Here is a 44,033-nt window from a genome sequence, read left to right as displayed (position 1 = left end):
TGGCGACGGTCTGGACGCTGTCGGTGGCGATCGAGCTTGCCTGGGTGGTCTCGCTGGCGCGCTCGGCGCTTTCCTGGGCCGAGGAGGAGAGCGCCCGCGCGGTCTCGTCCAGCCCGTTCGCCGTCGCACTCACCGTCCCGATCAGCGCCTGCACCTTGTCCCGGAAATCCGCGATCAGGGCTTCCATCTCGCTTTGGCGGCGATGGCTCTCGCTGGCGGAGTTTTCGCGCTCGGCGGCGAGGCCCTGCCGCTCGACCGCCCGCGCTTTCAGCACATTGATGGCGCCGCTGAGCTGGCCGATCTCGTCCTTGCGGTCCGTGTAGGGGACCTCCACCGCCAGATCGTCGTCGGCGATGCGATGGGCCACTTCGGAAAGCTGCGGGATCGGCTTCAGCAGACGGCGGGTCAGCAGGGCCATGCCGCCGACGGCGAGAACGAGGATCGGCAGGAAGGCGATCATCATCTGGCGGGTGACCGAGTCCATCAGCGCATTGATCGTCGACTTGCGCACCCCGGCATAGAGGATGCCGGCGATGTCGCCGCCCGGCGAATAGATCGGCTCATAGATCGTGTAATAGGGCGTTCCCAGGATCACCGCCTCGCCCCGGAACGTCTGGCCCTTGGTGACGACCGGATAGACCGCGCCGGTCTTGCCGAGCGGCGTGCCGACGGCCCGATCTCCATCCGGCTTGATGACATTGGTGGTCTTGCGCCAGAAGTCGCGGCTCTCCGGATCCCATTTGAACACGGTGACCGTTTCGCCGGTCATGCGCCCGATCGTATCGATCATCGTGTGGTCGGAGATTTCGTCGGGAATACTCTCCATGATCACGCGGCTGACATTGCCGTCCGATCCCCAGGTCACGGAGGTGCCGGGCATGTCGCGGCCGACGATCGTCGCGGCAATCCGCAGGCTGGCGTCCTGGCGAGTCACGGCGTCATGGGTGATCCGCTCGGCGATGACCAGGTAGATGACGGTTGCAACAGTTCCCAGAGCAAGCACCACCGTGAGCGCTGCCGCCATCGAGACGATTGAAACCAGGTTGAGGCGCGAGAGCAGGGTCATGGTTGGTCTTCCTCTTTGCGGAGTTCTTCCGCGTAAATTCATCAGTATTATTGCTTGTTGTAAAAGTGTAAAATTGTGGTTACCGGAAGAATTTCTTGTTTCTATCAGTTTTAAGCGAAGACAGAATTTGTCCTGCGCGAGGATTTCGACGCAAGGCTCGGTGTCGATCATGTCTTGCTGGCAATGCCAGACCGGGACCCCGGGGGGATCCGCCAGGCCGATTGCCGGCAGCGGATTTTTGGGCGCGTTTCCTGGTAGGGTATAGTTCAATCTGACTAACTCTTGGTAAACTTCAGGTGGCGATGGAGTTTCAATTGTAATTTCCTGCGAGTTTCGCTGGCGCTTGGGGGCATTTCTTGCAGTATTTTCGATATATTGAACATTGCCGGCAGACGAAATTCTGGAAGGCTGGTCGATCCTTGCAAGGCCAGCCGTGCGTGGCGGAATGATCGCCGTGCACGTTGCAGGGATGAGCGCGGCACATGTTGCGCCTGTCCTTGGTTCTTGTGCCGGGCAGCGTATACGGGCACTGAAGGAGAGCGGCGACATGAGACCCGGCGGTGAAGGCGCCGGCTCGCCGAGGGGCAGCCATGCGCAGCAGCTTTCGACGCAACGGGTTTGCATCGCACCGGACTGTCCCATATGTAGTGTCGAAAATTCAACTTTATGAGAAAGGCCGGTCGATGAGGCCGGTCGGGACCCGCCGTGATCGTCTGTTCCTGCAATGTCCTGACGGACAAGGAGTTACGCAAGGCCGCGCGCGAACTGCAGTCTGGGCCCGACCGCGTGGTCGTGACGCCGGGTGCGGTGTTTCGCGCGCTTGGCAAGCGCCCGCGTTGCGGTAGCTGTTTCAGCACCGTCATACCGATCATTCACGAGGAAGCACCGGCGGACAAGGATACGTCGTCGACAGCGGGGAAGAGCAGCGATGAAGGGTGATGCCAGGGTAATCGACTATCTCAACAAGGCTCTGCGGCACGAATTGACCGCCGTCAACCAGTACTGGCTGCATCATCGCATGCTCGACGAGTGGGGCTACGCGAAGCTGGCCGCGAAGGAACTCGAGGAATCGATGGAGGAACGGGCGCATGCCGACCGGCTGATCGCGCGGATCCTCTTTCTCGGCGGTTTTCCGAATATGCAGAGCCTCGATCCGCTGCGCATCGGCCAGTCGCTGAAAGATGTGATGGAAGCGGATCTGGCCGGCGAGTATTCCGCCCGCGCGCTCTACAAGGAGGCGCGAGAGGTGTCGTTGGCCGCGGGGGATTACGTCTCCAAGCTGCTCTTCGAGGATCTTCTGGTCGATGAGGAAGCGCATATCGACTATCTGGAGACGCAGCTCCAGTTGATCGAGCAGATCGGCATCGAGCGCTACGGCCTGCTGCAGTCGGAGGCCGCCGACGCGGCCGGCTGATCGGCGGCGGAGGGGCTGCCGAAGTCCAGCACCGGACCGGCGGCGGCCTCCGCGTCGGCCCGGTCATGGGTGACGAGCAGCACCGGCAGGCCGCGCGCGCGCGCCTTGTCGAAGACGAGCCTGCGGATCTGGTCGCGAAGCGCCGCGTCGAGCCGGGAGAACGGCTCGTCGAGCAGGAGCGCCCTTGGCCGCGACTCCAGCACCCGCATCAGGGCAACGCGCGCCTTCTGGCCGCCGGACAGGGTGGCCGGATCGCGGGCCTCGAAGCCGGCGAGGTCGACATCGGCGAGGGCCGCGGCAACTGCCGCCCGTCGCCGCTCGCGGCCGCGCAGATCTGCGGGCAGGGCGAAGGCGATGTTCTCGCCGACGCTCATATGCGGAAACAGCAGCGGGTCCTGGAACAGCAGCCCGAGGCGTCGCCGATGCGGCGGCAGGCGGGTGAGGTCGAGGGGGCCGGACAGCACCCGTCCCTGCGCGCTGAAGGCCGGGTCGAGGAAACCGGCCGCATAGGCGAGCAGGGTCGATTTGCCGATGCCGGAGGGCCCCATCACCGTCAGCACCTCGCCGGGCGAGATCTTCCGGTCGAGAGCGATCAACGCGCGCCCGGCAAGCACGATGCGGACCTGGTCGAAAACGAGGGCATCGGTCATGTGGCGGCCTCGCCGTCAGCGCGTCGGCGATGGGCGACGCCGGGGATTGCCGCCGCGAGCAGGAAGGCAGCGAAGGGCAGCAGCATCTGCAGCAGGCCATAGAGGCCGATGAGTTGCCGGTTGCCGCCGGCGGCGAGCGCCACCGCCTCCGTCGTCACCGTCGACACCCGGCCGCCGCCGATCAACAGGGTCGGCAGGTATTGCGCGACGGAAACGGCGAAGCCGAGCGCGGCCGCCGTCGCCACCGCCTTGCGTGCGAGCGGCAGCCGCACCCGCCAGAAGCTGCGGGCAGGCGAGGCGCCGAGGGCACTGGCCATATGGCCGTAGCGCGGATCGACCGCGCGCCAGGGATCGGACAGTGCCAGAAAGACGTAAGGCAGGACGAAGACCATGTGGCCGAGTGCGACCGCAAGGAGTGTGTCGTGCAGCCCGGCCATCAGGAACAGGATCTGGAGCCCGAACAGGAAGGCGATCTGCGGCACGATCAGGGGCAGATAGAGCAGCGGCAGCGAACGATGCTGAACCGGCCGCCCGTCGCGCGTCTCGTTCTCCAGGCAGGCAAGGGCGAGCGCGATCGCGACGGCGATGACCGGCAGGGCGATGGCGATGGTGGTGACGATGGCATCGCCTGCCGCTGGCCCGTGCACCATCCAGGCCCGCAGTGTCAGGTGATGGGGCAGCGTATCGGGAAAGCGCCAGGGACCGGCGAGCGACCACAGCGCCAGCAGTGCAAGACCGGCAAGCATCGCGGCGGCCAGCAGCGCCATCGCGCTTCCCGACAGGGCGGGGGTCAGACGTTCCGCCGCACTGCGCCGTCCTCCCTCGATCCAGCGGCGGCCGAGCATCGCGGCAAGCCGCTCGCCGCAGATCCACAGGAGAATGGCGAAAAGGCTGAGGCCAAGCTGTGCCAATGCGCCGGCCGAAGCCATGAAGCGCAGCGACAGATCGGGATCGTTCATCCATCCGGTCAGCCGCACGGCGAGCGGCGGCGGCGTGGTCGGCCCGAGGATCAGCGCCACGTCGACGACGGAGGTGGCATAGGCAAGGACGGCAAAGACCGGCAGACGGATCTGCGGATAGACGCGTGGCAAGACGGTGGTCAGCCAGCCGGCGACGGGCGCATAGCCAAGGCTTGCCGCGACCCTCCGGCTGCGCAGGGGATCGGCCTGCGGCAGGGCGGCAAGGAGCATCAGGAACAGGAACGGGATTTCCTTCGCCATCAGCCCGAGCGTCATCGTCAGCCCCAGTGGATCACCGACGATCAGCAGGTCCGGCGGGCGCTGGAGGCCGGTCGCCCAGGGCGACAGCAGTCGCATGACGAAGCCCGAGGGGGCGATGAGGAAGGCGAGGCCGAAGGCGGCGGCCGCATGCGGCACCGCCATCAGCGGCGACAGCAGCCGGCGGAGCAGCCGGAAGAAGCGGCTGCCTTCGAAGGCGGCGGTGAACAGCACCACGACCGCGAAGGCGCCGAGCGTCGCGGCAAGGCCGGTGCCGAGCGAGAGCAGCGCGGACTGGCCGATGCCGGGCTGGCCGAGCAGCAGGCGCAGCGGCTCCAGCGACATCGCGGTGCCGCCGAGCGCCGGCACATAGCCGGCCGCCGGCAGCAGGGTTCCGAAGAGCCCGGCCGCAACCGGCCCCAGCATCAGGGCGAGCGTGAGCGCCGGGGCGAGCTTCAGCATATGTGCTGCGCCCGCCGCTCTGCGCGTCGCGCGGTCACTGCGAGGCGTAGCGGGCCGTCCAGGCGCGCTCCAGTTCGACCATCCAACTGGCATGCGGCTCGTCGATCACCGGCCCGAGCTCCTCCGGCGACAGGGTGGCGATGCCGAGATCGAGCGCGGCGAAGCGCTCCCGCTCGGCCGTCTCCAGCCGCTCCACTGCAAGCACGGTCGGATCGCCCCAGATCGCCGGATCCTGCTTGCGCGCCTGGGCTTCGGGCGACAGCAGGAAGTTGGCGAGGACAAGGGCGCCGGCCTTGGCGCTGGCATTGAACGGAATGGCGACGAAATGAGCGTTGCCGATGGTGCCGCCGTCCAGCACGAAGGTGCGCACGGTGTCGGGCAGTTCGCCGGCGGCGATGGCCGCGGAGGCGCCGGCGGGATTGAAGGTGAAGGCGATGTCGATCTCGCTGTCGGCCAGCAACTGGCGCAGGGCCGGCTGGTTCTGCGGGAAGGATCGACCCTGCCGCCACATGTTCGGATGCAGGTCGTCGAGATAGGCGAAGAGCGGGGCGACATCGGCCTCGAAAGTTGCCGGGTCGACGGGGCGGGACAATTTGTCGGTGTCGGCGATGGTGGTGGCGAGCACCTGCTTCAGGAAGGTCGAGCCATGGAAGTTCGGCGGCTGCGGATAGGTGAAGCGTCCGGGATTGGCTTTCGCATACTCGGCGAAGGCGGCGAGTGTCTTCGGCGGCTCGGGCAGCGTCGCCGTGTCGTGCATGAAGACGAGCTTGGCCATGCCCCAGGGACTTTCCAGCCCGTCCGTCGGTTCGGTGAAATCGGTCACCACCGCCGGCTTGTTCTCCACATCGACGAGCGGCCAGTTGGGGAGCTTCGTTGCCCAGCCCGGCGTCATCAGCAGGCCCGACTGCTTCAGCGACACGAAATTCTCGCCGTTGATCCACACGAGATCGACAGCGCCGCCGCTGTCCTTGCCGGCCGCCTTCTCGGCGACGATGCGGGCGACCACATTGGCGGTGTCGTCCACCTTCACCTGTTCCACGGTGATGCCGTGCCGCTGCTTCACCTGCTCGCCGGCCCAGGCGATATAGGCGTTGATGCGCGGCTCCCCGCCCCAGGCGTGGAAGTAAACGGTCTGCCCTTTCGCCTGCGCCAGCACCTCGTTCCAGGCGGCCGGGTCGACGGCCTCCGCGGCGCGGCCCGTTGCGACCGTCAGCGGCAGGGCGAGCGTGGCAGCCAGCAGGGCGCCGCGCATCAGCCGCGGCAGCAGGCGAGTGTCGGTCATGTGGAGTCCCCCTTCCCGTTTCGCATTGTGTCGCAAGCCCCTGCAATGACGGTCAACACACGGCTTCGTGACGCTGTTGCCGCTGCCGTGATCGTCCGCATCGCGACTAGAGCGGCAGGACATGCGTGTCCTTGACCTCTTCCATCACCGCGTAGGTGTGCGTCTCGCGCACACCGGGAAGATCGAGGACGGCGTCGGCCAGCAGCTTGCGATAGGCCGCCATGTCGGAGACGCGGGCCTTGACCAGATAGTCGAAGCCGCCGGCGACCATATGGCATTCCAGCACCTGCGGCACCCGCTTCACCGCCCGGGCGAAGGCGTCGAACACGTCCGGCGTCGTCCGGTCGAGCTTGACCTGGAGAAACACCAGCAGCCCCTGGCCGAGGCGGAGCGGATCGAGTTCGGCGGAAAAGCGCAGGATATATCCCTCGCGGAGCAGCCGCTTCATCCGTTCCGCCGTCGCGGTCGGGGAGAGGTTGACCCTTGCGGCGAGATCCGTCGTGGTGATGCGGCCGTCGACCTGAAGCACTTCGAGGATGCGGCGGTCGATACGGTCTAGTCCCGTGGATTGCACGGCAGTTTCGGATTTCACAGGCAAAATTCCATTATGATTGCCAATCTTTGCCGAAATTCACGGCATATCCGGCAGTATAATACGAAAATCTCCGAAGAACGAGGCTTGTTCGGGGAGTGGAGCGGCGGGTCGCAGGATCCGCCGCGAGCGTATGCCTTCGATCTGGAGTCGTCATGACCTCTGCCCCGGAACGCGCGCCCGCCGCGCTGTCTCAGACCGATCTTTCTCCTTTCCGCGCTCCCTTCGCGCCCTCCGACGACAGCGCCGTTCGCGGTCTTCTGGGCAAGATCGCCTTCGACGAGGCGACGGAGGCGCGGATCGACGACATCGCCTCCGGCTACATCCAGTCGATCCGCTCGGCGATTGGCGGCCTCGGCGGCGTCGAGGATTTCCTGCGCGAATACGGATTGTCGACCCGCGAGGGACTGGCGCTGATGGTGCTGGCAGAGGCGCTGCTGCGCGTGCCGGACGCGGTGACCGCCGACAAGCTGATCGAGGACAAGCTGGCCGCTGCCCGCTTCGACGAATCGGAAGGGGGGGCATCCGACACCTGGCTGGTCTCCGCCTCCTCCTGGGCGCTCGGCGTCACCTCCCGCTTGCTGCATCCGGGCGAGCAGCCCAATACGATCCTTGCCGCCCTGGTGAAGCGCATGGGCATGCCGGCAGTGCGTGCGGCGACGCGCCAGGCGATGCGGATTCTCGGCCACCAGTTCGTGCTCGGCGAGACCATCAAGGGCGCCCTGTCGCGGGCGAAGGGTCAGGAAGCCAAGGGCTACCGCTACTCCTACGACATGCTGGGTGAGGGCGCCCGCACCGCCGGCGATGCCGAGCGCTACTTCCGCTCTTATGCGGATGCGATCGAGGCGATCGGTGCGGCGGCCGGCAAGGGCGAACTGCCCGCCCGCCCGGGCATTTCCGTCAAGCTCTCGGCGCTGCATCCGCGCTATGAAGCGGTCAAGGGCACGCGCGTGCGCGACGAACTGGTGCCGCAGTTGCTCAAGCTCGCCCAGGCGGCCAAGCGCCACAATCTCAACTTCACGGTCGACGCGGAGGAGGCCGACCGGCTGGAGATCTCGCTCGACATCTTCGCCGCCGTTGCGGCCGATCCCTCGCTTGCCGGCTGGGACGGTTTCGGTCTTGCCATCCAGGCCTACCAGAAGCGGGCGCTCGCCGCCGTCAACTGGATCATCGGTCTCGCCGAGAGGCTCGATCGCCGCTTCATGGTGCGTCTCGTCAAGGGCGCCTACTGGGATACCGAGATCAAGCGCGCGCAGGAGCGCGGGCTGGAGGACTTCCCGGTCTTCACCCGCAAGGCGGCAACGGACCTCTCCTATCTCGCCTGCGCCGGGGCGCTGCTCGGCGCGCGAGCCCGCATCTATCCGCAATTCGCCACCCACAACGCGCTGTCGGTCGCGCAGATCATCGCCATGGCCGGCAACGAGGGCGGCTTCGAGTTCCAGCGCCTGCACGGCATGGGCGAGAGCCTCTACAAGGCCGTGACCGAGCGCGACGGGCATCCCTGCCGCATCTATGCGCCCGTCGGCGGCCATCGCGATCTGCTGGCCTATCTGGTTCGCCGCCTGCTGGAAAACGGCGCCAACTCGTCCTTCGTCTCGGCGGTGGGTGATGCTTCCGTGCCGATCTCGCGGCTGCTTGCCCGCCCGCACGATCTGCTGGCCGGAGGCACCCGCGCCCGCAATCCGAAGATCCCGCTGCCAGCCGCGCTCTATGGGGAAAGCCGCAACAACTCGAAAGGCCTGGAGTTCGGCCTTGCCCGCGACCGCACCCGGCTTGTCGAGGAGATGGCCAAGGCCCCGCGTATGGTCGATGGGGCGGGGCCACTTTGTCCTGGCGTGAAGGTGCAGGGCAAGGAGCGCTCGGTCCTGTCGCCGATCGATGGCGCGACCCATGTCGGCTCCGTGCGCGAGGCGACGCCCGACGACGTCTCGGCGATGTTCGACGCGGGCCTCAAGGGCTTTACGCGCTGGTCGCGCACGCCTGTCGACCAGCGGGCGGCGGCCATCGCCCGGCTTGGCGACCTGCTGGAGGCGGAGACGCCGCGGCTGATGGCGCTGCTCGCCCGCGAGGCCGGCAAGACCCTGCCCGACGGCCTTGCCGAGGTGCGCGAGGCGGTCGACTTCTGCCGCTACTACGCCGCCGAGGCGGTGAAGCAGTTTGGCGAAGGCACCTTGATGCCCGGACCGACCGGCGAGGAAAACCGCTACCGCCTGCGCGGGCGCGGCGTCTTCGTCTGCGTCTCGCCGTGGAATTTCCCGCTGGCGATCTTCCTCGGACAGATCACCGCGGCGCTGCTGGCCGGCAATGCGGTGATCGCCAAGCCGGCCGAGCAGACGCTGCTGATCGCTTTCGAGGCGGCAAAGCTGATCCATGCCGCCGGCGTGCCGGAGGATGTGTTCCTGCTGGCGCCCGGCGGGCGCGAGTTGGGCGCGGCGCTGGTCGCCGAGCCGCGCGTTGCCGGCGTCGCCTTCACCGGCTCGACCGAAACGGCCTGGGCGATCAACCGGACGCTTGCGGCCAAGCGCGGTCCCATCGTGCCGCTGATCGCCGAGACGGGCGGCATCAACGCCATGCTGGTCGACGCGACGGCGCTGCCGGAGCAGGTCTGCGACGACGTGATGATGTCGGCCTTCCGCTCCGCCGGCCAGCGCTGCTCGGCGCTTCGCCTGCTCTACTTGCAGGAGGACGTGGCCGACAAGCAGCTCGAGATGCTGAAGGGTGCGGCGAGCGAATTGTCGCTCGGCGATCCGGCGGATCCGGCGACCGACATCGGCCCGGTGATCGACCTCGATGCCCGCGACCGTCTGCTGTCGCATGTGGGGGAGATGCGCCGGACCCAGAAGCTGCTCTATGCGGGCGAGGCGCCCGGCGGGGCGCTGGCGCGTGGGACCTGGGTGGCGCCGCATATCGTCGAGCTCGACAGGCCCGATGCACTGACCAAGGAGACTTTCGGCCCGATCCTGCATGTGGTGCGCTACAAGGCATCCGACCTGCCGAAGATGCTGGAGACCATCGCCGCGACCGGCTACGGCCTGACGCTCGGCGTGCACAGCCGCATCGACGCGACGGTGGCGGCCGTGGTCGACCGGTTGTCGGTCGGCAATGTCTATGTCAACCGCAACACCATCGGCGCGGTGGTCGGCACCCAGCCCTTCGGCGGATCCGGCCTGTCCGGCACCGGTCCGAAGGCCGGCGGCCCGGCCTATCTCGGCCGCTTCGCGCTGGAGCAGGTCGTCTCGATCAACACGGCGGCGGCCGGCGGCAATGCCAGCCTGATCGCCATGGCCGAGGAAGACTGAGGCCTACTTTACGGACTGCCGGGCCGAGCGCGTGCTACTTGCGCGGCTTGGCCCGGTTGGTCGCCGGGGCGGAAAGCGGGTCGTCCGGCCAGGGGTGCTTGGGGTAGCGGCCCTTCATCTCCGCCTTTACCGCTGCCCAGGAGCCGCGCCAGAAGCCCGGCAGGTCGCGGGTGATCTGGATCGGCCGGTGGGCCGGCGACAGCAGTTCCAGGATCAGCGGCACGCTGCCTCCCGCAATCGCCGGATGCCGGTCGAGGCCGAAAAGCTCCTGCACCCGGATGGGCAGCGTCGGCCCTTCCTCGCGGTCGTAGTCGATCGGGACATGCGAGCCGGACGGGGCGGCGAAATGGGTCGGCAGCAAGCGGTCGAGCTCGCCCAGCCGGTGCTGCGGCAGCAGGGCGGCGAGCGCATTGCCCAGCATCTCGGCGTCGAGCGCGGAGGCGCTGCGCAGGCCCGCGAGATAGGGGCCGAGCCAAACCTCCATCGTTTCGCTCAAGGCATCGTCGCCAAGATCCGGCCAGGCCTCGGCCTCGACAGCCGGCAATAGCCCCCGCAAAGTCACGACGCGGGCGCGCAGGGCCGCCTGGGCCTTGCTCCAGGGCAGGGCGCGGGCGCCGCGTGTCTTGAGGAAGGCAAGGAGAGCCGCGGCGACGGCATCCGGATCGGGATTGGGCTCGACAGCTTCGCGCAGCACCAGCCGGCGATAGCGGCGCAGCCGCCGTGCTCGCACAGAGCCCGAGGCCTCGCAGGCGACCTGCACCTCGTCCTCGATTTCGCCGGCGAAAAGCTGCTCGATCTCCTCGCGCGTGATTGGAGCGCCGAGCAGGATGCGGCCGCGCGCGGCATTGCCCTGCAGGTCGGCGACGACGAGGAACGGCTCGCGCGCCAGCGGATCGGCCTCGTCGACGCGCCCGCCCCGGCCATTGGCCATGCGGAAACCGCCGCGCCCGTCCTGCGCCTGCGCCACCCGGTCGGGATAGGCGAGCGCCAGCAGCCTGCCGGCCGCTTCCGTGTCGCCTGCTGCCAACGAAGTCGTCTTCGCGCTCGGCCCCTTGTCGATCAGCGATTGCCAGCGCTGGGCCATGCCGCGCGCGGCTGTGCTGCGCGGATCGCGGGCGCGGCGAAAATCCATCAGGCGGTGGCGAAGATCCGCCGAGCGCCCGCCGAGTCCCTGTTCGGAGAGCAGGGCCGCGATCTCGCAAGCAAGCCGGCCCTCTCCCGTTTCCGCCGCCCGCACCAGCATATGCGCAAGCCGAGGCGCCAGCGGCAGCGCGCGCATGCGCTCGCCCTCCGCCGTCAGCCGCCCCGTGCCGTCGAGCGCTTCGAGCCGCTGCAACAGGGCGACTGCCTCGTTCCAGGCGGCCGCCGGCGGCTGGTCGGGAAAGCGCAGGCTGGCGGGATCGCTGACGCCCCAGGCGGCAAGGTCGAGCGCCAGGCTGGAGAGGTCTGCCTCGAGGATTTCGGGCCTGTCGTCGGCGGGCAGCGAGGCGGTCTGCGCCTCGTCCCACAGCCGGTAGCAGATGCCCGGCTCCATGCGCCCGGCGCGGCCGCGCCGCTGGTCGGCAGCGGCGCGCGAGGCCCGTACGGTCGCAAGCCGGGTGAGACCGGTCGCAGGCTCATGGACCGGCACGCGGGCAAGGCCGCTGTCGATGACGACCCGCACGCCCTCGATGGTCAGCGAGGTCTGGGCGATTGAGGTGGCCAGCACCACCTTGCGCCGGCCGCTCGCCGCCGGACGAATGGCGGCACTCTGTTCCGCGCCGGTGAGAGCACCGTAGAGGGGAGCAAGGTCGGTATCGGCGGGCAGGTGCGGCAGGAGCATCTCCGCCGCGCGGCGGATCTCGCCCTGACCGGGCAGGAAGGCGAGGATCGAGCCACTCTCCTCCGCCAGTGCCTTGCGCACCGCGCCCGCGACCTGAGCCGCGATGTCGCGACCGCCATCGCGTCCGAGATAGCGGGTCTCCACCGGAAAGCTGCGTCCCTCGCAATAGATCACCGGCGCGCCGCCGAGATGGCTGGCGACGCCTGCCGCATCGATGGTCGCCGACATCGGCACGATGCGCAGGTCCTCGCGCAGCGCCCCTTGCGCATCGAGTGCAAGCGCAACGCCGAGATCGCCGTCGAGCGAGCGCTCGTGAAATTCGTCGAAGAGGATGCAGGCAATGCCCATAAGCTCGGGGTCCTCCAGGATCATTCGGGTGAAGACGCCTTCGGTGACCACTTCGATGCGCGTTCGGGCGGAGACTTTCGTCTCCAGCCGCACCCTGAGGCCGACCCGTCCGCCGACCTCCTCGCCAAGCAGCGACGCCATCCGGGCAGCAGCCGCGCGGGCCGCGAGCCGGCGGGGCTCCAGCACGATGATGCGCCCGTCGCCGCGCCATGTCGCATTGAGCAGGGCCAGCGGCACCACCGTCGTCTTGCCGGCGCCGGGTTCGGCCACCAGCACGCAGGCGGTATGCGCTTCCAGCACGGCAAGCAGATCCGGCAGCACCGCATCGATGGGAAGCGGTGGCCGCGTTGCGGCAGCCTCGCTCATTGCGGTGTCGCGGCGGAGCCCATGGCGTCGTCGGCGCTCCAGTGCCGTCCGGCAAGCTCGACGGCAAACAGCGTCGGGGTGCGGGCGAAGCTTGCAAGCCCCTCCAGCGCCGGGTTGCTATGGCGCACCAGGAAGGTCGGGATCGAGGCAAGCAGCGCCGAATGCGGAGCCTTCGCCTCGAAGGAGGCGCGGAAGGCGGGATGCGCCAGATAGGTGTCGATGCGGCCGGGAATGCCGCCGCCGAGGAAGACGCCGCCGCGAGCCAGGAAGGTGAGGGCGAAGTCGCCGGCCACCCGCCCCAGCGCCCGCACGAAGATGTCCATGGTGCGCAGGGCGATCTCGTCGCCGCCGTCGGCCGCCTCGGTCACGTCGCGCGGCCGCTCGAAGGCGCGGTGGGTCGCGGCTTCCGCCGCCACGGCCCGCGACAGGCGCAGCAGGCCGGCACCGCTGATGATGCGCTCGGCACCGATGCGCCCCTCCTGCCGCTCGATATGCGGCCAGACCCGATAGTCCATCTCGGAGACGGGACCGAGTTCCATGTGGCCGCCTTCGCCGGGGATCGGGACCCAGGTGCCGGCGGTATGGATCATGGCCGCCGCGCCGAGGCCGGTGCCCGGCCCCAGCACCACCTTGGCGCCGTTCGCCTGTGCCGTTCCGCCGCCGATCTGGCGGATGTCGTCGCCGGCAAGGCCGGGCAGGGCCAGTGCCTGCGCCTCGAAGTCGTTGAGCACCACGACGCTTTCCAGGCCGAGCCGGCGGATCAACTCGCGCGGCTCGATCACCCAGTCGGCGTTGGTCATGGGAATGCGGTCACCGGTGACCGGCCCCGCCACCGCGAGCACGGCCGTACGCGGCATGACCGAGGTGTGGTCGAGCACCGTCGCGATCGCCGCCTCGGCAAGGCCGGGGAAATCGGCGGTGGGCACGGAGCCGTAGACCTTCGTCGCGGCATGGGTGTCGGTGACGATCGCGAAACGGGCATTGGTGCCGCCGATATCGGCGACGAGCACGGGAAAGCGGAAACCGCGAAGGCTGGGCGGGGACAGGGTCATCAGGCCTGGGGGAAGATTTCGGGAGTGGTCGAAGTGGTCGGAAGGCCGGCAAGGCGCGCCGAGCGCAGCAGGATATCGGCCGTTGCCCGGTTCAGCGCCATCGGGATGTTGTAGACAAGAGCAAGGCGCATCAACGCCTTGACGTCGACATCATGTGGCATGGGCGACAAGGGATCGACGAGGAAGATGAGCCCTTGCAGCCGACCTTCGGCGATCATCGCGCCGATCTGCTGGTCGCCGCCGAGCGGGCCGCTCTTCAGCCGCTCGATCACCAGGCTCGGACAGGCCTCGAGAATGCGCCCGCCGGTGGTCCCGGTCGCCACCAGGCGGAAGGAGCCAAGCTTGTCCTCATGCGCCTTGGCAAAGGCGACCATCTCGTCCTTGCGGGCATCATGGGCGACCAGCGCCAGCGCCGGCTTGGCGGGACGTGTGTCGGGCAAGGGGCTCGCGGTTCCGGTCAAGGCGATCCTGCGTGGTCTCTGGCGGTGGCGGACAAGCGGATACGGATCCTGAGCCTAGTGTGGTGAATTTGAAATACGCCTCATTTTGACAGCACACCCAGAGCGTATTTCAAATTCGAAAGCCACACTAGAAACATAAACTTGCTAGTCATCCTTTTGAATCTGAAGTTCGTACGGAGCATGCCATGAACTGTGACGAACTTCAGATTCGGATGACTAGGATGTACCCGCTTACGCGCCGGGTTGAAAGCCGCTCCTTGCAAGGGGGCGTCACCCGGCCGGAGCTGTTCAATCATAGAGCCCGCAATTGACCGGCTTGCGGCTGCTTGCCCGGTGCACGAGCGGCCGCTCCGGCATCAGCCCCGCGATCTCCAGCACCAGCTTCATGCGGATCGCATCGGCAAACTGCTCGCGCGAGCGCACCGGTATGGAGAAATGCCCGGCTCCGCCGATCACGCAGTCCTCATAATAGTGGTCGACGTTCAGCATGGCCTGCCAGGTGTCGCGATCCGCCTTCAGCATCAGCGGCAGTCCGTTGATGGTGATGCCGGCGGCGATCGCCTGGTCGCGGAAGATACTGACCTTGCCGCCCTGGTTGTTGGGACCATCGCCGGAAATGTCGATGACCTTGCGCAGGCCCTGATAGTCGCTCGTTGCCATCATCGCGACGGAATGAGCGATGGCGGCGGAGATCGAGGTTCTCTGGCTTTGCCGCAAGGGGGCTTCGGCGATCTTTGCGGCGAAGGCCGCCGCCGAGGCGTGGTCGCTGATCACGGACCAGTCCGCGACAATGAACTGGTCGCTGGCGCTGCCCCATTCCATATAGGCGATGGCGATGCGCCCGGTCGGGCCGTAGCGGATCGCGTCGACGACCTCGGGCGAGGTCAGGGCCGCCACATAACCGGCCCGCTGGATCTCCTGCTCTTCCTTGTCCATCGACTGGGAAATGTCGACGGCCAGCACGAGTTCGACGTCGACCTCGCGCTCGGGATCGTAGCCGTATCCGAAGACGGAGGCGTTGCCGGCAGCGGCCGCCGGATTGGCGAGAGCCATGACGCAGACGATCCAGCCGGCGAGCACGTGACGCGTTCCGGCGATGCGGGCAGGCAGGGTCTGTCCTGCCTTCGGGGAGAGAACTGGCACGCACATGGTCGAAACTCCTTCAACCGGTGAAGGGCTCCTGCCTTGTCCGACGCTCCTCGTTCGTGCCTTATCTCGCGTCCGTTCCCTCTCCCGACCGCAGGTCTGCGGCTTCCTTCCGGCGCTCTGGCGATAACCGGCAATGAGCAAGAGCCGTGCCAGACGCTGCGGAAACCTGGTGTTTTCGCCAAGGGAAACCGTTTTGCCGGGTTGGTTCGCGAGCCGCAATCTGTGCGCCTTGCGAAACTCGATCCCGCTCAGCCGGTTAACGATTCCCTCCGGCGTTCCTCACGCAGGGGGCGCGCAGCGCCCATCACTCGGACAACTGCCCTTCCTTTCGGCAAATAGGGCCATTCTGCAAGAAATCCAGGCAAATCCTGCCGGCGGCCAGGCAGGATTTGCCGGGAAACGAGGAAACTGCCGTCTTCCGCTGCGGCTTGTTGCGAACGTGCTTGACCTTGGTCGGGCGCTCATGCAGTCTGATTGAAAGAAATCTCAAGAGCTGAAGAAATTTTCAGCCACAGGCGAGGGGTCCGGCATTTCGTTCCGACGCGGCAGGTGCCGCGCGGCGGCCGTCCCAGCAGGCGGGGACGACGGGAACGGGCATGCAGGCAGGCGACTGGACAACAGACATGGCGATCCGCGCCGCGTGGATGTCCTTCGTCGGCGGTGCGACGCAGGGCGAGATCGCCACGCGCCTCGGCATTTCGACCGCCAGGGTCCACCGGCTCATCGCCCACGCCCAGAAGACCGGTCTCGTCCGCTTCCAGATCGTCGGCCGTCCATCCGACTGCCTGGAGATCGAGGCGGCACTGGCGGATGCCCATGGCCTGTCCTCTTGCCTGGTCGCTCCGGACATCGGCAACTGCGACGACGCCTCGGCCATCCGCGCGATTGCCGAGGTTGCAGGCCCGCATCTTGCGAGTCTGCTTGGCAATCCCTCGCTCGTCCAGCTCGGCGTCGGCATGGGCCGCACCCTCAAGGCCGCAGTCGAGATGATGCCGCGCATCCAGCGTCCGGATCTCAGCATCGTGTCGATTTCCGGCTCGCTGACCCGCAAGCTCTCCGCCAATCCGTTCGATGTCGTCCAGCAACTGGCCGAGCGCACCGGCGGCGAGGGCTATTACCTGCCCGTCCCCTATCTCGCCGAGAGTGTTGCCGAGCGCGACACGTTCCTCGGCCAGCGCAGCGTGCAGGCGCTGCTGCAGCGGGCCCGCGCCTCGGACCTGTTCGTCATCGGCATCGGCTCGGTCGAGGATGACGGCCATCTCATCAGCCGCGACCTGATCTCGCGCGAGGAGCAGCGCGACCTGATCGCCACCGGCGCGGTCTGCGACCTGATGGGCCGGTTTATCGGTCGCGACGGACGTCTCGTGCCCGCAAAGCTGGGCGACAAGGCCGTCGGACTGCCCTTCGAGGCTGTTCGGGGCGCGCGTATCGTCGCGCTGGCCGGCGGGCTCGGCAAGCTTGAGGCAACGCGCGCCGCCCTGCGCGCGGGGCTGATCACGGACCTGATCGTCGACGAGAACCTGGGGCGAGCCCTGGCCGTCGCGGAAGGAACCAGACAAGCCCGCTCGGCATGAGGCCGGCGGGAAACAGGTGGAGGTAAGTCATGGTGATGAAAAGCGTGATTCTCGGGGCCGCGGCGGCGGTCCTGCTCGCCGGTACGGCGCTGGCTCAGGATATCCAGCCGGCGGTCGTCTATGACCTCGGCGGCAAGTACGACAAGTCCTTCAACGAGGCGGCGTTCATCGGCGCGGAGAAGTTCAAGTCCGAGACCGGCATCGACTATCGCGACTTCGAGATCCAGAACGACAGCCAGCGCGAGCAGGCGCTGCGCAATTTCGCCCGTCGCGGCGCCAATCCGGTGATCGCCATCGGCTTCCTGCATGCCAACGCGCTGGAAAAGGTGGCGGCGGAATTCCCCGACACCAAGTTCGCCATCGTCGACATGGTCGTCGACCTGCCGAACGTCCGCTCGATCCTCTTCAAGGAGCATGAAGGCTCCTACATCGTCGGCAAGCTGGCGGCGATGGCGTCGGAAAGTGGCAAGGTCGGCTTTGTTGGCGGCATGGACATCCAGCTCATCCGCAAGTTCGCCTGCGGCTACAAGCAGGGCGTCAAGGAGACCAACGCCGATACCGAGATCTTCGAGAACATGACCGGCTCGACGGGCGCGGCCTTCAACGACCCGGCCAAGGGTGGCGAGCTTGCCAAGTCGCAGATCGACCGCGGCGCCGACGTGATCTATCACGCCGCCGGTGCCACAGGCCTCGGCGTGCTGCAGGCGACGGCCGATGCCGGCAAGCTCGGTATCGGTGTCGACAGCAACCAGAACGCCCTGCATCCGGGCAAGGTGCTGACCTCCATGCTGAAGCGTGTCGACATTGCTGTCGAGAAGGCCTTCACCGACGCCAAGGACGGCAACTGGACCTCGGGCATCTATTCGCTCGGCTTGGCCGAGGGCGGTGTCGACTGGGCTCTCGACGAGCACAACGAACCGCTGATCACCGACGACATGAAGGCGGCGGTCGACCAGGCCAAGGCCGACATCATCTCCGGCAAGATCGTCGTCCATGACTACATGGCGAGCGAAAGCTGCCCCTTCTGAGGTGACAGGCATGCGCCGCGGGCAGGGCCTGCGGCGCATGCCGCCCCATTTCGGGGCTGGCGATGCGGGACAGCGGTGATGACGCCTATCCTGAAAACGGTTGCGATCCTTGCCCTTGCGGCGGGTCTTGCCGCGACACCCGCGGCGGGTGAGCCGGCGCTCGTCTATTCCGTCGGCGGCAAGTTCGACGGCTCGTTCAACGAAGCCGCCTTCCGTGGCGCCGAGCGGTTTGCCGCCGACACCGGCGAACCCTATCGGGACTTCGAGATTGCTCGCGATGCCGACAGCCTGCAGGCGCTGCGGGGCTTTGCCGCGCGCGGGGCGGAGCCGGTGGTTGCCATTGGCTTCAATCAGGCGGCGGCGGTCGCGGCGGCGGCCAAGGACTATCCGCAAACGAATTTCTCGATCATCGACATGGTGGTCGAGGCACCGAACGTGCGCTCCGTCGTCTTTCGCGAGCATGAGGGCTCTTATATCGCCGGCCTGCTGGCCGCGATGGCGTCGAAAACCGGGACCATCGGCTTCGTCGGCGGCATGGACATCCCGATCATTCGCCGGTTCCTGTGCGGCTACCGCCAGGGAGCGGCATCCGTTTCGCCCGACATACGGGTTCTCTTCAACATGACCGGCGACACGCCGGCGGCCTTTGCCGATCCGGCGCGCGGCGCGGAGCTTGCGCGTGGCCAGATCAAGCGCGGCGCCGATGTCATCATCCAGGCCGCGGGCGGCACCGGCATCGGTGTGCTGCAGGCCGTGGCCGATGCCGGCGTTCTCGGCATCGGCACCGACAGCAATCAGAACGGCCTGCACCCCGGCCACATCCTTACCTCGATCCGCAAGCGCGTCGATGTTGCCGTCTATCGCAACTTCGCCGACACGCAGGCCGGCACATGGAGCGCCGGCCTCGAGGTGCTTGGCCTGGCGGAGGGCGGCATGGACTGGGTGATCGACGACAACAACCGCGCGCTCGTCACCGCGCAGATGGAGGCGGCGGCCGGCGAGGCGGCCGCCAGGATCGCCGACGGCACGATCACCGTGCACGACGCGGTCAGCGACGGGGAGTGTGCGCTGTGAGCGACCAGCTTGCCATCGAACTCGTCGGCGTCGACAAGCGCTTCGGACAGGTCCACGCCAACAAGGACATCCACCTGAAGGTCAAGAAGGGCTCGATCCACGGCATTGTCGGCGAGAACGGTGCCGGCAAGTCGACGCTGATGTCGATCCTCTACGGCTTCTATCACGCCGATTCCGGTGAGATCCGCGTCGACGGCAGGAAGGTCTCCATTCCCTCCAGCCAGGCAGCGATCGCGCTGGGCATCGGCATGGTCCACCAGCACTTCATGCTGGTGGAGAACTTCACCGTGCTTGAGAACGTCATTCTCGGCGCCGAAGGCGGCGCTCTGCTCGCCGGCGGGATGTCGAAGGCCAGGGCCGAGCTGAAGCGCCTTGCCGACGACTACGATCTCAAGGTCGATCCCGACGCGCTGATCGAGGACCTTCCCGTCGGCCTGCAGCAGCGGGTGGAGATCCTCAAGGCGCTGTTCCGCAGCGCCGACATCCTGATCCTCGACGAGCCGACGGGCGTGTTGACCCCGGCGGAAGCCGATCACCTTTTCCGCATTCTCCGCGTGCTGCGCGACGAGGGAAAGACGGTGCTGCTGATCACCCACAAGCTGCGCGAGATCATGGCCGTGACCGACGAGGTCTCCGTCATGCGGCGCGGCGAGATCGTCGCGACGCGGCAGACGTCGAAGACCTCGATGGGCGAGCTTGCCGAACTGATGGTCGGCCGCCGCGTCCTGCTGGAAGTCGAGAAGGGACCGGCCCAGCCCGGCCGTCCGGTTCTGACGGTGGAGAATCTGACGGTGCGCGACGCGCGCGGCGTCGATGTGGTGCGCAATGTCTCGCTGGAGGTGCGCGCCGGCGAGATCGTCGGCATTGCCGGCGTGTCCGGCAACGGCCAGTCCGAACTGCTGGAAGCGATCGCCGGCATCCGCGCGGTGACATCGGGCACCGTCACGGTCGACGGGACCCGGGTGGATCTGACGCAAGGCGGCACGGATCCCGCCGCAATGCGCGGGCTCGGGCTCGCGCATGTGCCGGAAGACCGCCACCGGATGGGACTGGTGACCCGTTTTCCCGAATGTGAGAACGCCATTCTCGGCTATCACCGCGACCCGGCCTATGGGCGCGGTCCCTTCCTCGACTTCGACCGGATCCGCAAGGCGGCGAAGACCGAGATCGAGAAATACGACATCCGCCCGGCCGAATGCATGCTGAAGACCGCCAATTTCTCCGGCGGCAACCAGCAGAAGATCGTGCTGGCGCGCGAAATCGAGCGCGACCCGGTCATCCTGCTCGTCGGCCAGCCGACGCGCGGTGTCGACATCGGCGCCATCGAGTTCATTCACAAGCGTATCGTCGCCCTGCGCGACGCCGGCAAGGGCGTCCTGCTGGTCTCGGTCGAGCTCGACGAGATCCGCGCGCTGGCCGACCGGGTGCTGGTCATGTTCGACGGCAAGGTTGTCGGCGAGCGCGCGCCGGAGACGGCGGAAAGCGAGCTGGGCCTGCTGATGGCGGGCGCCAGCGGACAGGAGGCGGCGGAATGACGGCGGGACAGCTTCCGCGCTGGGTCGACTACGGGCTGATGCCGGCACTCAATGTCGCCGCCGCCTTCCTGGTCTCGGGCCTGGTGGTGCTCTTGATCGGCGAGAACCCGGTCGAGGCGGTCAAGGTCCTGGTCTGGGGCTCGCTCGGCTGGAACGAGGGCATCGGCTTCACCCTGTTCTACGCGACCAATTTCATCTTCACGGGCCTTGCCGTCGCGATTGCCTTCCATGCGGGCCTGTTCAACATCGGCGGCGAGGGGCAGGCCTATCTTGGCGGTCTCGGCGTCGCCCTGGCGTGCCTTGCGCTCGATCGCTATGTGCCCTGGTGGGTGACGCTGCCATTCGCGGTCGCGGGGGCTGCCGCCTTCGGCGCGGCCTGGGCCTTCATCCCGGCGATCCTGCAGGCCAAGCGCGGCAGTCACGTCGTCATCACGACCATCATGTTCAACTTCATCGCCGCCTCGCTGATGGTCTACCTGCTGGTCAACCTTCTGTCGAAACGCGGGTCGATGCAGCCGGAGACCCGCACGTTCGAGAGTGGCGGCCGCCTGCCGCTGCTGCAGGACGTGTTGCCGGGGACCAATTTCGGCTCCGCGCCGGTGAACTTCTCGTTCCTGCTGGCGCTCGCCGCCTGCCTGCTGGTCTGGGTGATCGTCTGGCGGACCCGGCTCGGCTACGAGATCCGCACCTTCGGCGCCAATCCGGTCGCCGCCGTCTATGCCGGAATCTCGCCGCTGCGCATCACCGTGGTCACCATGCTGATGTCCGGCGGTCTTGCCGGCATGATGGCGATCAACGAGATCATGGGCTCCCAGCACCGGCTGCTGATCGAGTTCGTCTCCGGCTACGGCTTCGTCGGCATTGCCGTTGCGCTGATGGGCCGCGCGCATCCTGTCGGCATCGTCTTCGCCGCCATCCTGTTCGGTATGCTCTATCAGGGCGGGGCGGAACTTGCCTTCGAGATGCCGGCGATCACCCGCGACATGATCGTCGTCATCCAGGGTCTGGTGATCCTGTTCGCCGGCGCGCTGGAGCACATGTTCCGCCCGGCGCTGCTGCGCATCTTCGGTGTGCTGGCCGCCCGGCCGGCTCCGGCGGCGTGAGGGGGAAGCCATGTTCGAAACCCTGATCTTCGTCCTCGACAGCACCGCACGGCTTTCCACGCCGCTGCTGCTGGCTGCCCTTGCCGGGCTCTATTCCGAGCGCTCCGGCGTCTTCGACATCGGCCTTGAAGGCAAGATGCTGGGGGCGGCCTTCGCCGCCGGGACGGCAGCAGCGCTCAGCGGCTCCGCCTGGATCGGTCTTGCCGCCGGCATCGTCATCTCGGTGGCGCTGGCGCTGGTGCATGGCTTTGCCTGCATCACCAATCGGGGCAACCAGATCGTCTCCGGCGTTGCCATCAACTTCCTGGCGATCGGCCTGACGGCGCTGCTCGGCCAGGCCTGGTTCGGCCAGGGCGGGCGCACGCCGTCCGTGAGCGGAGGTGGCCGCTTCGGAGAACTGACCTTGCCGCTGGCGGAGAGCCTGCGCGATGTGCCGGTGATTGGCCTGATCTATTACGAGCTCGTGTCGGGTCACAACATCCTGGTCTATGTGGCCTTCCTTGCGGTCCCCTTCTCCTGGTGGGTGCTCTATCGCACCCGCTTCGGCCTGCGCCTGCGCGCGGTCGGCGAGAATCCCGGCGCGGTCGATACGGCCGGCATCTCCGTCACCTGGCTGCGCTACCGCGCGGTGATCTGTACCGGCATCCTGTGCGGCATCGCCGGCACCTATCTCTCCATCGGCCAGTCGGCGAGCTTCATCGCCAACATGACGGCCGGCAAGGGTTTCATCGCGCTGGCGGCGCTGATCTTCGCCAAGTGGAAGCCGGTGCCGGTGATGTTCGCCTGCCTGCTCTTCGGCTTCCTCGATGCGGTGGCGATCCGCCTGCAGGGCCAGCAGGTGCCGGGCATCGGCGAGGTGCCGGTGCAGGCGATCCAGGCGCTTCCCTACATCCTCACCGTGGTGCTGCTGGCCGGTTTCATCGGCAAGGCGGTTCCCCCTCGCGCCGGCGGCGTCGCCTATGTCAAGGAACGTAGCTGAGCGGTGCCGGCAAGGAGGATGACATGAGCCGTTTCGACGAGTTGTTCGCTGCCGCCAGCGCGGCCCGCGAGAATGCGCATGCGAAATACTCCGGTTTTCGCGTCGGCGCCGCCCTCGCCACCCGGGATGGTCGGATCTTCGCCGGCTGCAATGTGGAAAACGCCAGCTTTCCCGAAGGCTGGTGCGCCGAGACCACTGCGCTCGGTGCCATGGTGGCCGCCGGCGGCCGGCCGGGCGACGTGGTCGAAGTGCTGGTCACCGCAAAGGCGGCGCTGTGCACCCCCTGCGGCGGCTGCCGCCAGAGACTTGCCGAATTCGCCGGCGACGATGTGCCGGTGCACATCTGCGACGACACCGGGCTGCGCCGCACGCTGACCATGGCGGAACTGTTGCCGGCCCGGTTCGTTCTCAAGGACGAGGAGAGGGATATATGAGCGGCTACGGGCCGGAATGCGCGGAAACGGTCCGCGCCGCAAGACCGGGCGATTACCGCGTCGCAATGGTGCTGGGCTCCGGCCTCGGCCAATTGGCCGAGGAGGTCGAGGACGCCGTCCGCATCCCCTATTCCAAGCTCACGGGCTTTCCGGTCTCCTCCGTTTCCTCGCATGGCAGCGAACTGGTCGCCGGTCGCCTCGGCGAGGTGCCGGTGGTCGTGCTCTCCGGCCGCGCCCATTACTACGAGGGCGGCGGCGCCGACGTCATGCGTACACCCTTGGAGACGCTGAAGGCGCTCGGCTGCGACACGCTGCTGCTCACCAACGCGGCCGGGTCCCTGCGTCAGGAGTTCGCCCCCGGCACGCCGATGCTGATCAGCGACCATATCAACTGGTCCGGCCTCAACCCCTTGATCGGCGAGGAAAGCGACCGCCGCTTTCTCGACATGAGCGCCGCCTACGATCCCGACTTCCGTGCCCGTCTGCGGGCGCTTGCCAAGGACGAGGAGATTGCGCTGGGCGAAGGCGTCTACATGTGGTTCTCCGGCCCTTCCTTCGAGACGCCGGCGGAAATCCGCATGGCGAAACTCCTGGGTGCGGACGCGGTCGGCATGTCGACGGTGCCGGAAGTAATTCTCGCCCGCTATCTCGGCCTGCGCGTTGCCGCGATCTCCACCATCACCAACTATGGTGCGGGCCTGCAGGCGCACGGCCTGTCGCATGAAGAAACCAAGTCGACCGCGCTGATGGCCGTCGACGCGCTGAAGCGGCTGATCCGCCGCTTCGTCAAGGACCTTGGAAATGCCTGACATGACCTCCGCCGAGGTGGCGCGGCGCGCGCTGCCGCTGGTCGATCTGACCAATCTCGACGACACCTGCACAACGGCCGACATCGACACGCTGTGTGCCCGCGCGGTGACACCCCATGGTCCCGTTGCGGCGGTCTGCATCTGGCCGCGCTTCGTCGCCCAGGCCGCGACCCTGCTCGCCGGCTCCGGTGTGCGAGTGGCAACCGTCGTCAACTTCCCGCAAGGCGGCGACGACACGCTGGCCGTCGTCGCCGAGACCCGCCAGGCGATTGCCGACGGCGCCGACGAGATCGACCTGGTCATGCCCTATCGCGCCCTGCTCGCCGGCCGGCGTGGCTTCGCCGAGACGCAGATCCGCAAGGTGCGCGAGGCCTGCGGCGACCGGCTGCTGAAGGTGATCCTGGAGACCGGCGAGATTGGCGATGCGCTGCTCGTCCATGCCGCCTCTCTGCTGGCGATTGCCGCCGGCGCCGATTTCATCAAGACCTCGACCGGCAAGGTGAAGGTCAACGCCACCCCGGAAGCGGCCGAGATCATGCTGACGGTCATCGAGGAAGTGCGGCGCGAGGGCGGTCCCGAGATCGGCTTCAAGCCTGCCGGCGGCATTCGCACCGTCGCGGATGCGGCGGCCTATCTGGCGATCGCCGACCGTATCCTGGGGGCGAACTGGGTTTCGGCCCCGCATTTCCGTTTCGGCGCGAGCGGCCTGCTCGATGCCCTGCTTGCCGCGCTCGACGGGCGCGAACCGACCACCGCCAAAGGATACTGACCCCATGCTGGCGCAGGAACTGATCCGCAAGAAGCGCGACGGCGGCACGCTCGCCCCCGAAGAGATCGCCTTCTTCGTCAAGGGATTGACCGACGATAGCGTCTCGGAAGGGCAGGTGGCGGCGCTTGCCATGGCCGTGTTCTTCCGCGGACTGTCGCTGGACGAGCGCGTCGCGCTGACACTGGCGATGCGCGACAGCGGCACGGTGCTCGACTGGTCCGACATCGACGCGCCGGTCCTCGACAAGCATTCGACCGGCGGTGTCGGCGACAATGTCTCCCTGATGCTGGCCCCCGCGCTCGCCGCCTGCGGCGCGGCCGTGCCGATGATCTCCGGCCGCGGCCTTGGCCATACCGGCGGCACGCTCGACAAGTTCGATGCCATCCCCGGTTACAAGACGCAGCCCGACAATGCACTGTTCCGCAAGGTGGTGCGCGAGGTCGGCTGCGCGATAATCGGTCAGACGCCGGATCTCGCGCCGGCCGACAAGCGCTTCTACGGCATTCGCGACGTGACCGGCACGGTCGAAAGCCTCGACCTCATCACCGCCTCGATCCTGTCGAAGAAACTCGCCGCCGGCCTGCAGGGCCTCGTCCTCGATGTGAAATGGGGAACGGGGGCCTTCATGGCGACGCGGGAGCAGGCAAGGGCACTGGCCGAAAGCCTTGTGACCGTTGCCAATGGCGCCGGCTGCCGCACGAGCGCACTGCTGACCGATATGAACGAGCCGCTGGCCTCCGCCGCCGGCAACGCGGTCGAGATGCGCAATGCCGTCGACTTCCTGACAGGGCGGGCGGTCGACAACCGTCTGTTCGACGTCACGGTGGCGCTCGGTGCCGAAGCGCTCGTCCTTGGCGGGATCTGCGCCGATGCGCAGGAGGGGGCGGAGAAGATGCGGGAGGCTTTTGCCAGCGGTGCGGCGGCCGAGCGCTTCGCCCGGATGGTTTCGGCCCTTGGCGGCCCGGCGGACTTCGTCGAAAAGGCGGAAGCCTATCTCGCTGCCGCACCGGTGGAACTGCCGGTCTATCCGCAGGAGCCGGGCACCGTCGTCGGCGTCGACGCGCGCGCCATCGGCGTTGCCGTCGTCGAACTCGGCGGCGGGCGCCGCCGGGCCAGCGATGTAATCGACCCGGCGGTGGGCCTGGTGCACCTTGCCGGCATCGGCCATTCCGCCGACAGCGACGCCCCGCTTGCCATCGTCCATGCCGCCGACGAGGCGTCGGCGCGCCGGGCGGCGGAGACGGTGCGCACCGCCTATCGGCTCGGCGCGCCGCGCGACGTCGAGGATCGGCCCGTCGTCGTGGAGCGGATCGCGCCGCCCGCCTGAGGCGGCCCGGATCGGCAACCGGAGTTTCGGAACTGCAACGGGGCGGGACACAACCGCCCGACAATGACAACGGGGAAACCTCATGGCACGCGCGATCCTGTGCGTCTTGGACAGTTTCGGCATCGGTGGCGCACCCGATGCCGCTCGCTTCGGCGACGAGGGCTCCGATACGCTCGGCCACATCGCGAGCGCCTGCATGCGGGGCGAGGGCGACCGCGAAGGCCTGCGCTCCGGTCCGCTTGCCCTGCCCAACATGACCGCGCTCGGCCTTGCCCGCGCGGCGCAGCTTGCGACCGGCAAGGTGCCGGCGGGTCTGGACGGATCGGTCGAGCCGGTCGGCATCTTCGGCACCGCAAGCGAGACGTCGCGGGGCAAGGACACCCCCTCCGGCCACTGGGAGATCGCCGGCGTTCCGGTCGCTTTCGACTGGGGCTATTTCCCGGATACGGTGCCGACCTTTCCGGCGGAACTGACGCAGGCGATCATCCGCGAGGCGGGCCTGCCCGGCATCCTCGGCGACACTCATGCCTCCGGCACGGTGATTATCGCCGACCTCGGCGAGGAGCATGTGCGGACCGGCAAGCCGATCTGCTACACCAGCGCCGACTCGGTGTTCCAGATCGCCGCGCATGAGCAGCATTTCGGCCTGGAGCGGCTCTACCGGCTTTGCGAGACCGTCCGCCGTCTGGTCGATCCCTACAATATCGGCCGGGTGATCGCGCGGCCCTTCGTCGGCGATGCCGTGTCCGGCTTCGAGCGCACCGCCAACCGGCGCGACTATTCGGTGCTGCCGCCAGAGCCGACCCTGCTCGACCGTGCACTCGAAGCCGGTCGCCGGACACTGACCATCGGCAAGATCTCCGACATCTTCGCCCATCAGGGCGTGTCGGAAGTGCTTAAGGCGGCCGGCAACGACGCGCTGTTCGACCGCACGCTGGAGGCAATGGACAGGGCCGGCGAGGGAGATCTGATCTTCGCCAATTATATCGACTTCGACAGCCTGTACGGCCACCGGCGCGACGTGCCGGGCTATGCCGCCGCGCTGGAGGCGCTGGATCGCCGGCTGCCGGAGTTGCTGGCGCGGCTGCGGCCGGGCGACCTGCTGCTTCTCACCGCCGATCACGGCTGCGATCCGACCTGGCGCGGCACCGACCACACCCGCGAGCGGGTGCCGGTGATAGGTCTGATCGAGGGCGGTTCGCCGAAGGCGATCGGCGTTCGCGACACGTTCGCCGACATCGGCGAGAGCATCGCCGCCCATCTGGGGTTGGCGCCGGGACGGCACGGCACGTCCTTCCTCTGACATCGGGAGCGGGGTCCGTCGAACTGGAGCCCGTCCGATCCTCTCGGTAGACTGACGGGGGCGACTCGGCATTGCCGATGCCCCGAAATGGAGACGCGCATGATCGCACGGTCCTTTTCCGCACCAGTGGATGGCGTTTTGACGCCGGAGATGAAGGAAGCCTATGCGCAGGACGGCTTTCTGGTGCTCACCGGCTACAAGTCGGCGGAGGAATGTGATGCGCTGAAGGCCCGCATGGCCGAGCTGATCGACGCCTTCGATCCGGACGAGCATGCCTCCGTCTTCGAGACCGGTGCCCAGAGCCACGCCCGCGACCGCTATTTCCGCGAAAGCGGCGACAAGATCCGTTTCTTCTTCGAGGAGGAGGCGTTCGACGCACAGGGCCGGCTGCAGCGCGACAAGCATGTGGCGCTCAACAAGGTCGGCCACGCGCTGCACGATCTCGACCCGGTGTTCGAGCGGTTCTCGCGCGATCCCCGGCTTGCCCGCACCGCAGCGAGCCTCGGCCTTGCCGCGCCGCTGCTCGCCCAGTCCATGTATATCTTCAAGCCGCCGGAGATTGGCGGCGAGGTCAATTGCCACCAGGATTCCACCTTCCTGCACACCGAGCCGCTGTCGTGCACCGGCTTCTGGTTCGCGCTGGAAGACGCGGACGAGACCAATGGCGGCCTGCTTGGCGGGCCGGGTGGGCATCTGGCGCCGCTGCGCCAGCGCTTCCACTATGACGGCGATGCATTGGTGATGGAGCGCCTCGACGACACGCCGCTCGCCGGCGACGTGCCGCTGGTCGCGCCGAAGGGCACGCTGGTGGTGCTGCACGGGCTGGTGCCGCATCGCTCGGCACCGAACCGCTCGCCGCGCTCGCGCCATGCCTATGCGTTGCATCTGGTGGATGGTGCCGCCCGCTGGTCGCCCGACAACTGGCTGCTGCGCGCTCCGGAAAACCCGATGCGCGGATTCTGACGGTCATGCCGACACCGGCCAACCCGCGACCGCCGGTGCCCAAGGCGGAGCTGCATGTGCATATCGAGGGGGCGGCGCCGGCCGACCTCGTGCGGCGCCTGGCAAAGCGCCACGGGCAGGATGTCGAGGGCCTCTTCGACGAGCGCGGCCGCTACCTCTGGAACGACTTCTCCGAATTCCTCGCGGCCTATGACCGGGCAAGCCGGGTCTTCCGCACGCCGGAGGACTATGCGCTGCTTTCCGGCACTTACTTGCGCATGCTGGCGGCGGAAGGTGCGATCTATGCCGAGCTGACCATTTCGCCCGATCATGCCGCCGGCGCGGGCCTGGCCTATGGCGACTATGTCGCCGGCCTTGCCGCCGGCATCGAGCAGGCGCGTGCCGACACCGGCATCGAAGCGCGGATGATCGCCATCGGCGTGCGCCATTTCGGGGCCCGCGCGGTCGAACAGGTGGTGGCGCAGGTCATCTCCGCCCCGCATCCGCTGGTCACCGGCTTCGGCCTTGCCGGCGACGAGCGCCAGGGCCATCCGGCGAATTTCGCCCGCGCCTTCCGCATGGCGGCCGAGGCAGGTCTTGGCCTCACCGCCCATGCGGGCGAGGTCTGCGGCCCGGAAAGCGTCACCGCCGCGCTCGACTTCCTGCGTGTCCGGCGTATCGGCCACGGCGTGCGGGCCATCGAGGACCGGGCGGTGGTGGCGCGGATCGCGGCGGAGGGCATCGTGCTGGAGGTCTGTCCGGGATCGAATGTCGCGCTCGGCTTCTATTCCAACCTGCGCTTTCATCCGGTCAACCTGCTGCGCCGCGCCGGCTGCCGCATCACGCTCAATTCCGACGATCCGCCCTTCTTCGGCACCACGCTCGGCCACGAATACCGCAGTTGCGCGCAAACCTTCGGCTGGTCGGAGGACGAGCTGCTGACGATCACCCGTACGGCGATCGGTGCCGCCTTCTGCGATGAGGATACGCGGCGCCGGCTGGTTCTGCGCCTGTCGGAACATGCGGCACTGCGCGGCGACGGCTGAGCGGGGAAGTCGGTGGACGGCAGGGCCAAGGTCCTGCCCGCACGGTTCCGCTGGGCGGCCGGTTGATCTATGACAGGAAGGGAGCCGGAGGCGGCTTCCGGAGGCGGCCGCCTCCTGACAGGCCAAGCGGAGAGGCGCGAGATGAGCGGAGCAACCGTAATCGATCACCCGATGGTGCAGCACAAGCTGACGCACATGCGGATGAAGGACACCTCGACCCAGGGCTTCCGCCGCCTGCTGCGGGAAATTTCGGTGCTGCTGACCTATGAGGTGACCCGCGACCTGCCGATCACCACCGTGGAGATCGAGACGCCGCTGCAGACCATGTCGGCGCCGGTCATCGAGGGCAAGAAGCTGGTCTTCGCCTCGGTCCTGCGCGCCGGAAACGGGCTGCTGGAGGGCATGCTGGAACTGGTGCCGGCCGCCCGTGTCGCCCATATCGGTCTTTACCGCGATCCCAAGACGCTGGAGCCGGTCGAATACTATTTCAAGGCGCCGGAGGATCTGGCCGAACGTCTGGTGGTGGTCGTCGACCCGATGCTGGCGACCGCCAACTCGGCGATTGCCGCCGTCCAGCGGCTCAAGGAGCGCGGCGCCACCCAGCTCCGCTTCCTCTGCCTGCTGGCAGCGCCCGAGGGCATCGCCAAGTTCAACGCCGTCCATCCGGACGTGCCGATCTTCACCGCCGCCATCGACGAGCGATTGAACGAGAAGGGCTATATCATGCCTGGCCTCGGCGATGCCGGCGACCGCATGTACGGTACCAAATAGCGTCTTGGTCGGCTGGGCCTGTTGTATTATTTTTCGTTCCGAATTAAATGATCCGACCAGCCGGCGCGGACCGGATCCGGAGCGGCCGTTCGGGGAGGAGAGACATGACAGGCGAGGCGATCTACCCGGATCTGAAGGGCAGGACGGTGCTGGTCACCGGCGGCGGCGGCGGCATCGGCGCGGAGATCGTCCGCCAGTTCGCTGCGCAAGGGGCCTCTGTCGGCTTCATCGACCTCAGCGAGGAGCCCTCGCGCGCGCTTGTCGCGGAGCTGGAAAGCGCCGGGGCGAGCGTCCGCTTCGCCCGCGCCGATCTCACGGACATCGAGGCGACCCGAGCGGCGATCGCCGACCTGCGCGAGGCGCTCGGCCCCGTCTCCATTCTCGTCAACAACGCCGCCCATGACGAGCGCCACCGGCTGGAGGACGTGACGCCCGACTATTGGGACAGCCGCATGGCGGTGAACCTCAAGCACCAGTTCTTCTGCACCCAGGCCGTGGCGGGTGACATGCGCAAGCTCGGCGGCGGTGCCATCGTCAACATGGGCTCGATCTCCTGGATGATCGGGCAGGGCGGCATGGCGGGCTACACGGCGGCGAAATCCGCTGTTGTCGGCCTGACGCGCTCGCTGGCCCGCGACCTCGGCCCCGACAACATCCGGGTCAACTGCATCGCGCCGGGCTGGATCATGACCGAGCGCCAGATCGCGCTCTGGCTTGACGAGGCCGGCGAGCGCGAGATCATGGAGCGGCAGTGCCTCAAGCGGAAGCTGGTGCCGGCGGATGTCGCCCGCGTCGTGCTGTTCTTCTGCTCCGATGCCGCCGGTGCTTGCACCAACCAGACCTATGTCGTCGACGGCGGCTGGATCTGATCCCTTTGGCCAAACCGCAGGAGCAGGCATCGTGATCACTGTCTTCGGCTCCATCAATCTCGATCTCGTCGTCGCCCTGCCGCGTCTTCCCGCGCCCGGCGAAACGGTGGTCGGCCCCGATCACCAGACGTTTCCGGGCGGCAAGGGCGCCAACCAGGCGCTGGCGGCGGCGCGCGCCGGGGCGAAGGTCAGGATGATCGGCGCGGTTGGCCGCGATGCCCATGCCGCCGCAGCGCTTGCCAATCTCGAGCGCGCCGGCGTCGACCTTTCCGGTGTGCGCCATCTCGACGGCAGCACCGGCATTGCCATGATCGGCGTCGACGCGAAGGGCGAGAACCTGATCATGTGCGCCAGCGGCGTCAATGCGAGGGTCGTCGCGGATTGGCTCGACGGCCGACTGGCGCGGGGCGACCTGCTGGTGCTGCAGCGTGAGCTGAGCCCGGGGCCGATCGCCGATGCCATCGGCCGCGCTCGGCTCTGCGGCGCCCGCGTGCTGCTGAACGCCGCGCCCTCCGGTGATGCCGAGCTTGCGCGCCTGGTGCCGGATGTCGATGTCGTTGTCGCCAATTCGGTGGAGGCAGCGGAACTGGCTGCGGCGCTCGGCGCCGGCGAGAGCCCGGTGCCGGAGACCCATTGCGCGGCGCTGTCCGGCGAGGATCGGCTCGCTGTCGTCACTCTCGGCGCGCGCGGGCTGATCGCCCAGAAGGGCAAGATCCGCTGGCGCGTTGCCGCGCCTGAGGTCGATGTGGTCGACACGACCGGCGCTGGCGATGCCTTTGTCGGCGCCCTTGCCGCGGCGCTCGACCGGGGGGCGGAGATCGGCCGCGCCCTGCTGGAAGGCACTGCCGCCGGCGCCCTGGCCTGCACGGCGAACGGGGCGCAGTCCTCCTCGCCCGAGGCGGGGGCCATTGCGAAGCTCGCCGACACGCTCGCCTGCGAGACGTTTGCCGCCTGAGACCTGCCGTTCGTTTCAAAGCGGCAGCTTCCGGTAACGTGCCGGAAACCGCGTTTGCATCCGCCGGCGCCGGCTTCATCCCTTGCTAAGCGTCCCATGGCAGCGTTCGGATCGAGCGCGCAACGGCAAAACGGAAACAGGGACAGGGAATGGTGGCACGCTATCTGATGATCGCCGTCATCGTCGTGGTGGCTGCCGTCTTCGCGCCGGATCTGCTGCGCGACTATTTCAAGGATGCGCCGGTTGCCGCGGCCGCGCACCAAGAGGCGCACGAACCTGTTCCGCCGTCGGGTCTGCGTACTCTCGTGCTGAAGGCTGGACGCGGCGGTCATTACGAGGTCAGCGCCCATATCAATGGCCGTCCGGTGCGCTCGTTGATCGACACCGGTGCCACGACGCTCGCCCTGCCTCTGGATGTGGCGGAAAAGTCCGGCATTCGCCCCGCAAAGTCGGCTTTCGTCGTTAAGGTGCGCACCGCCAACGGCGTGGCGCTCGCCGCGCCCGTCACCTTGCGCGAACTGCGCCTCGGCAGCATCCGCCTCGACAATGTCGAGGCGCTGGTGATGCCGGCGGGCGCGCTGGAACTGCCGCTGATCGGCATGTCGGTGCTCGGCCGTCTTGCCACGGTCGATATCCGCTCCGGCACGATGCGGTTGATACAGTAGCCGTCCCCGGTGATTTCGGTGTCCGCGCGGCTATAGTGTCGCGGCCCGTGCCGCGCGGCCGGGCCGTGCGAGACAGCGGGAATCACCTGAAATGAGCGTCAGTCAGTTCGGCCAGCTTGCCGATGGAACGCCGGTCGAGCGTGTTGCCATCGCGCGCGGCGAGCTCTCCGCCGCCATCATGACGATCGGTGCGGCCATCACGGATCTGCGCGTCGACGGTCGCAGCGTGGTGCTCGGCTTTGACGATTTGGCCTCCTATCTCGCACATTCCCCCTATTTTGGGGTGATCGCTGGCCGTCATGCCAACCGCATTGCCGGTGGCCGGTTCCTGCTCGATGGCGAGGAGGTCCAACTCGACCGCAACGAGCGCGGCCGCAATCACCTGCATGGCGGAGCGAACGGTTTCTCCCGGCGGCTCTGGTCCCTGCGCGAGACGGGGCCGGCGCATGTGGTGATGGCGCTCGTGTCGGAGGATGGCGAGGCCGGCTATCCCGGCCGCGTCGAGGCAACCGCCCGCTACGAGCTCCCGCGAGCCGGCGACAGGCTGCGTATCGTGCTGGAGGCAGTGACCGACCGGCCGACCCTGGTCAACCTTGCGACCCACAGCTATTTCAATCTCGACGGCTCTGCCGATATCGGCGGCCACCTGCTGCGGATCGAGGCCGATGCCTATCTTCCCGTCGACGACGAGGCGATTCCGACCGGCGAGGTGCGCCCCGTTTCCGGAACGCCGTTCGACTTCCGCCGCCTGCGCCGGATTGACGCGGAGGGCGTGTGCGTCTCCTATGATCACAATTTCTGCCTGTCCACCGTGCCAATGGGCGAACCACGCCCCGTCGCGCGCGTTGTCGGACAGGGGAGCGGCCTTGTCATGGATGTGCTGACGACCGAGCCCGGCCTGCAAGTCTACGACGGCGGCAAGCTGGCCGTGCCCTGTCCGGGGCTGGACGGGCGCCGGTACGGTCCGCGCGCGGGGCTTTGCCTGGAGCCGCAGCGCTGGCCGGACAGTCCCAACCACCGGCATTTCGCCGGAGCCGTCCTGCGGCCGGGGGAGCTCTACCGGCAGGTAACCGAGTATCGTTTTTCCCAGATCGGGCATGAGGACCAGATGTCATGAAGACCGTGTTTTCCGCCGGACAACTCGCCCACGATCCCAAGCAGGAGATTTCCGACGGCATGTTGAAGCCGGCGGTGGAGATCCCCGCGCGCGCCGAGATGGTCCGCGATGCGGTGCTGGCCCGCGGCCTCGGCGAACTGCTGGAGCCGGAGGATTTCGGCATGGAGCCGCTCGCCCGGGTCCATGACGCCGGCTATCTCGCGTTTCTGGAGAGTTTCTGGAGCCGCTGGACCGATCTCGGCCGCAGCGGCGAGGCATTCCCCTTCATCTGGCCGGTGCGTGGGTTGAACATCGAGCCGGTGCCGGACCACGTCGACGGGCTGCTCGGCCGCTATTCCTTCGATGCCGGCACGCCGCTCGGCGAGCACACGTTCGTTGCGGCCCGCGCCAGTGCCAACTCGGCGTTGACGGCCGCCCGCCTCGTCGCCGGCGGGGAGCGCGCCGCCTTCGCCCTGTGCCGTCCGCCCGGACACCATGCCGCCGCCGACTATTACGGCGGCTATTGTTTCCTCAACAACGCGGCGATCGCCGCCCAGTGGCTGCGCGATGCGGGGGCCGAGCGCGTTGCCGTGCTCGATGTCGACTACCACCACGGCAACGGTACCCAGTCGATCTTCTACGACCGCTCCGACGTCCTCTTCCTGTCGATCCATGCCGACCCGCGCGAGGAATATCCCTATTTCCTCGGCCATGCGGCCGAGACGGGCAGCGGGGCGGGGGCGGGCTTCACCGCCAACTATCCGCTGGAGCTGGGCGCCGACTGGCAGGTGTGGTCGCGGGCGCTTGCCGCCGCGATCGATCGCATTGCCGCCTTCCGGCCCGATACGCTGGTCGTCTCGCTTGGCCTCGATGCTTACGAGAAGGACCCGATCTCCCGTTTCCGTCTCGTTCATGACGACTTCACCCGCATGGGGGCGGCGCTCGCGGGCCTCGGCCTGCCGACCGTCTTCGTCATGGAAGGAGGCTACGCGGTCGATGCGCTCGGCACCAATTGCGTCAATGTTCTGGCGGGCTTCGAGGCCGGCTGAGTCGCGTCTCTATAGCGGGAAGCCGAGATCCTGAAGGGCAGCCTTGAGGGCAGGGGCATCGGTGAAATGGATCGCATGCATGCCGACGGACTTCGCCGCTTCGACGTTCGCCAGGCTGTCGTCGATGAACACCGTGTCGGCGGGGGCGAGGTCGTTGCGCGAGAACAGCACGTGGTAGATGCGCGGATCCGGCTTGACCAGCCGTTCATGCGCGGACACGACCACGTCGATGAAGTCCTCCGCCAGAAAGGGAAAGCGGCTTTCGCATTCCGCGAATTTCTCGGACGAGAAGTTGGTGATCGCGTAAAGAGGTACGCCCGACGCCTTCAGCGATTTCAGGATCGCGACGCTGCCCGGCACCTCTCCCGGCACCATTTCGTGCCAGCGCCTGTCCCAGGCGAGGATCTCCTCGCGATGATCGGGGCGCCGCGCCAGGGCTTCGGCGATGCCGTCCGCGAAGCTGCGCCCCCGGTCCTGTTCGAGGTTCCATTCCGGCGGCAGCACCTCGCTGAGGAACCTGTCGGCCTCCGCGTCGTTGGCAAAAATGCTGCGATAGAGAATGCGGGGGTCCCAGCGGATCAGCACATTGCCGATGTCGAAGACCACGGTGTCGGGACGGGCGCTCATGACGGCTCACGGGATTGCGGGCGCTGCGGCCCTCGGACAAACTGAAGGAATGACGAGACTGGCGCGGCGATCCCGTTCGGGGCAAGAGGCAAATGGCGGATCGACACGCCTGTCCCGCCTCTTGTCGAGGCGCGCGGCTGCCGCGCTGCTGGCCGTGCTGGTCGCCGCCGCCTCGGGCGAGCGGCTGCGCGCCCAGGAGGACCTCCAGCAGGACATGCAGGACAACGGACCGCCACAGGTGAACGGCCCGGCTTTCCTGCCCTGGCTGGATGATACGGACACGTCCGGCCCGACCGATGCCGGCCCATCCGGTGCATATCCGGACGCCGCCGCGCCGGTCTTCGATCCGGCGCGCCTTGCCCTCCTGCCGGAGCTGCGCGTCGGCGTGGTCATGGACCCGGCAGCCGGCGATTTCGGCCGCGTCGCGCCGCTCCGGGAGGCCTTGGAGGCGGGTCTGCGCATCCCCGTGCTGCTGATCGCCTATCGCGATCTCGCCCATTTGCAGCGTGCGATCCTGGCGGCGGAGATTGATTACGCGCCGCTGTCGGCCTCGGCCTATGCCGAGGCGGATCGGGACTGCCGATGCCTGGAACCGCTGGTCGCCCCGCGTCTGCCCGACGGCGAGGCGCGCTGGCATGCGATCGTGCTGGCCCGGGCCGGCGAGGGGGTTGCGTCCCTCGCCGAGATCGCCGGACGGCGCATCGCCACCGGCCCGCGCGCAGCGCTGGGCAGCCGGCTGGCGCAGATCGCCGCCGCCGCCGCCGTCGGTGTCGATCTTGGGCGGGAGGAGGCGACGTTGATCGAGCATCCCGATCCGGTCGCGGCCGTGCTTGCGCTCATTCGCGGTGACGCGGATGTCGCCTTCGCCTGGTCGTCGCTGCAGGGTGATGCGGCCGAAGGCTATTCGAGCGGCACCTTGCGGGACCTGCGGCGACGCGCCGTCGAGACGGATGGCCTTGAGGTCGTCTGGGCGTCCGAGCCGATTGCCGGTGCGCCGCATGTGGTGCGGCGCGATCTGCCGCAGGAGATTCGCCGTGCGATCGTCGCGGTGATGACGGGGAAGGAGGTGGCGGCGGCTGTCTCGAGCGGCGGCTTCGTACCGGTGGAGGCGCGGGACTATGCGCCGGTCGCTGCCGCCTTCCCGCCGGATGCGGGCGCCGCGTCACGCGGGCGGATGACGCCGCTCGGCGGGCGCGACTAGGGTCCGGCGGCGCCGGAGCGCCGACTGGTGGCGCCGATCAGTTGCAGCAGGCGACGCTCGTGCTGACGCGCGGTCGCAGGTAATAGGTGTCGCTGAGCGTGATCGTGGCTTTGTTGAAGACATCCTTCAGCACGGCCGCAAAGGTCGGACGATGCTCGTATTCCGCGTGGGCGACGACGAGGTAGGTGTCCTTCTGCTGGGTCAGCTCCGGCGGCAATTCGATCGGAGGCGCCGAACCGGCCCCCCACTGGGAGGTGTTCATCGCGCGGCTCCAGACGACGCGCGGCTGGTTCACATCCTTGATCCAGACACTGGCGACCACCATGCTCAGCGGCGCCTCCGGATAGGGATCGAGCACGGCTCGCGACAGTTGCAGCAGGTCGTTGACCTCCGAAGAGGTCAGCTTGTCGGCCTGGGCGACCAGATCGGCCACGGAGCTCGCCGCCTGGCTCACCTTGCGGTCCAGGGTGAGGGCGGAGTTGAGCTCGGTGACGCCGAGGAACAGCACCAGCATGAAGGGCAGCACCAGGGCGAACTCCACCGCGGCGACGCCGCGCCGGTCGCGCAGCAACCCGCTCGCCAGCCGCGCCGCCATCGTTCTGACGATCCGGTATGGCCCGTCGCGTCTTTCGTTGCGCTTCCGGCTGCTCATGGTCACTGGCTCGCCTGCTGCGTTGTCCACGGGAAGGGTTCGTTGCGGAAGACCGCCGTGGCGACGAGGAGCCGGTCGCCGGAGCTGAGATCGCCATAGGCGGTCTTCATCATCGCCGACAGCATCGGCCAGCGATACAGCGTCCGCACCACGATGATCTGTCCCGCCTCACCGTGGTTGTAGCCGGTTTGCGCCACGAGCTCGCCGTCCTGGATCAGCGGCTTGGGGGAGAACGAGGCAAAATTGTCGATCCGCTCGACATCGATGGTCAGCCGGTCGGCGGTGACCGGGAAGCCGGCAAGACGGCTCAGCACCGCCTGCTTGAAGGATTCGGCGTTGAAGCCTTGGGCATGGGCCTGGCCGGTCCTGATCATCCGGGCCGCGTCCATGGTGGCGTTGCTGAGCACCTGGTTGGCGAAGAAGGCGAGGCCGATCTCGATCACCCCGAACAGCAGCATCAGGAACGGGATGGCGACGAAAGCGAACTCGATCGCCGTCGTGCCCTCGCGGTCCCGTACCACCGCGCGCAGCGGTCTCAGGCGCGCGAAGCGAGGCAGGAGACGGTCTCTCAGCATTTCTCTGGCACTCGTTGTTGGGAAGCGGCGTCGGCCGCGCCGATGTCGTCAGTTGCCGACACCTGCGGCCTTTTCGGACATGTCGGTGCGCTGGCCCGACTGCTTGTTGAGGATTTCGAAGCTGGCGTCGGAGTCGCCCACGCGCAGCATCGGCTCGCAGTTCGGCGCGCAGGAATAGCTGAAACGCTCGCCCTTGCGATGGACGGTGACCATATCGCCGGAGGCGGCGGCGACCGTGATCACCTCGTCGATGATCGGCTCGCCGTTCTTGTCGAGGATGACCAGGTTGGTCGTGCCGTAGAGCTTGCCCGTCACCACCACCGTCTGCCGGTCATACATGGTGACGTCGGCGATCGCCGGATTGCCGACTATGACCGTGTCGGCCGGCGCGTCGATGCGGAACACCTTCGCCCGGTCCGTCATGACGTGAACGCCGCTGTCCTGGGCATTCGCGCCGGTCGTCGGCACGGCGGCGGCCAGGATCGCGGTTGCGATGGACGCGAGAAAGGCATCGCGAAACTGCGACATGGGCATGCTCCTCAGCGAAAATTCCTTCGCGAGAATGAAGGAAATTGGTGAAGGAAGGGCTAACGCCCGACCGGGCCGGATGCGTTCTGCGAGTGTCGTTAACGCGGGCTGCCTTGCGCGCTTGCCCAAGATTCGCGGGCCGCGCTCGCCGGCGTATGGGGCGGGCAATTGCCCGGTCGTCGCGGTTTGGTTAAAATGCTGACTATTATGTTTTCATGGCATTAACTATAGAACTGCTCTCGCACATCTTGTTGCTTGTCCTCGACGAATTTAACCTTGTGGCAAGGTGTGGTTCCTATAGTGGCAACATCTTCGAGCGACCGAAATAACAACAAGGTCGACGAGGTGGTGCAGACAACAAGTGAAGTGTAGGAGCCAACCATGCAGAAGTTTCTTGCCCGTTTCGCCAAGGATGAATCCGGCGCGACCGCCATCGAATACGGCCTGATCGCCGGCCTGATCGGCGTGGCCATCATCACCGCCGTGACGGCTGCCGGCGACTCGATCACCGCGATGTTCACCCGCGTGTCGACCGAGCTGACCGCCGCGTCCAACAAGTAAGATCGGCTGACTGGCTCCACGGCCCCGGTATCGAGATCCGGGGCCGCGGGAAGCCACCGATGATGCGGGCGGCCTTGGCCGCCCGTTTTCGTTTCGGTCCGGTCTCGGACGCAGTTCGGATCGGCCAACGCGCTGTCGCCACTGCCGGCTGCCGTCAACCGGACCTTAAGTGTCGCAGCGCATGATGCAGCAGCCGGCGGGTCCCGCCGTTGAGGGAGTGGTCGAATGTTCGAGGCGGCAATCCTGGTGCTGTTTCCCTGCCTGGTGGCCTATGCCGGCGTGTCCGACCTGTTCACGATGAAGATTCCCAACCGGGTGTCGCTGCTGCTGATCGGCGGATTTGCAATCATCGCCCCCTTCGCCGGGATCGGCCCCGTGGAGATCGGCTGGCATCTGCTGGCTGCGGGCCTCGCGCTGGCCGCCTGCCTCGTGTTCTTCGGCTTCGGTTGGATGGGGGGCGGCGACGCCAAGCTCGTCACCGCCGTGGCGCTCTGGTTCGGAATGTCGCAGGACCTCCTGATGTTCCTGGTGCTCGCCGGCATCTATGGCGCGGGTCTGACGCTGCTCATCGTCAGCTTCCGCAGCATCGTTCTGCTGCCCGGCATCGCCGGGCGCACCCAGTGGCTCTTGCGCCTGCACGATCATACGCGCGGCATTCCCTATGGTGTGACGCTGTCCATCGCCGCCCTGCAGGTCTATCCGCAGTCCGCGTGGTTCCGCCTCCTGGCGTAGCGGAGACTTCGGCGGCGCCAAAGATTAACAAATCCTCAACAGAGAAAAGTGCTGCTGTCAATTTGCGAAAGCTTAAGCATATGTTCAGCAACATTGCTCACGTCTGATTAACCATGTCTTGACCATTTGCCTGCAACAGTAGTCGCACGATGACCGAAGGCGCGAAAGCGTCCGGTCCGGTTCGATCCCTGCGGGTGCTGGCAATGAAGATCGCACGTTTCGCCATTCTGGGCATTTCACTCGCCGCCGGCGTTTTGGTGGCGCGGATGGTGATGACCAACAATCCCGAGCCGCCGGCGGCCCCGGTGATGGTCACCGAGACGGTGGAGAAGGACGACGTCCTGACCGCCGCCAAAGACATTGGTCTTGGCGAGCAACTCTCGGCCCGCGATCTCGCCTGGACCAGTTGGCCGCGCGATCTCGCCCCGTCCACGGCGCTCCTGCGCTCGCAGCGCCCCGACGCCATCGACGAGCTGTCCGGCCGCATCGCCAAGGCTCCGGTCTATCAGGGCGAGCCGGTCCGCGAGGAGCGCCTGATCGCCAGCGACCGCGGCTTCATGTCCACCATCCTGCCCAAGGGCAAGCGCGCCATCGCGGTCTCGGTCGAGGCGCAGACGGCGGCCGGCGGCTTCATCCTGCCGGGCGACAAGGTCGACGTGATCCTGACGCGCCAGTCGGCGAGCCGGTCGGGCAATTCCTTCACCAGCGAGACCATCCTTCAGAACGTCCGCGTTCTGGCCATCGACACGACGACGGCCGGCGAGCGGGACGACAAGGCGCTGCCTCCCGGACAGACCGCCACGCTGGAACTCGAGCCGGCCCAGGCCGAAGTCGTCGCCCAGGCCTCGCAGCTTGGAACCATCGCCCTGGTGCTGCGCTCGGCCCAGGATTCCGCGGACGATGCCGACCCTGGCCTCGTCGGCGGCGGAGTGAATTTTGTGAAGTTCGGCGTTGCCAGCCAGGTCCAGACCCAGCGGTGAACGGGATCGGGACGCGGTGATGACGGCAAGGAGTACTCGGATGTTGGCTCAACGTTTCTTCCGGATCGGCACGGCGATCTGCCTCGTCCTCACCGGCCTTGCCGGGATGGATGCGGCCCGCGCCGACGGCTATCCCAAGTCGGTCACGATCCAGGCCGGAGAGCGGGTCGCCGGGCGGATGCTCAAGGTCGGCCTCGGCCGCTCCGTAGTGATCAACCTCGGCGAGGAAGTCAGCGACGTCATCGTCTCCAACCCGGAGATCGCCGATGCGGTGGTGCGCTCGTCGCGCCGGGTCTTCATCCTCGGCAACAAGGCCGGGCAGGCGAGCCTGTTCCTGTTCGGGCGCGGCGGCAACCAGATCGCCAGCTTCGATCTGGCGGTGGAGCAGGACACCACCGACCTCAACATGATGATCCGCCGCTCCATTCCCGGAGCCGACATCACGGCCGAGTCGGTCAACGGCAACATCGTCCTCAGCGGTACGGCCTCCAGCACCGCCGACGCCCAGCGGGCCGCCGATCTCGCCGACCGCTTCGCCAAGGTCGAGGGCAAGGCGCTGCCGGTGCTCAACATGGTCTCGGTGAGCGGCAAGGACCAGGTCCACCTCAAGGTGACGGTTGCCGAGGTCGAGCGCTCGATCATCAAGCAGCTCGGCGTCAACCTGTCCGGCACCATCGGCATCGGCAACTACAGCGCCAGCTTCAACAACAACCCGGACTTCTCCGTCAACTCAAACATCGTCGGCCGCGGCAGCGCCGGCGGCGGGTTCCTGGCCGGCGGCTCCCGGCTGAACGCCCAGTTGCAGGCCCTGCAGCGCGACGGGGTGATCCGCACGCTTGCCGAGCCGACGCTGACGGCGATCTCGGGCGAGAATGCCAGTTTCCTGGCCGGCGGCGAGTTCCCGATTCCCATCGCCGAGGACAACAACAAGATCACCGTGCAGTTCAAGAAGTTCGGCGTCGGCCTTGATTTCACGCCGGTCGTCCTCAGCGAGGGACGCATCTCGCTGCGCATCAAGACCGAGGTCAGCGAGATCACCCAGGAAGGGGCGGTGTCGATCGGCGCGCTGGTCATTCCCGCGCTGAAGGTGCGCCGGGCCGAATCCACCGTCGAACTGCCCTCCGGCGGCACGCTGGTGATGGCCGGCCTGCTGAAGGAATCCTACAAGCAGGATCTCAACGGTGTGCCGGGCCTGATGCAGGTGCCGATCCTCGGAGCCCTGTTCAAGAGCCGCGACTTCCTGCGCCAGGAGACCGAGCTCGCCGTCTTCGTCACCCCCTATACCGTCAGGCCGACGGCTCGCTCGGAGCTGGTCGAGCCGACCCGCAACCTTGCGCCGGCCACCGACGGCGGAACCATCTTCCTGAACCGTCTCAACCGCATGTACCGGGTGTCCGGCGATCCCGGCCAGGGCGCCTATCACGGTCAGGTCGGCTTTATCTACGAATGAGGACCGGTCCCATGCTTCCTGCATCCGAAAAGCGCCCAGTCGCGTCCGCACAGCGGGTCCGGGCCGTCACGCCGGCTCTGGCGGTTCTCGCCGCGCTGATGGCGGCCGCCTGCCAGACCCAGCAGCCGACGGTGGAGGCGCTGGCCACCAACGACTACCGCCTGCGCCATCCGATCGTGGTGTCGGAAGGGGTGAAGACGCTGGATCTGCCGGTCGGCAGCGACATGCGCCGCCTGTCTCCGCAGCTCTCGGCGGTGGTTTCCAGCTTTGCCGCCGAGGCGCAGTCGCGCGGCGGCGGCGCGATGGAGATCATCGTACCCTCCGGTGCCGGCAACGAGGCGGCGGTGCATGCGGTGCTGCCGGAGATCCGCAAGTCGCTGGTGCAGGGAGGCGCCTCGCCGAAGCGCATCGCCACCCGCAGCTATCCGGTGCAGGACCCGCAGGTCTCGGCGCCGGTGCGGCTGGCCTATTCCGGTCTGCAGGCCAGGACCGGCCCCTGCGGCCAGTGGCCGGACAACATCACCGGCGGCGGCGACGGGATGCGTCACAACCCGCATCTCAACAACACGCAATATTACAATTTCGGCTGCGCCACGCAGGCGAACCTCGCCGCCATGGTCGACAACCCGACGGACCTGCTCTATCCGCGCGCCTCGACGCCGGCCGACCAGATCCGTCGCGGCACGGTCTACGGCAAGTATCGGGCCGGCGAGCAGACCGCCGCCGACTACAAGGAAGGCGACGGCTCGCGCGTCTCGGACGCGGCGAACTGATCCGGAGGAGCTGGACGGATGAACACCCTCGCATACGACACTCCGCTGGACGAGGACGGGTATCCGCATGAGCCGGAAATGGGCACCGGTCCCGCCGCCGACGCGCATGCCGACACGATCGACATCAAGGCCGTGCCGCGGGTCGCCATCCAGGCCTTCTGCGAGAGCGACGACATCGCCCGGGTGATCGAGAGCGCGGCCAAGGACCGGCGCATGGCCAAGGCGCATGTGAAGGTGCACAAGGGCGGCCTGGCGGCGGCAATCGATTTCTATGGTTCGGCGCCGACGCCCAACCTGATTCTGCTGGAAACCCGCACGGAAGCCTCGAAGCTGATCCAGGGGCTGGAGCAACTGGCGGAAGTCTGCGACGCCGGCACCAAGGTGATGATCATCGGCCACGTCAACGACGTGAAGCTCTACCGGGACCTGATCCATCGCGGCATCAGCGACTACCTCGTCGCGCCGATCAACCTGTTTCAGCTCATCGGGGCGATCGGCGAGCTCTATGTCAATCCGGATGCCGAGCCGCTGGGACGCACCATCGCCTTTGTCGGCGCCAAGGGCGGCGTCGGCTCATCCACCGTGGCGCACAATGTCGCCTGGTCGATCGCCCGGGTCTACGAGAGCGACGTGGTGCTGGCCGATCTGGACCTGGCCTTCGGCACCGCCGGCCTCGACTTCAACCAGGACCCGCTGCAGGGCGTCTTCGAGGCGGTTTCCTCGCCCGAGCGTCTCGACGAGACCATGCTCGACCGGCTGCTGTCGAAATGCGCCGAGCGCCTCAGCCTGCTCGCCGCGCCGGCCTCGCTGGACCGCACCTATGACCATGGCGAGACCAGCTTCGACGGCTTGCTCGACGTGATGAAGCAGGGGGCGCCGGCGGTGATCCTCGACCTGCCGCATGTCTGGTGCGGCTGGGTGCGCCGGGTGCTCGCCGCCGTCGACGAGGTGGTGATCGTCGCCGAGCCGGATCTCGCCAACCTGCGCAACGCCAAGAACATGATCGACACCTTGCGGCAACTGCGTCCCAACGATGCGCCGCCGCGCCTGGTGCTGAACCGGGTCAACGTGCCCAAGCGGCCGGAGATCAAGGCGGCGGAGTTCGCCGATGCGCTGGAATTGTCGGCGGTCGCGGTGGTTCCCTTCGATCCGCTGCTGTTCGGCACGGCCGCCAACAACGGCCAGATGATCGGCGAGCAGGACGAGAAGCACGCCACCGCGGAGATCTTCAACCAGATTTCCCAGGTGGTGACCGGTCGCGGCGAGGTGCCGCGGCCAAAGGGGCTGGCGCTCGGATCGCTGGTGTCCCGTTTCCTGAAGAAGGGCAAGGCAGCCGGGTGACCGGCATCGCGGCCCTTCTTCGAGACGGCCCCTTCTTCGAGACGATTGAGAGCAGGTAACGATGTTCGGTCGACGTGGCGCTTCCTCAGGTACACAGACGTCCCG

At 67.4% G+C, this 44,033-nt stretch carries 42 protein-coding genes; 29 read left to right on the top strand and 13 right to left on the bottom strand.

The annotated features are described in order from the left end of the window. On the bottom strand, positions 1 to 1,066 hold a 1,066-nt coding region (locus P2PM1_RS19885; protein ID WP_186400243.1), incomplete at its 3' end, for a methyl-accepting chemotaxis protein. A gap of 705 nt (positions 1,067 to 1,771) precedes the next feature. Here P2PM1_RS19885 and P2PM1_RS19880 point away from each other — a divergent pair. Further along, positions 1,772 to 2,005, top strand: coding sequence for a bacterioferritin-associated ferredoxin (locus P2PM1_RS19880; protein WP_186386286.1), 234 nt, complete (start codon positions 1,772 to 1,774; stop codon positions 2,003 to 2,005). Next, positions 1,995 to 2,480 (top strand): bacterioferritin, encoded by a 486-nt coding sequence (bfr, locus tag P2PM1_RS19875; protein ID WP_186400242.1) that lies wholly within the window; start codon positions 1,995 to 1,997, stop codon positions 2,478 to 2,480. The genes P2PM1_RS19880 and bfr overlap by 11 nt, the downstream gene beginning before the upstream one ends. Here bfr and P2PM1_RS19870 read toward each other — a convergent pair. The 4 genes from P2PM1_RS19870 to P2PM1_RS19855 form a co-directional block, all read right to left on the bottom strand. After that, positions 2,438 to 3,130 carry an ATP-binding cassette domain-containing protein gene (locus P2PM1_RS19870; protein ID WP_186400241.1) on the bottom strand — a complete coding sequence of 231 codons (693 nt, stop codon included), beginning with the start codon at positions 3,128 to 3,130 and terminating at the stop codon, positions 2,438 to 2,440. The genes bfr and P2PM1_RS19870 overlap by 43 nt on opposite strands. Beyond that, entirely contained in the window at positions 3,127 to 4,809 is a 1,683-nt protein-coding gene (locus tag P2PM1_RS19865; protein ID WP_186400240.1) for an ABC transporter permease, read from the bottom strand. The genes P2PM1_RS19870 and P2PM1_RS19865 overlap by 4 nt, the downstream gene beginning before the upstream one ends. Before the next feature lie 34 nt (positions 4,810 to 4,843). Continuing rightward, positions 4,844 to 6,091 (bottom strand): ABC transporter substrate-binding protein, encoded by a 1,248-nt coding sequence (locus tag P2PM1_RS19860; protein ID WP_244301575.1) that lies wholly within the window; start codon positions 6,089 to 6,091, stop codon positions 4,844 to 4,846. Positions 6,092 to 6,197: 106 nt separating this feature from the next. Then, positions 6,198 to 6,665, bottom strand: a complete 468-nt coding sequence (locus tag P2PM1_RS19855) for an Lrp/AsnC ligand binding domain-containing protein (RefSeq protein WP_186400239.1) — start codon at positions 6,663 to 6,665, stop codon at positions 6,198 to 6,200. A 173-nt stretch (positions 6,666 to 6,838) separates the two neighbouring features. Here P2PM1_RS19855 and putA point away from each other — a divergent pair, with 173 nt between their 5' ends. Next, on the top strand, positions 6,839 to 9,982 hold the full coding sequence (gene putA, locus P2PM1_RS19850) for a bifunctional proline dehydrogenase/L-glutamate gamma-semialdehyde dehydrogenase PutA (protein WP_186400238.1): 3,144 nt from the start codon (positions 6,839 to 6,841) through the stop codon (positions 9,980 to 9,982). A 34-nt stretch (positions 9,983 to 10,016) separates the two neighbouring features. Here the strand turns inward: putA and hrpB are convergent, their stop codons facing one another. From hrpB to P2PM1_RS19830, 4 genes are all read right to left on the bottom strand, one after another. Further along, positions 10,017 to 12,518, bottom strand: coding sequence for an ATP-dependent helicase HrpB (hrpB, locus tag P2PM1_RS19845; protein WP_186400237.1), 2,502 nt, complete (start codon positions 12,516 to 12,518; stop codon positions 10,017 to 10,019). Beyond that, complete coding sequence (gene glk, locus P2PM1_RS19840) at positions 12,515 to 13,570, bottom strand: glucokinase (RefSeq protein ID WP_186400236.1); 1,056 nt, start codon at positions 13,568 to 13,570, stop codon at positions 12,515 to 12,517. Before glk ends, hrpB begins: the two co-directional genes overlap by 4 nt. Next, positions 13,570 to 14,010: a methylglyoxal synthase gene (locus P2PM1_RS19835; RefSeq protein WP_256376480.1), complete on the bottom strand. Its 441-nt coding sequence runs from the start codon at positions 14,008 to 14,010 to the stop codon at positions 13,570 to 13,572. Before P2PM1_RS19835 ends, glk begins: the two co-directional genes overlap by 1 nt. A gap of 309 nt (positions 14,011 to 14,319) precedes the next feature. After that, positions 14,320 to 15,180 carry a DUF1194 domain-containing protein gene (locus P2PM1_RS19830; RefSeq protein ID WP_208985351.1) on the bottom strand — a complete coding sequence of 287 codons (861 nt, stop codon included), beginning with the start codon at positions 15,178 to 15,180 and terminating at the stop codon, positions 14,320 to 14,322. A 623-nt stretch (positions 15,181 to 15,803) separates the two neighbouring features. Between P2PM1_RS19830 and P2PM1_RS19825 the strand changes: the two genes are divergently transcribed. The 19 genes from P2PM1_RS19825 to P2PM1_RS19735 all read left to right on the top strand — a co-directional run bounded on the left by P2PM1_RS19825 (position 15,804) and on the right by P2PM1_RS19735 (position 34,508). Further along, positions 15,804 to 16,754 (top strand): sugar-binding transcriptional regulator, encoded by a 951-nt coding sequence (locus tag P2PM1_RS19825; RefSeq protein WP_186386279.1) that lies wholly within the window; start codon positions 15,804 to 15,806, stop codon positions 16,752 to 16,754. Positions 16,755 to 16,789: 35 nt separating this feature from the next. Then, positions 16,790 to 17,782 carry a BMP family protein gene (locus P2PM1_RS19820; RefSeq protein WP_186386290.1) on the top strand — a complete coding sequence of 331 codons (993 nt, stop codon included), beginning with the start codon at positions 16,790 to 16,792 and terminating at the stop codon, positions 17,780 to 17,782. Between the two features lie 78 nt (positions 17,783 to 17,860). Then, positions 17,861 to 18,856, top strand: a complete 996-nt coding sequence (locus tag P2PM1_RS25550; protein ID WP_186396077.1) for a BMP family ABC transporter substrate-binding protein — start codon at positions 17,861 to 17,863, stop codon at positions 18,854 to 18,856. Next, complete coding sequence (locus tag P2PM1_RS19810) at positions 18,853 to 20,391, top strand: ABC transporter ATP-binding protein (protein ID WP_186396078.1); 1,539 nt, start codon at positions 18,853 to 18,855, stop codon at positions 20,389 to 20,391. Before P2PM1_RS25550 ends, P2PM1_RS19810 begins: the two co-directional genes overlap by 4 nt. Continuing rightward, positions 20,388 to 21,494 carry an ABC transporter permease gene (locus P2PM1_RS19805; protein ID WP_186386276.1) on the top strand — a complete coding sequence of 369 codons (1,107 nt, stop codon included), beginning with the start codon at positions 20,388 to 20,390 and terminating at the stop codon, positions 21,492 to 21,494. Before P2PM1_RS19810 ends, P2PM1_RS19805 begins: the two co-directional genes overlap by 4 nt. A 10-nt stretch (positions 21,495 to 21,504) precedes the next feature. Next, positions 21,505 to 22,473 carry an ABC transporter permease gene (locus P2PM1_RS19800; protein WP_186386275.1) on the top strand — a complete coding sequence of 323 codons (969 nt, stop codon included), beginning with the start codon at positions 21,505 to 21,507 and terminating at the stop codon, positions 22,471 to 22,473. 23 nt (positions 22,474 to 22,496) lie between these two features. After that, complete coding sequence (gene cdd, locus P2PM1_RS19795; RefSeq protein ID WP_186386274.1) at positions 22,497 to 22,907, top strand: cytidine deaminase; 411 nt, start codon at positions 22,497 to 22,499, stop codon at positions 22,905 to 22,907. Beyond that, positions 22,904 to 23,716 (top strand): purine-nucleoside phosphorylase, encoded by an 813-nt coding sequence (locus P2PM1_RS19790; protein ID WP_186396079.1) that lies wholly within the window; start codon positions 22,904 to 22,906, stop codon positions 23,714 to 23,716. Before cdd ends, P2PM1_RS19790 begins: the two co-directional genes overlap by 4 nt. Further along, on the top strand, positions 23,709 to 24,485 hold the full coding sequence (deoC, locus tag P2PM1_RS19785; RefSeq protein WP_186400235.1) for a deoxyribose-phosphate aldolase: 777 nt from the start codon (positions 23,709 to 23,711) through the stop codon (positions 24,483 to 24,485). The genes P2PM1_RS19790 and deoC overlap by 8 nt, the downstream gene beginning before the upstream one ends. Before the next feature lie 4 nt (positions 24,486 to 24,489). Continuing rightward, positions 24,490 to 25,812, top strand: coding sequence for a thymidine phosphorylase (deoA, locus tag P2PM1_RS19780; RefSeq protein WP_186400234.1), 1,323 nt, complete (start codon positions 24,490 to 24,492; stop codon positions 25,810 to 25,812). 82 nt (positions 25,813 to 25,894) lie between these two features. Further along, positions 25,895 to 27,115: a phosphopentomutase gene (locus tag P2PM1_RS19775; RefSeq protein ID WP_186400233.1), complete on the top strand. Its 1,221-nt coding sequence runs from the start codon at positions 25,895 to 25,897 to the stop codon at positions 27,113 to 27,115. A 99-nt stretch (positions 27,116 to 27,214) separates the two neighbouring features. Continuing rightward, positions 27,215 to 28,078, top strand: a complete 864-nt coding sequence (locus tag P2PM1_RS19770; protein ID WP_186386269.1) for a phytanoyl-CoA dioxygenase family protein — start codon at positions 27,215 to 27,217, stop codon at positions 28,076 to 28,078. Positions 28,079 to 28,083: 5 nt separating this feature from the next. After that, positions 28,084 to 29,103, top strand: coding sequence for an adenosine deaminase (locus tag P2PM1_RS19765; RefSeq protein ID WP_186386268.1), 1,020 nt, complete (start codon positions 28,084 to 28,086; stop codon positions 29,101 to 29,103). A gap of 141 nt (positions 29,104 to 29,244) precedes the next feature. Beyond that, on the top strand, positions 29,245 to 29,874 hold the full coding sequence (gene upp / locus P2PM1_RS19760) for a uracil phosphoribosyltransferase (protein WP_186400232.1): 630 nt from the start codon (positions 29,245 to 29,247) through the stop codon (positions 29,872 to 29,874). A 104-nt stretch (positions 29,875 to 29,978) separates the two neighbouring features. Further along, positions 29,979 to 30,743, top strand: a complete 765-nt coding sequence (locus P2PM1_RS19755) for an SDR family NAD(P)-dependent oxidoreductase (protein WP_186400231.1) — start codon at positions 29,979 to 29,981, stop codon at positions 30,741 to 30,743. Between the two features lie 31 nt (positions 30,744 to 30,774). After that, entirely contained in the window at positions 30,775 to 31,698 is a 924-nt protein-coding gene (locus P2PM1_RS19750; RefSeq protein ID WP_186400230.1) for a PfkB family carbohydrate kinase, read from the top strand. A gap of 149 nt (positions 31,699 to 31,847) precedes the next feature. Further along, complete coding sequence (locus P2PM1_RS19745; protein ID WP_186400229.1) at positions 31,848 to 32,363, top strand: TIGR02281 family clan AA aspartic protease; 516 nt, start codon at positions 31,848 to 31,850, stop codon at positions 32,361 to 32,363. 91 nt (positions 32,364 to 32,454) lie between these two features. Continuing rightward, complete coding sequence (locus P2PM1_RS19740; protein ID WP_186400228.1) at positions 32,455 to 33,480, top strand: aldose epimerase family protein; 1,026 nt, start codon at positions 32,455 to 32,457, stop codon at positions 33,478 to 33,480. Next, positions 33,477 to 34,508, top strand: a complete 1,032-nt coding sequence (locus P2PM1_RS19735; RefSeq protein ID WP_186400227.1) for a histone deacetylase family protein — start codon at positions 33,477 to 33,479, stop codon at positions 34,506 to 34,508. The genes P2PM1_RS19740 and P2PM1_RS19735 overlap by 4 nt, the downstream gene beginning before the upstream one ends. A gap of 9 nt (positions 34,509 to 34,517) precedes the next feature. On the opposite strand, the gene P2PM1_RS19730 is transcribed toward P2PM1_RS19735, so the two are convergent. Then, positions 34,518 to 35,135: an HAD family phosphatase gene (locus tag P2PM1_RS19730; protein ID WP_186400226.1), complete on the bottom strand. Its 618-nt coding sequence runs from the start codon at positions 35,133 to 35,135 to the stop codon at positions 34,518 to 34,520. Positions 35,136 to 35,256: 121 nt separating this feature from the next. Here P2PM1_RS19730 and P2PM1_RS19725 point away from each other — a divergent pair, with 121 nt between their 5' ends. Then, complete coding sequence (locus P2PM1_RS19725) at positions 35,257 to 36,336, top strand: phosphate/phosphite/phosphonate ABC transporter substrate-binding protein (RefSeq protein WP_186400225.1); 1,080 nt, start codon at positions 35,257 to 35,259, stop codon at positions 36,334 to 36,336. Between the two features lie 37 nt (positions 36,337 to 36,373). Here P2PM1_RS19725 and P2PM1_RS19720 read toward each other — a convergent pair whose 3' ends face one another. Genes P2PM1_RS19720 through P2PM1_RS19710 form a run of 3 tightly spaced genes read right to left on the bottom strand, consistent with a single transcriptional unit; the run spans position 36,374 to position 38,091 of the window. Beyond that, on the bottom strand, positions 36,374 to 36,988 hold the full coding sequence (locus tag P2PM1_RS19720) for a TadE/TadG family type IV pilus assembly protein (protein WP_186400224.1): 615 nt from the start codon (positions 36,986 to 36,988) through the stop codon (positions 36,374 to 36,376). Positions 36,989 to 36,990: 2 nt separating this feature from the next. Continuing rightward, entirely contained in the window at positions 36,991 to 37,563 is a 573-nt protein-coding gene (locus P2PM1_RS19715; RefSeq protein ID WP_186386258.1) for a TadE/TadG family type IV pilus assembly protein, read from the bottom strand. Between the two features lie 48 nt (positions 37,564 to 37,611). Next, the gene (locus tag P2PM1_RS19710; RefSeq protein ID WP_186386257.1) at positions 37,612 to 38,091 is read right to left on the bottom strand and encodes a pilus assembly protein N-terminal domain-containing protein; all 480 of its coding nucleotides are present in this window, start codon (positions 38,089 to 38,091) and stop codon (positions 37,612 to 37,614) included. 381 nt (positions 38,092 to 38,472) lie between these two features. Here P2PM1_RS19710 and P2PM1_RS19705 point away from each other — a divergent pair, with 381 nt between their 5' ends. The 6 genes from P2PM1_RS19705 (at position 38,473) to P2PM1_RS19680 (ending at position 43,928) form a co-directional block, all read left to right on the top strand. Continuing rightward, entirely contained in the window at positions 38,473 to 38,652 is a 180-nt protein-coding gene (locus P2PM1_RS19705) for a Flp family type IVb pilin (RefSeq protein WP_186386256.1), read from the top strand. Positions 38,653 to 38,877: 225 nt separating this feature from the next. After that, a complete protein-coding gene (locus tag P2PM1_RS19700) occupies positions 38,878 to 39,384 on the top strand; it encodes a prepilin peptidase (RefSeq protein ID WP_186400223.1) in 507 nt (168 codons plus the stop codon). Between the two features lie 203 nt (positions 39,385 to 39,587). Continuing rightward, the gene (gene cpaB, locus P2PM1_RS19695; RefSeq protein WP_186386254.1) at positions 39,588 to 40,364 is read left to right on the top strand and encodes a Flp pilus assembly protein CpaB; all 777 of its coding nucleotides are present in this window, start codon (positions 39,588 to 39,590) and stop codon (positions 40,362 to 40,364) included. Positions 40,365 to 40,404: 40 nt separating this feature from the next. Then, positions 40,405 to 41,814: a type II and III secretion system protein family protein gene (locus tag P2PM1_RS19690; RefSeq protein ID WP_186386253.1), complete on the top strand. Its 1,410-nt coding sequence runs from the start codon at positions 40,405 to 40,407 to the stop codon at positions 41,812 to 41,814. 11 nt (positions 41,815 to 41,825) lie between these two features. Further along, entirely contained in the window at positions 41,826 to 42,587 is a 762-nt protein-coding gene (locus tag P2PM1_RS19685; protein ID WP_186386252.1) for a CpaD family pilus assembly protein, read from the top strand. Positions 42,588 to 42,605: 18 nt separating this feature from the next. After that, on the top strand, positions 42,606 to 43,928 hold the full coding sequence (locus P2PM1_RS19680) for a CpaE family protein (protein WP_186400222.1): 1,323 nt from the start codon (positions 42,606 to 42,608) through the stop codon (positions 43,926 to 43,928). Positions 43,929 to 44,033 lie beyond the last annotated feature (105 nt).

The sequence above is a fragment of the Stappia sp. P2PMeth1 genome (assembly GCF_900185735.1).
In the GTDB taxonomy this organism is placed as follows: Bacteria; Pseudomonadota; Alphaproteobacteria; order Rhizobiales; family Stappiaceae; genus Stappia.
This window is presented reverse-complemented; position numbering and strand designations above follow the sequence as displayed.

What these genes read in the sequence shown, in the direction of transcription:
- bfr (WP_186400242.1), top strand. Translation starts at nt 1,995, where the DNA reads ATGAAGGGTGATGCCAGGGTAATCGACTATCTCAACAAGGCTCTGCGG.
- P2PM1_RS19870 (WP_186400241.1), bottom strand. Translation starts at nt 3,130, where the DNA reads ATGACCGATGCCCTCGTTTTCGACCAGGTCCGCATCGTGCTTGCCGGG.
- P2PM1_RS19865 (WP_186400240.1), bottom strand. Translation starts at nt 4,809, where the DNA reads ATGCTGAAGCTCGCCCCGGCGCTCACGCTCGCCCTGATGCTGGGGCCG.
- P2PM1_RS19860 (WP_244301575.1), bottom strand. Translation starts at nt 6,091, where the DNA reads ATGACCGACACTCGCCTGCTGCCGCGGCTGATGCGCGGCGCCCTGCTG.
- putA (WP_186400238.1), top strand. Translation starts at nt 6,839, where the DNA reads ATGACCTCTGCCCCGGAACGCGCGCCCGCCGCGCTGTCTCAGACCGAT.
- hrpB (WP_186400237.1), bottom strand. Translation starts at nt 12,518, where the DNA reads ATGAGCGAGGCTGCCGCAACGCGGCCACCGCTTCCCATCGATGCGGTG.
- glk (WP_186400236.1), bottom strand. Translation starts at nt 13,570, where the DNA reads ATGACCCTGTCCCCGCCCAGCCTTCGCGGTTTCCGCTTTCCCGTGCTC.
- P2PM1_RS19830 (WP_208985351.1), bottom strand. Translation starts at nt 15,180, where the DNA reads ATGTGCGTGCCAGTTCTCTCCCCGAAGGCAGGACAGACCCTGCCTGCC.
- P2PM1_RS19825 (WP_186386279.1), top strand. Translation starts at nt 15,804, where the DNA reads ATGGCGATCCGCGCCGCGTGGATGTCCTTCGTCGGCGGTGCGACGCAG.
- P2PM1_RS19820 (WP_186386290.1), top strand. Translation starts at nt 16,790, where the DNA reads ATGAAAAGCGTGATTCTCGGGGCCGCGGCGGCGGTCCTGCTCGCCGGT.
- P2PM1_RS25550 (WP_186396077.1), top strand. Translation starts at nt 17,861, where the DNA reads ATGACGCCTATCCTGAAAACGGTTGCGATCCTTGCCCTTGCGGCGGGT.
- P2PM1_RS19805 (WP_186386276.1), top strand. Translation starts at nt 20,388, where the DNA reads ATGACGGCGGGACAGCTTCCGCGCTGGGTCGACTACGGGCTGATGCCG.
- P2PM1_RS19800 (WP_186386275.1), top strand. Translation starts at nt 21,505, where the DNA reads ATGTTCGAAACCCTGATCTTCGTCCTCGACAGCACCGCACGGCTTTCC.
- cdd (WP_186386274.1), top strand. Translation starts at nt 22,497, where the DNA reads ATGAGCCGTTTCGACGAGTTGTTCGCTGCCGCCAGCGCGGCCCGCGAG.
- P2PM1_RS19790 (WP_186396079.1), top strand. Translation starts at nt 22,904, where the DNA reads ATGAGCGGCTACGGGCCGGAATGCGCGGAAACGGTCCGCGCCGCAAGA.
- deoC (WP_186400235.1), top strand. Translation starts at nt 23,709, where the DNA reads ATGCCTGACATGACCTCCGCCGAGGTGGCGCGGCGCGCGCTGCCGCTG.
- deoA (WP_186400234.1), top strand. Translation starts at nt 24,490, where the DNA reads ATGCTGGCGCAGGAACTGATCCGCAAGAAGCGCGACGGCGGCACGCTC.
- P2PM1_RS19775 (WP_186400233.1), top strand. Translation starts at nt 25,895, where the DNA reads ATGGCACGCGCGATCCTGTGCGTCTTGGACAGTTTCGGCATCGGTGGC.
- P2PM1_RS19770 (WP_186386269.1), top strand. Translation starts at nt 27,215, where the DNA reads ATGATCGCACGGTCCTTTTCCGCACCAGTGGATGGCGTTTTGACGCCG.
- P2PM1_RS19765 (WP_186386268.1), top strand. Translation starts at nt 28,084, where the DNA reads ATGCCGACACCGGCCAACCCGCGACCGCCGGTGCCCAAGGCGGAGCTG.
- upp (WP_186400232.1), top strand. Translation starts at nt 29,245, where the DNA reads ATGAGCGGAGCAACCGTAATCGATCACCCGATGGTGCAGCACAAGCTG.
- P2PM1_RS19755 (WP_186400231.1), top strand. Translation starts at nt 29,979, where the DNA reads ATGACAGGCGAGGCGATCTACCCGGATCTGAAGGGCAGGACGGTGCTG.
- P2PM1_RS19745 (WP_186400229.1), top strand. Translation starts at nt 31,848, where the DNA reads ATGGTGGCACGCTATCTGATGATCGCCGTCATCGTCGTGGTGGCTGCC.
- P2PM1_RS19740 (WP_186400228.1), top strand. Translation starts at nt 32,455, where the DNA reads ATGAGCGTCAGTCAGTTCGGCCAGCTTGCCGATGGAACGCCGGTCGAG.
- P2PM1_RS19735 (WP_186400227.1), top strand. Translation starts at nt 33,477, where the DNA reads ATGAAGACCGTGTTTTCCGCCGGACAACTCGCCCACGATCCCAAGCAG.
- P2PM1_RS19730 (WP_186400226.1), bottom strand. Translation starts at nt 35,135, where the DNA reads ATGAGCGCCCGTCCCGACACCGTGGTCTTCGACATCGGCAATGTGCTG.
- P2PM1_RS19720 (WP_186400224.1), bottom strand. Translation starts at nt 36,988, where the DNA reads ATGAGCAGCCGGAAGCGCAACGAAAGACGCGACGGGCCATACCGGATC.
- P2PM1_RS19715 (WP_186386258.1), bottom strand. Translation starts at nt 37,563, where the DNA reads ATGCTGAGAGACCGTCTCCTGCCTCGCTTCGCGCGCCTGAGACCGCTG.
- P2PM1_RS19710 (WP_186386257.1), bottom strand. Translation starts at nt 38,091, where the DNA reads ATGTCGCAGTTTCGCGATGCCTTTCTCGCGTCCATCGCAACCGCGATC.
- P2PM1_RS19705 (WP_186386256.1), top strand. Translation starts at nt 38,473, where the DNA reads ATGCAGAAGTTTCTTGCCCGTTTCGCCAAGGATGAATCCGGCGCGACC.
- P2PM1_RS19700 (WP_186400223.1), top strand. Translation starts at nt 38,878, where the DNA reads ATGTTCGAGGCGGCAATCCTGGTGCTGTTTCCCTGCCTGGTGGCCTAT.
- cpaB (WP_186386254.1), top strand. Translation starts at nt 39,588, where the DNA reads ATGAAGATCGCACGTTTCGCCATTCTGGGCATTTCACTCGCCGCCGGC.
- P2PM1_RS19690 (WP_186386253.1), top strand. Translation starts at nt 40,405, where the DNA reads ATGTTGGCTCAACGTTTCTTCCGGATCGGCACGGCGATCTGCCTCGTC.
- P2PM1_RS19685 (WP_186386252.1), top strand. Translation starts at nt 41,826, where the DNA reads ATGCTTCCTGCATCCGAAAAGCGCCCAGTCGCGTCCGCACAGCGGGTC.
- P2PM1_RS19680 (WP_186400222.1), top strand. Translation starts at nt 42,606, where the DNA reads ATGAACACCCTCGCATACGACACTCCGCTGGACGAGGACGGGTATCCG.